A 54,796-nucleotide genomic window follows, 5' to 3' on the forward strand; every position below is an offset into this window, starting at 1 on the left:
AAGAAAAGATAACATTCGAAATTGTAATCTTTAAATTATCCTATAAAAATGGCTTCGGTTAGACATATTGAAATCATATTTTTGAGCCATTTCTACCAAACATCATTTTGGTAGAACATTGTCAGAACGTTTGTATTCAGAATATTGTAGTATATTTGTACAAGAATTAGAGACAAAAACGAAACAAAAAACGTAAACACTATTAACGATGAAAAATACAAAAAACTTGTCCGTAGCAGCCTTGATGGCCATGACATTCGCAACTTACGCTAACGCTAATACTACTGCATATACAGTTGAAGAAAAAGTAAAGGTTACAGGATTAAGCAAAGCGCTTCCAGCTTCACTTCCAGTTTTGGAAAGTCCAGCTCCACAGAAAGCAAAAAATTCGGTTGACACCAACAATCACAGTGCATCACAAAAAGCAGCTATCGTAGGTCTACAATTGAAGAGCGCTACGAAGTAATTGAAATCAGCCTTAACTAAGAAGGTTTTATTGAGAATGAATTGTAAAAGAGGGAGATTATTTCTCCCTCTTTTTTTGTGCATAACCTATTCTCGGACGCCCGTTTTTTGCCATCTGATCAAGCCTTCGCGGATGTCGGCCAGGATTTGATAATCGTCTTTCACCCAGTTTCCCGAGTTGTGTTTGATGTGTTTGCCGTTGCGCAGATAATTTTCAAACAGCGCATAACATTCCATCGCATCCTCTTTGGAATGGAAGCTGTCGATCCAAACCTGCGGCACCTCATTCTTTGGTACAATTCCAATTCCGACATTGTACACCTTTATAATGCCTTTACTAAACTCCCACGAAATAAAATCTTGTTCGCGAATGTAAGCCGCCCGTAGTATGGAAGCATTATGGCCGATGTAATTGATCAGCCGGTCGAAGATCTGATCCTTCGTTTCCGCTGTATCCGGGCGGATGCGCCACATATTATTTTGAACAGAAAACGGATCTTCCCGGAACTTGTCTAAGGGCTGCCCGTATTGGGCAACTGACATGTTAAGGCCTGGCATAAATTCGACAACCAGCCGCTGTTTCCCGGAAGGGGAAGTTTCGGTAACCACCCTTAATTCTTCCGTTTTCCTGTTTGCTGTTAGGAGCAGTGATTGTTCGTCTTCGTCATAAGAATAATGTCCAAAATCGTATTTTCCTGTGTGATGAATGCGCGTGAATGTGCTGTCGGGAAAAAAGGACACCAGCACCTGGTCCATGCTGCCAGCGGCTTTGGACAAATCGCGATATTGATTACGAGCGCCATCCTTTTTACTAAAATCAATAAACCGCCAGGTTCCATTCAGTTTGCCCTTATGCAGGATCAGCGGATTAATGTCGGTAATCCGCCCCTGGTAATCCGCATTTTTTTTCTGCTTCACACCACGGTAAATGATGCCATGATGGTCCATCACCGTAATCATGATCAGCAATAATATTAGTTTGATCAGCGCCATTGTGAAACAAATCCTTTCTTGTTTAAAATAGTCCGCCGGAAGCGGTTAAGAGTATTTCCGGCAGCATTAGTGCTTATTCCAATCATTCTCAGCCCTTTCACCAAACACTATCTGATCGTAAAACCTATGCAAATCGTAAGGTCAGCGCCACTTTTCCTCATTTTCCTGCTGCTCAATTTCGGATATAATTTGAGAAATTCTTCCGAAGAAGTCGAAAAAATTGCAGGTTGCAGAAATTTCACTTTCTGCCGTTCAAAACGAAGCGGCGGAGACCATCAGTATATTCAGCGGAACAGATAAAAAGCCGATTTTGGTGCAGAACGCCAAAGCAAATTTCAGGCCATATCTGCACCCGATCATTGCGCCCGACGGCAAAGGCGTGCTCACCGAATACAGCCCGGGCCATCACAAACACCAGACTGGCATTTACTGGGGTTACACGCGCGTGAACGGCCGCGATTATTTTCACCATCCCGACGGCGATTACTGGAAAAGGGTTTCTGCAAAAGTGACCGAGGCAAAAGGCACGGAAGTGAAATGGCAAACGGTCTATAATCTGCTTGATTCGACTGGAAAGGCTGTTTTGACCGAAACACAAAATTGGTCGATGCGCTTTAAGGATGGGAAATATCTGCTTGATCTGGAATGGAATGGCGAAGCGCAGACGGATGTGACCATTGGAAAATATGATTACGGCGGATTATTTGTGCGCATGCCCTGGAAAGAAGGCATCAAAGGGGAAGTGATCAATGCAGCGCGACAAAAAAACGAAAAAGCAGAAGGTCAGGCTGCGATGTGGGTGGATATCGGCATGCAGGTGGAAGGCCGGGATAATCTTGCACACATTGCCATCTTCGATCATCCCAAAATAAAGGTTATCCGCAAACCTGGCGGGTCGACAGCCAGCTCGGCGCAGGCCCGGCACGCGCAAGAAAAGCCGCTTGGCACATTAAAAAAGGTGAAGCTGAAACCATTAAGCACGAATTGGTCATTTACACCGGCGAGCTCAATGATGTGGAATTGAACAAAACATTCGGTGAATTCATCGGTAACAACGGCACTTATAATACAGCTGCATTGTGGGCCATTGCGCAGAAAGAGGGTAGGGAAGCCAAATTCCTCAGCGCACAGGAAGCCGTTGCAGCGATGACCATTAAGGAGGGCTTTCAGGTTAATGCGTATGCATCCGAGCCGATGATGACACAGCCGATGGCATTTTGCTGGGACGATAAAGGGCGGATGTGGATTGCGGAAAATAAAGATTACGAGTCACGGGGAAAAGGCTTTTCCAATGCAGGCGACAGCCGTATCCTGATTCTGGAAGATACGAATGGCGACGGTGTTGCCGACAGCAGGAAGGTTTTCATGGAAGGCATTGCATTTCCGTCCGCCATTGCCGTTGGGTTCGATGGCGTTTTTGTAGGCGCGCCGCCGAATTTGCTTTTTGTACCCGATAAAAACGGTGATGACAAGGCTGATATGGACGACATTGAAGTGCGCTTGACGGGCTGGGGCATTCGCGACCGGCATGAAACGCTGAACAGTTTTCACTGGGGGCCCGATGGCTGGTTATATGGTTTGCAGGGTTTCGCAACGCCTTCCAAAGTCGGGAAGCCGAAGGATTAAGGGCAAGCTTTACAAGCATAAGGACCCGTTTCCAGAGAATTTTGAAGTTGAAAATGGCGTCGATATCAATGGTGGCGTGTGGCGTTATCATCCTACGAAAGCCATTTTCGAGGTTGTAGCACACGAGTTTTAGCAATCCTTGGGGGATAGATTATGACGCAAAAGGCCAGTTGCTGATGACGGCTTGCGTGATCCCGCATTTGTGGCACGTTATTCTGGGTGGCATTTACCACCGGCAGGGTGGACAGCATTTCAATCCTTACGTCATAATGATATCAAAACCATCGCCTATCACACGCACCGCTCGGCGCATGGAGGGGCGCGGGTTTATCTTTGGATGCTTTTCCGGAATCGGAGCGCGGTAATATTCATGGCCAACATTCATGAGCACGGCATATTATCGGATATTCTGACGCCGAAAGGCTCTGGTTTCAGCGGTAAGCACGGCGATGATTTTATGATGGCCAATAATGCGCAATGGGTTGGTTTTAGCATGGAAATCGGGCCGGAAGGCGGCATGTATGTGCTGGACTGGCATGACGCCGACATTTGCGGATCGGATGTTTTGAACTCGGAAACGGGCCGGATTTTCAGGATTATGCCGAAGCTTTCAAATGCTGAAAACTGGAAAGGGCGTTATGATGATCTGGGTAAAACGTCCGATCTGCAACTGGCCGACTGCAAACCAGTAAAAGCGAATGGCATGCGCGGCGGGCGAGAATTATCTTGCAAAACAGGGCCGTAAAGGGCAGTCTGAAAAGATGCGTTTGCAAAGCTGACAGACATTTATGCCAAAAACAGCAATGCCGATTACCGGCTTCGTGCGATGTGGGCCTTACAGGTTACCAATGCTTTGGATGCAAATACATTGTTAAAAGCGCTGGACGATAAGGGCATTTATGTTCGCGCCTGGGCGATCCAGTTTTTGTCTGAAAACAATAAACCTTCTAACTGAAGCCATTGCCAAATTTACAAAGCTTGCCAAGGACGATCCCTGCCGTTGTTTGGCTTTATCTGGCGTCAGCAATGCAGCGCATCGATCAGGCGCAGCGATGGAGCATTGCCGAAAAATCTGATCGCGCACCAAACTGACGCTGAGGACCATAACATTCCTAAAATGATCTGGTATGGCATTGAACCTTTGGTCAAAACCAATCCGGCAAAAGCTTTGGAAATGGCTGGAAGCAGCAAAATCCCGATGGCAACGCAATTTATTGCGCGCCGGACGGTGGATGCGGGGATGCTATTGAAGCCGTTGTGGCAGCGATTGGAAAAATGCCTGCGAACGATTTGGCACTCATGGAAGGCATGCGCGACGGGCTCGAAGGCAGAACCGACATTAAAACGCCTGCAAATTGGAAAGCGGTTTATGCCGCCTTAAAACAGGGAAACCAGCCGGCCGCCAAGCTGGCGCTGGAACTTTCGCAACATTTCGGAGACACCGAGGCGGCTAAAAACTTTCTCGTGACATTAAAAGATGCAAATGCCCCACTTGATCAGCGGCGAAAAGCGTTGCAAGGATTAGCCACCCGACAACGACCTGAGTTGGTCGCTGAGCTGCCGAACCTGCTTAATAACAAGGAGCTTAAACTAGACGCAATCCGTGCAATGGCAGGCTACGATAGTGAACCGCTGGGCAAATTGCTGATTGATCAATATCCAAAATTCAACGCAGCAGAAAAAGCAGAAGCCATTCAGAAGATTAGCCTTCGGCGCCCGAAATCAGGCTGGTTGCTTACGCAGGGAATTTCGAAGAATGTGATTCCAAAAAAGGACATTCCGACCTACGTTGCGCGCCAGCTCAGACGTGCGGTAGGAAGCGGTTTCGTGGAAGTTTGGGGGCCGATCCATCATGTCGCATTTGATGAAAAGGCTTATAAAAAATACAAAGGATTACTCACCGATAAGCATGTTTCCGAGCGAGCCGCAACCAGGGTCGCATGATTTTCCAACGGACTTGTGCGCCTTGCCATAAACTTTACGGCGAAGGTGGCATCATCGGTCCGGAATTGACAGGCTCAAACCGCGCCAATCTGGATCATCTGCTGGGCAACATTCTGATCCGAGCGGTGAAATCCAGGACGATTACAAAATGGTGGTCGTGACCACGCGGGATGGGCGCACGTATGTAGGCAACATTGCGAAGGAAACCGAACGTCAGGTTACATTGCGCATTGTGGGGCAGGATGCGGTTGCTATCAATAAATCCGACATTCAAACGCGTGAGGTTACGCCCGTTTCGATGATGCCATCCGGCCTTTTGGAAGCACTGTCGGACAAGGAAGTGACTGAGCTGGTGGCTTATCTGAGGACAACGGCACAGGTGGAAATGCCCAAATAAATGTCACAATACCAGTAATTTATTGTAATGCACTGGCTTTTGATTTAAATTATAATCCAAATCAAAAAGGAGATCGTTATGCGGGCATATTACAGGATTTTATTTGCGCTTATTGTTTCTATTGCAACAAACATTCATGTCAAAGCCGAACAGCCTGAGACATTGAAAATCGGCGCTGCGGCTCCGGATTTCAACTTAATGGGTGTCGATGGCAAAAAGTATTCGCTGAAAAGCTTTGCCGCAGCGCCCGTTTTGGCGATCATTTTTACGTGCAACCATTGCCCGACCGCGCAGGCATACGAGGACCGGATTAAGAAATTGACCACAGATTATAAAGCAAAAGGCTTCGCGCTGATTGCTATTTCTTCCAATGATCCCAAAGCCATTCGCCTGGACGAGCTCGGTTACACCGATCTGAGCGACACTTACGAAGAAATGAAGGTCCGTGCCAAAGATATGGCTTGCCAGAAATTTCCCTTATCTCTTCGACGGCGACGATCAAAAAACTGCATTGGCTTACGGCCCCGTCCGCAACGCCGCACATTTTTATTTTTGACAAAGCGCGCAAATTGCAATATCACGGCCGCATTGATGATGTCGAAGTCACCAACGGTCCCGCTCCGAAAAATACGGACGCCAAAAATGCCATTGAAGCATCGTTAGCCAACAAACCAGTTCCCGTTCCGTCGTACAAAAAGATTGCGGCTGCTCCATGAAATGGATCTCAAAAGAAGACGGTGTTCAGAAAGAAAAGGCAGGCTGGGCAAATGAACCCGTAACGCTGGAAACCATTGACGAAGTGGGTTTGAAAGAGCTGATCAGCAACAAATCCGACAAGCTGCGGCTGATCAATGTGTGGGCAACCTGGTGTGGTCCGTGCGTAACGGAATTTCCTGATTTCATGACCATGCACCACATGTATCGCCAGCGTGATTTTGAATTTGTATCGATCAGCGCCGATAATCCGGATAAGAAAGAAAAGGCATTGAAATTCCTGCAAGGAAAATTCGCATCGAATAAGAATTATATTTTTAATATGGAAGATAAGTATAAAATGATTGAAGCGATTTGATCCTCAATGGCAGGGCGCATTGCCTTACACAATTCTCGTAGAGCCGGAGGTAAGTATTCGCGTATGCGCAGCAAGGCCCCATTGATCCGCACAAAATGAAAAAGATCGTCGTCGAAAATAAATATGTAGGCAGATATTACTAATAACCAGATCATTAACCTTTACAAATCATGGCAGAACAAGAATTTTCAAGACGTCAGTTTCTGAGTGCAACCGCACTTTTAACCGCTGGCGTAGGCCTTTTGCCGCGCGCAGGCTTCGGTTTTCCGGCTTATATCAAAAACCTGGGGCAAACCCAATTCCCTATTCAACGGCGTGCAGGTCGGCGCGATCACATATTGATGGCGGAGCATGCCGGGCGGCGCAGAGGACATTTTGAAATACTGCATTGATGCCAACATCAGCGCGATTGAATTGATGGGACCAACCGGAGAATTATTTTGCGGGCGCACCGGAAGGACCAAAAATGCCACCCTGGACCGGAGGCAAGCGCCCCGAACTCACCGACGAACAGACAGCCGCGCAAGCAGAACATCTGGTAAAAATGGCAGAGTGGCGCGCCAAAGTGCCGATGGATAAATTCGTGCAGCTGCGTAAAATGTATAATGATGCCGGCGTAAGCATTTATGCATTCAAACCATCTGCATTAGGCGAGAAAAACACGGATCAGGAAGTGGATTATGCGTTTCGGGCGGCGAAAGCGCTAGGTGCAAACCAGGCCACCATTGAGCAGCCGCACCGATCCTGCGCAAACCAAAAGACTGGGTGACATTGCTGCTAAAAACAAAGTGTATGGTGGGTTACCACGGCCACACGCAGCAAACGCCTGAATCCTGGCGGGATACGGCTTCTAAACGAATCAAAATACAATGCGATGAATTTTGACATGGGACATTACGTTGCAGCCGGTTTTCGACCCGATCCCATTGATTCGAAACAAAGCACGATCACATTGTGAGCATGACGTGAAAGACCGGAAAAACAAGGAAAACGGCGGCGCTAACGTGGTTTGGGGACAAGGCGATACGCCTATCACCGCAGCTTTGGAATTGATGCGCGCCAGAAAATAAAGTTTCCGGCAACCATTGAGCTGGAATATGAAATTCCAGCAGGCTCAGATGCAGTGAAGGAAACCGCAAAATGCGTCGAGTATGCCCGGAAAGCATTAGGTGCTTAACCAAATAAGTTTTTGTGCTGCCGCCTGTTTTGACAGGCGGCATTTTTTTGTCTTTTCGAAAACACTTTTCATTATTAATCCGCTTGTTTCTCACATTGTTAAGGTTAAGTCTAAATAAAGTGTGTGTCCGTATTTATTCTAAATTAAAAATATACTAAGTTCACAGCACAAACCATTCTGACCAGGCCGGTTACCACTTCTACGGCTTTAATTGTAAAACATTATTCTGTGAAACAGACTTACACTTTTCGCAAGCTGATCAATGATCTTCATCTTTGGGTTGGCTTACCCAGTGCGCTCATTCTCTTCATCATGTGCTTTACCGGCACCATGTATGTGTTTCAAAGGGAGATTACGCAGTGGGTTGACAGCGATAAGTTTAGTGTAAATGTGCCCGCAAATGCTAAGGCGCTGCCCCTTTCGGAACTTTCAAAACGCGTTCAGGCGGGTAAGGAAGGCAGGATCTCGAACATTCAAATCGCCCAATACGCGGATGAAGCCTGGACTTTCGGGCTCAGTACAATTGATAAGGAAGCAAAGCCTGAAATTGAAAAAAGAGGGTCCAAATGCGGGTAAGCCCAAAATTAAGGAAAAAACCACGAGCTATCTCGTTGATCCATACACAGGCAACATTCAGGGCGATGCCAAAACGCCTGCGACGGAGTTTTTTGCAACTGTGCTCCAAATGCACCGCTGGTTGTTGATGGAACACGATTTAGGTGGCGCAATAACGGGCACCGCTGCATTTATGATGCTGTTTTTAACATTGTCAGGATTGATATTATGGTTTCCTGCGAAGATCAAAAGCTTCAAAAACAGTCACATCTGGAAGCAAGGTCTTAAAATTAAAACCGATGGAAACTGGAAGCGAATCAACTTTGATATGCACAAAGCGCTTGGTTTCTATGCCTTTGTTTTTGTGACCATTATGGCGATTACAGGACCGTATTTCGCTTTTGACTGGTATAAAAAGAATTTTAGCGGCGCATTGGGAACAGTGCCTCTTAACAAAAACAATACATTGGAATCCACATTATCGGCTTCACAACAGCCAATGGATCTGAATGCGATCGTGGCCAATGTGGACAAACTTTATCCTTACAGCGGCACCGTCAAGCTTGCATTGCCGAAAGATTCCATAGGCAGCATTGCTGTTCAAAAAGCAGCTTCCGGCTTCATGACGTCGGCCGCTGTGGACCGGGTTACATTGGATCAATATTCGGGTAAAGTGCTCAAATTGGATCGCTATGCGGATAAAACGACGGGTGAAAAGATCGTAGCATCCGTCAAATTCATTCACACGGGCGAGCTTTTTGGTACATTTTCAAAGATCATTTATTTCATTGCCGCATTAATTGCAACGAGCTTGCCGGTAACCGGTTTTTGTATCTGGTTAAACAAAGGCAAGAGCGCGAAAGGAAAAGCAACGCGGCAAGCGGTTTCCAGCGCAGGAGCGCGGCATTTCTGTTCGGAGAAAACACAAGCCTAATAATCAGCCTGCCTGAAATAATTTATTGAAATGATCAATCCGGGGCAAAGCAGCGCTCCGGATTTTTTTGTGCCCTTTATGATGCAGTTTGCTTGTCATTACTAAGTGGTTGAAAAATATTTAGGTAAAAATTTGTTCGTACCAAATTTTTCCTACCTTTATCGCATTGATTCAATTAGATTAAAATGGAGCCTACAAAATCAGAATTAGAAATATTACAAGTGCTTTGGGAGCATGGTCCGTCTGACGGTCAGGTTTGTGAATGATAAGCTTAATGAAGAAAAGCGCGCAGTGCAATATTCATCAACATTAAAACTCATGCAGATCATGGCTGAAAAGGGCATTGTGATCCGTGACGAAAGCAGTATGAAGCACGTATATAGCCCGGCGGAATCGGAGGATAAAACCAAAAACGCGCTGCTTTCGAAGTTCGTGGACTCGATGTACAAAGGCTCAGCGTCAAACCTGGTTATGCAGCTTTTTGGCAATAAAAACACGTCGCAGGAGGAATTAAATGAGATCAAAGATTTTTTGAAAAAACTGGATCAATAACACCTGATCATCAATCCGTTAGCCATGAATATTAATGAACCGCATATCCAAAAACTGTTGCAGGCGGTTTGCCTGACGCTGCTCCATTCCATCTGGCAGGGCTTTATCGTTGCCATTCTGGCGGGCATGGTCCTGATGCTTACCAGAAAAGCAAAACCGGCCATTCGATACAACTTGCTCGCAGCATTAATGTTCACTTTTTTTGCTGCTGCCTTTTACACTTTTGTCACGTTGCTGCCTGCTAATGAGGGAATTCCCAAAAGTGAAGCGATAAATGTAACTGCTGTCAGTTGGAGCGCTGGCAACGGAGGTTTGCATGCTGTTAATCTGACCAACATTTCTGGAACCAGTTCATGGAGCAGTCTTATCATTGATTTTTGCAGCCAAAATGCGCAGCTCATTGTGGCGATCTGGTTTTTGATTTTTATGCTGAAATCTTTCCAGGCGACGGCGGGAATGCTTTACATCCATAAGATCAAAACGCGGAATGTGCATCCGCTGCGTGCAAGCTGGAAAAGCAGGTTTAATGTGCTTGCTGAGAAGATGAAGATCAGTCAGTTGATTCAGGTCATTGAATCTGAAAATGTGGCTGTTCCTATGGTTATTGGTATTTTTAAGCCGTTGGTAATCATCCCTTTTGGCATATTTACAAATTTTCCTGAAACGCAGATTGAGGCCATTTTGCTTCATGAGCTGGCGCATATCAAACGACGTGATTATTTGGTGAATCTGATCCAGATCTTTTGTGAAAACATCTTCTTTTTCAATCCCGCATTGCTCTGGCTATCTCAGTTGATCAAAGAAGAAAGAGAGCATTGCTGCGACGATCTGGCGATTGCAGTGATGGAAAATAAGACATCATTTGTGCACGCACTTGTTTCTTTTCAGGAGTATAATGTAAAGGGTGCCGCATTTGAAATGACCTTTACAAAGAAACGTAATCATCTGCTGGACAGGATCAAACGAATTATTTATAGCAACAATAAACCTTTAAACGCCATGGAAAAATTATTTGTCACATTCAGTTTAGTTGCCGCCCTAGCACTTTCAGCCGCAATCCCGCAAGACGCTTCCCAACCTGCCCGCATTGATGTTGTGCAAGCCGCTCCAAAATCCGCGCCGCCAATGACATCCGCCATCCCAAAAGAGCCGATTTCGATTGTACAAGAGGATACATTGCCAAAGAAGAGAAAAGATCAAACGGTTGAAGTCAACACGAATGCGGACGTGGAGGTGAATGAAAACATATCCATCAACACGGACTATAATTCGAATTCTCAGATCAACGTAACAAGCAGCGGTATAAGCACTTACAGCATTAGTGTCGACGGTAAACATTATGATATAGTTAAGATCAAAGACAAGATTACCACCCTCATGATCGACGGAAAAGAGATTTCGAAAGAGCAGTTTTCAACCTATCAGGATGAAATTGACAAGGTCCTGGAAAAGATTGAAGAAGAGCACGAAAAAGCAGAAGTCCACAGAAAGGAATCAGAAAAGCATCGCGCCGAAGCAGATGTAATGCGCAAACATGCCGACGAGCAGCGCGCGAAGGCTGATGAAATGCGTGTTTATGCAGATCAGCAACGCAAGCAGGCCGACATAGCACGGGTAGAAGCGGAGCAGCATCGCATTAATGCTGATAAGGACAAAGAACGATTCGAAGGCATGCAGGATGACATTATTGATGACCTCAAAGATGCAGGGGTGATCAAGAGCAGGACTGATCTTTCTTACAAATTCAATGAGAACGAACTCACAGTTAACGGTGAGAAGCAACCGGAATCACTGCATAAGAAGTTGAAAGAAAAATATATGAACGGCAAAAACTTCGAAATGCTGTACAACTATGGCAGTAAGTCAAGCTCCTCTACAGGAATACATTATAAAAAGTAGGATAGCGCGTTACTCGCGAAAAGACAAGTAAAACAAACGCTGCGTTGTATTTTATAAAAATATCAACGAACGTGTTTTACGATGCATCGCAGGACCTTTATAAAAAATACAGCCGTGGCCGTTGCGGCAGGCGCAGCAGTTTCATCAGGTTTTTCTTTTAAAAATCAGAGTGCTAAGAACAAGCTTCCAAAATGGAAAGGCTTCAATTTGCTTGATTTCTTTTCCCCTGATCCGAATTCCAGCAGAAAACCAACGACCGAAGAACAGCTTAAATGGATGAGCGATTGGGGTTTTGATTTTGTCAGAATTCCGATGGCTTATCCAATGTATCTTAAATTTGACCGGAGCAAAAATATTACTCCCGAAGAAGTCTATCAGGTTGACCAGCAGGCTGTTGATCGCATTGATAACCTGGTCTCGCTGGCGCATAAGCACAATATGCACGTAAGCCTCAACTTGCACCGTGCACCTGGATATTGTGTCAATGCAGGCTTCAACGAACCTTATAATCTTTGGACGGATCAAAAAGCATTGGATGCATTTTGCTTCCACTGGAACATGTGGGCGAAGCGATATAAGACTGTTTCTTCCAAGCAGATTAGTTTTGATCTCCTCAATGAGCCCAGTATGCGTGAGGATATGAATGATCAGCATTCGAAAAGGACTTCTGTGCCGGGCGAAAGTTACCGCAAACTTGCGCTTGCCGCCTCAGAAGCGATCAGGAAAGAGAATCCAATGCACTTGATCATTGCAGACGGCAACGATGTGGGAACTTCTGTCATACCGGAACTGGCTGATCTGGACATTGCGCAAAGCTGCCGCGGTTATCATCCGGGCGTTATTTCCCATTACAAAGCGCCGTGGGCGAATAAGGATCCCGAAAATCTTCCCGAACCGAAATGGCCTGGACAAGTCGGCAACCAATATCTCAGCCGTGCGATGCTCGAAAAATTTTATAAACCCTGGATTGACCTCGTAGGCAAAGGCGTAGGCGTGCATTGCGGTGAATGCGGCTGCTGGAACAAAACCCCGCACGACGTTTTCCTGGCATGGTTCGGCGACGTGCTCGACATCCTTTCTTCTAATGGAATCGGCTTCTCACTTTGGGAATTCGCCGGCGACTTTGGTGTGCTGGATTCCCGCCGTGACGATGTTGCCTATGAAGATTGGCACGGGCACAAGCTCGATAGAAAGCTGCTGACGCTTATGATGAAATACTAAATTATTTTAGTTCAGCAAGTAATCCGTTCAGGTTGAGGCTCTTGGTGTACATTTCAACGGTTCCATCTTCCAGGAAATTCCAGGATTCCCTGGGCCGGTCCCAATACAATTCGACGCCGTTATTGTCCGGATCATTGAGATATAATGCTTCTGAAACGCCATGATCGCTTGCGCCGGATAACGGATAACCGGCCAGTTGGAGCCGGTTGAAAATTGTTGCCAGGTCTTTTCTGGTCGGATAAAGGATGGCAGTATGAAACAGGCCGACGCCCCGTTGCGGAGCAGCCGGAGCTCCCTCGCTATACCAGGTGTTGAGGCCGATGTGATGGTGATATCCGCCGGCAGAAATAAATGCTGCCTGTGCGCCATATCTGGCCATCATTTCAAATCCAAGCAAACCGCAATAGAAGTCAAGTGCGCGTTCCAGATTGGAAACTTTGAGGTGAACATGTCCAATGCTCGTCAATGCGGGAATTTTATAATCTGAGGTTTCCATAGGAGGGGGTTATGGTTGATTTTGCCAATCAATTTACATCAAGTTGCGGTAAATAATTCCCCCAAAGGCCTTTACCAAGAAATCAGTCTATAATCAGCTATCCTTTTTTGATGAACCGCCGAACAGCATTGTCCTCCATCCTGGCCGTTTCCGGTGCAGGCATTTTACCCGAAGAAGCAGTTAAAAGCAAAGCGCAACCCTTTATTTATTCATTAAATATGAGCACGTTGCGTGGCCATAAGTTAGGGTTTAGGAAGGAGCTGGAAGTGGCTGCAAAAGCAGGTTTCGGATCAGTGGAAATCTGGATCAACACATTGCAGGATTATCTTAAAGAAGGCGGATCTATAAAAGATGCCAAGAAAATCATTGATGATCTGGGTATTAAAGTGGAGGACGCGATTGGGTTCGCCACGTGGATTGTAGACGATGAATCCGCACGATCGAAAGCATTGGAGCAGCTGAAAGTGGAAATGGACCAATTGGCACAAATTGGCTGTCCGCGCATTGCCGCTCCGCCCATGGGAGCTACAACGGGTGCGTCATTGGATCTGGCAAAAGTCGCTGAGCGTTATCGGACTATTCTTGAATTGGGAGACAAAACCGGCGTTGTGCCGCATCTCGAATTATGGGGTTTTTCGAAAATCTGAGCCGGGTAGGAGAGATATTATATGTTGCAGTGGAATCAGGGCACCCTTCTGCGCGGTTGCTGATGGATGTTTATCATTTGCACAAAGGCGGATCGGGAATGGATGCCGTGAAAGATGTTGGCAAGCCGTTGGTTGAAATTTTCCACATCAACGATTACCCGGCAACGCCGCCCCGCGAAACGATCACCGATGCAGACCGCGTTTATGCAGGAGACGGTGTGGCTCCATTAAAAGATCTTTTGAAGTCATTAAAAAACCCGGATCGACCTGTAATCCTCTCCTTTGAGGTTTTTAACAAAGAATATTATGCACAGGATGCACTATTGGTTGCCAAAACCGGCCTGGCTAAAATGAAGAAGGTTACGGAAGGCGTCTGAGTTAAAGCTTGTTCATAAAAGCCAGAATGCTCAGCACCAGCCCGGCAATGGTTGCGATAGCTGAAAGGATGATCGCAAATATGGCTGCAAATCCTTTTGCGCCGGTTTGGGAAGTTACCAAAAACCGATCATCTGTTTTATAATCAGTGGATTGCTTCGTGCGCAACGTGTAAGTTCCGGGCCGGTCCACATGTAACCTGGCAATCGGTACAATGCGGTTTCCCGACATATCTTTGCGCATTCCAAACATATTAACGGCTTCAAATACTGCAAGTTCTTGCTGATCAGCAACTCTTACCAACCTGAATTCGCAGTCGGTTGGAATTGCACCAGCAACAGACCGGCGTTTATAAGCAATTTCATAGTCGCCAGCCGCGACAAATTCAATCGTGTTATCATCTGTAATAGCCGGAAATTCCGTTTTCGGCCCGGCATAGACTTGCATGATCCGGCCAATGCTTTTGATCAAAAAATAAACGCCGGTGAGGCAGAGGACCGGAAAATAAGATTTTAAGCAGCATAGTGTTCGTGTTATAGTGTAATGTTTAAATTTCGGGTCCGGATTGCTTTGCTAGGGCGTTGTCAAAGTATTTTTTTACCAAAATGGTGATGAAACGTTTCAAGTAAACATCATTGAAAAACACATTGGAAAAGTTATCGAAACGCTGCGATTGCACGCCCAGATAGAAGAAATACAAACTCGCTCCGAGCATCGGGATCAGCCTTTTTTCTTCATCTGAAATCTTCGTTACCGATTCATATCCTTCCAGGAAGCTGCTGACTTTTAATGCACATTCGTCAGGATCCTTCTCAACGCTGTGCACTTGCAGAATATAATAAGCCAGGTCGAGGCAAAGCCATCCGTTTCCACAAAAATCAAAGTCGAAAAGCGTCGCCTCGTTATTCTTCCCGATCACCATATTGTCAAACCAAATGTCAAGATGCACGGCTCCTTTTCTTAATTGGGTCTCGTCGGCGTTGTCGAATGTTGCTATCAAATGTCGCTGTGCATTGCGCATAAAAGCCATTTCTTCACTGTCCGCTGGAAGGAATTCTTTCGATTTCCGTTAGCGAATCAATCAGGATCTCCTGTTTCGTATAGGTAACACGGTCAAGATGAAAATCCTGCGTCAGGACATGCATGCGCGCCATCATGACGCCAATTTCGCGATGCAGATCAGGAGAAAAGTTCAGCTGTTTTTCACCAGTCGCGAACGTAAACATGCCGCCGAAACGCTCGCCTTCCGGCGCGCTTAATGTCTGAATATAATGTTGAGCAGCATCAGGAATGGGATAAGAAACAGGAATTCCGTTGGCTTGTAAATGCGTTAGCAGCCGCAATTCTTCCTGAATTTCTTTCTCCGAGCGCCAGCCAAGCGTGTACAAACGGAAAATGTATTTTTCACCTGATGCATTGACAAGATATGTGTGACTAATGCCCGCTTTTAACAATTTACAAGTGACTTCTTTGTTGGGAAAATATTTTTCCTGCAAAAAAATAGCGAGGTGAACCGTGGACAGGTTCGAGCTGGTGACGGGGAAATGCGACATGGGAAGATTTACTGTGAACTGCGAAATTAGATATTCATTGTAACTTAATTTGCTTTTTACTTGAATATGCGTCAATTTGTCCGTCAATGCGGGGCATAATTATTTGCCGGTAAGAAGGATGATCTTTTGGTAATTCAAATATTTATATGAGTGAAATAAAATTGAAGCTGGACGAGCGTAAAAGAGGCGCTTTTGTGATTGAAGAAGAAGGAAAGCAGGTTGGGGAAATGGTTATCGGGCTCAGCGAAACTGCGTTAACTGTTTATCATACAGAGGTTAACCCTGAAATGGAGGGCAAAGGCCTGGCCAAACTAATGCTGGAAGAAATGGTTGGTTATGCCAGAAGCAACAATCTGCAAGTGGTGCCGCTCTGCGAATATGTGCATGTGCAGTTCAAAAGGCATCCGGACGATTATGCGGATGTTTGGCGTAAATAACCGTTGCTATACAACTGTTTCTTGCGGCTTAGGCAGATAAATCACGAATGTCGCGCCCTTATCCGGTTCACTTTTAGCCGTAATATAGCCATTGTGATTTTGAACGACTTTCTTACAAAGCGCCAGGCCGATTCCCGAGCCTGAAAACTCACCGCGTCCGTGCAGCCGCTGAAACATTTGGAAGATCCTGTCCAGATATTTTTCGTCAAAACCAATCCCATTATCGCGCACTTCCAGGCATATATATGAATGTCCTGGAAGCAGCCGGGGCATATTTGCAATTTCTGCGTCGTCTAGGTCGGTGGCGTGAATTTCGATCACCGAATGCACGTCTGGTTTCCTGTATTTGATCGCATTACTCAGCAGATTCTGAATGAGTTGCGTTAATTGTGACGGGTTGCCCCAGACGGCTGGCAAAGCGCCAACCTTTATCTCAGACTTCTGCTCTTCAATTGAAAATTCCAGGTCTGCAATCACCGTCGAAACGTATTTTCTCAAGCTTAACCTCTTCAAAAGCACTGTCCCGTGTCGTAAGTCTGGAATAAGCGAGCAAATCGTCTATCATGCTAGACATTCGCTTGGATGCATCCTGGATCCGGTTCAGCATAAAAACGCCGTTTTCATCCAATGCATCGGCGTAAACCGTCTGCAACCGCGAGCTGAATGATTGAATTTTACGCAATGGCTCCTGCATATCGTGACTTGCAGCGTAGGCAAATTGCTGCAAATTGCTGTTTGAATTAACGAGTTCCTGATTCGCCTGATGCAATTCCTCAGTCCGCTTCTGAACCCTTCTTTCGAGCTCGTTGGCAAGCTGGCGATATCGTTCTTCGCTTTTTTCCAGCTCCTGGCGCGATTTAACCTGTTCGGTCACATCCACGGCCATATCCAGGATTGCATATATTTCTCCCTTTGCATTGCGCAGAGGCTTGTAAGTAAAATCGAAATAAAAGGTTTTGAGCTTGCCGTCGATAACCAAATCACAAGCGCTTCCTTGCGCCGCATGCGGTATGCCGGTTTCATAAATGTGATCAAGAATTTTGAGAAAAGGCTGGTTTTGTAATTCAGGCAGCGCGTCACGCAACGGCATGCCAATGACGCCATTGCCCTTACCCCAGATTTTCAACATGGCCTCATTAGGCAATTCAATGATCATGTCTTTTCCTACAAACATGGATGTCGCTACGGGCGCTTGCGCAATAAGCGTGCGCAAATGCTCCTCGCTGGCCCGAAGCCGGTTCTCTGACTCAATCCGGTCCGTAATGTCCATGACGATGCCCGAAATTGAAACGGGCATTCCGGATGTGTCATATAAATATTGACCGATCACCCTGATCCAATGCACAGAGTCATCATGCCACACAAAACGTGCTTCATAACGCAGCTGGCCCGTTTTATGCGCTATTTCGTATTCCTGTGACCGCTTATCGTGATCCTCAGGATGAATGTGATTGATAAAGATACTTCCCGGGTCAGATCCTTGGTCTCACGGCCGGTCAGAATGCGGGCCATTGTGGGTGAATAAATGATATTATCCGAATCAAGCTCAATCAAAAAAGAGCCTGCTCCCGAACCTTCGACCGTCATGGCCGCTTGCTTATCTGCCCAGGCGGCGCGCTCGACGTGTGGAAACTTCATCCGTAATATTTCTGGAAATGCCTGGCGAACCGGTAAGCCTGTCCATCTTCGCCAAAATACGCTTTTCCAGTGCAATGCAGCCAGCGCAATATTTTATCGGTCGCGCCAATCGTGCGGTAACGCATATCGTACACACCGCGAAGTTCCGGGTCCAGCGCGTCTTTAACGGCAGCTGCAACTTTTTCCCGGTCGTCAATATGAATGTAATAAAGCAGATTATCGTAATGCAACACTTCTTCGGCCGGATTACCATAAAGCTGGCGGCACCGGTCATCGAAATACGTAATGCCGGTTGTCGGATCAAGGTTCCAGGTGCCAAGCTGTGCGGCTGTAAGTGGCAAATCGGCAAATTGGCCTCTGCTTTCCTGGTGCGCGTGATCTGAGATCTATTTTTTTGGAAAGAATCCTTATTGTCGTGAAGCGTATCGATCATTTTATGAAAATCCAACTGGTGTGCGGTGCTTGGCAACCGTAAATGCTCATTCTCCGGTAAAAATAATGATATTACTCGTAATTAGTAAAGAATATGACGGATCGACTTTTATCAAAAGTCAGGAGAAAACCATCTCGCCATGATCAGAATTTCAGCTCATCTTTTTGCCTGCCGCATTCCTTTTGCTCACCGGCTTTGCACTGCTGCCGCAAAAAAAGCGGGTTCTCACTCTTTGACGGCAGAACATTCAATGGCTGGGAAGGCGACACGGTCAAAACCTGGAAAATCGAGGATGGAGCCATTGTGGGCGGATCTTTAACCGAGACGGTTCCGCAGAACGAATTTCTGTGCACTCGGAAAACTTATTCGAATTTTAATCCTCAATGTTAAATTCAAACTGACAGGAAATGAAGGTTTTATCAACACAGGCGTTCAGTTTAATAGTGTCCGTTCCAAAGATCCTGCTTACGAAATGATTGGTTATCAGGCGGATTTGGGCGAAAAATTCTGGGCAAGCCTTTATGACGAATCCCGGCGGAAACAAAACGCCGACCGGCCCGGATTCGGCTGCGGTCCTCAAATTGGTCAAGCTCAACGATCGGAACGATTACCAGGTGCGCAGTGAAAACGGGCGCATAAGGATCTCTTTAAATGGCAAGCAAACAGTGGATTACAAAAGAACCCGATAAATCCATCCCGCAGCAAGGCATCATTGGATTGCAGATTCACGGGGGCGGGAAGGCAAAGGTTTATTACAAAGACATTTACATTGAAGAATTGTAGCCGCCGCATTGCCTTCATGCAGCGGTCGTAACTATTTCCAGGCTTTCAGCAGCCTACGGGCAACAACGATCTCAGCGGTGTGATATGCATTGTGATCCTCGCGATCAGCATGGCTTCACGCAGCAAGCTCTGACCGGTTCCCCAGGGCAGCGGGCCCAAAAGGTCGTTTTTTTCGTCTTCAAGCAATTGGAGAAAGCGCTGCTCATCGGCATCAATCTGTTTTAATGACTCATTCCAGATCTCATCACTAACATTTTCGACGGGCTCAGGCCAGTAATCGGTCCGGCCACGACCAGCTGACTCCACCAGCTTCCTCAGAAGTCGAGAAATCTACAATCGTCTTTCTGCTGCAATGCGAACGTCGTTCCATCATGCATGCCGAATGCTGTGCAGGGAGATTTGCGAGCATTACGCCGCAGCAATTCAAGCCCTGGCTGAGGAATCAGCGACCGTTCATCTTTAAAACTAACGTGTGCATTGCCTTTTTCTATCAGGCTAACCAGTTCACTTACGAGTTTATTTCGTTGCGTGTTATCCATGAATTTTGACAAAAAAATCGTTATGGCGATACAACATATCAATTCCTTATTTTAGTGGAATTAACACAATGTAACATTTTAGTCATATTTCGCAATGAATCCTACCCGACGGAAATTTCTCAGAAATGTAACAGCTGCGTCAGCGCTGCTCGCTACTGAAAGTATTGCCAAACCTTTTAACATTATTAAGGATCTCAAAAAAATCAGTCCGAATGACAAAATCCGCTTCGCCACAATCGGGATGGGGATTCAGGGTCATCAGGATACAAAAGCCGCACTTCGGGCGCGCCGGACGCAGACATTTGTAGCCGCCGCAGACTTGTACGACGGCAGACTGACGCGTGCCGTGAAGGAAGTTTTTGGAAAGGACATTTTCACCACCCGCGACCATCGTCAGATCCTCGAACGAAAAGACATTGACGCCGTGCTCATTGTTACGCCCGACCATTGGCATGACCACATCACAAAAGCGTCATTGCAGGCTGGCAAGCACGTTTATTGTGAAAAACCAATGGTGCATCACATCAACGAAGGTCGGATTCCGCGATCGATGCCTGGAAAAAATCCGGTAAAACCATGCAGGTTGGAAGCCAGCGAATCAGTTCAGCATCATTTAAGGAAGCAAAACGGCTTTTTCAGGCAGGAGAAATCGGTGAGATCAATTATGTGGAATCGAATAATGACCGTTTCAACTCAATCGGCGCGTGGGAATTACTCCATTCCGACGGACGCTTCGCAGACCACATTGGATTGGGACCAGTTCCTGGGTGACGCACCCAAAGTGCCATTTGATGCCAAGCGTTTTTTCAGATGGAGAAATCATCAGGATCACGGCACCGGCGTAGGAGGGGATTTATTTGTCCATTCTGATCACTGGCGTGCATTTTGTAACCAACTCCTTAGGACCCGAGCGCATCATGCTTTCAGGCGAACTCAGTTATTGGAAAGACGGTCGCGATGTGCCGGATGTGCTGGTTTCGATTTTGGATCATCCCAAGACAGAGCATTCCATGGCGACAGTTCCAGATGGTGTTGCGAGTGAACTTGGCAAATGCATTGGCGCAATTGCCAACAGGACCCGCATTATCGGAACAGATAGGACAGATTGAGATTATTATACAGACAAGCAATTTGGTCGTTACCAAGCAAAAACTGCCATAAATTGGCGCCCGGTTTCTGGAGGTCATGGCAGCCATCACCAGGTTTTCTGAAAGCGAGCAGAAAGAGTTTAAAAAACAACATGACGCCCAATATCCGGAAGATACGCGCAAGGCGGATCCGGTTAAAGAAGTAAAGTTTACAGCGCCTGAAGGAAGACGATGCGCACGCCAATCACTTTGCCGACTTTTTTGACAATATCAAGAAAGGCAGCGTTGGCACCGTAGAAGATCCGATTTTCGGTTTCCGCGCGGCAGCACCCGTTTTGGCTTGCAATGAAAGTTATTTTTCCAAAAAAATCATCAACTGGGATCCGGTTGCAATGAAGGTCAAAAAGAAATAAACCAAACACAATGAAGATCCTCGCTGACTGGTTCCACCGGATACATTGCGCAGCGATTACTTCCGGTGTTACTGGAAGGAGGTCATCAGGGTTTTTCGCTGCGTGCGTGACAAGCAGCGTTTCAATGGTCAGCAATTTCCTGGTGCAGAAATTATTGAAGTCGATTTCCTCCGTGAGGAAAAAACGCTGGCTAACATTCCAGTCGACATTGACGTCGCTGATCATCTTCTCGATCCACTCCGATGTCCGCCAGCGGCGAAGATTTCGAAAAGCTGGAAGGAATTACTGCTAAACATTTCAAGCAGCGCATTTCTGGAGGCTCAATGCCAGACAGGTCATTTACCTGAGCGGCATTATCAATGAAGAGGATCTTTCCAAACATTTGCTTTCACGAAAAAATGTGGAGGAGATCCTGAAATCCGATCATTATGCATTGACTACGCTGCGCGCGGGCATTATCGTAGGCTCGGGCAGTGCATCATTCGAGATCATCCGGGATTTGGCGGAAAAGCTCCCGGTCATGATCGCACCGCGCCGGCTGCATACGCAATGCCAGCCCATAGCCATCCGCAATGTGATCGACTTTCTTAACGGGCACATTGTTTTTACAAGAAACCTACAACAAAAGTTTTCGACATCGGCGGCCCTGACGTGCTGACTTACAAGGAAATGCTCTTAAAATTTGCGGCAGTGCGCGGATTGAAAAGACGCATTCTGGTTGTGCCGGTCATGACGCCGAAATTGTCTTCTTTACTCTGGCCCGGTATTTGTAACCTCCACTTCCTATTCGCTGGCCACCAATCTGGTCCATAGCATGAAGGTCAAGGTTGTTTGTCGACCAAATAATTTGGCTGAAACCCTTGGCATTAAGCTGATTGGATACGAAAAGGCCATTAATATGGCTTTTGATAAAATCGAGCAAAACCAGGTTTTATCAAGCTGGGACCTGGAGCGCAAAGCAGTGCTGCATTATCGAAAGGAATTTCCAGTTATATGCAAGTGCCGACCAATGGCTGTTTTATTGATAAAAGAGAACTTCATCTCGACGATCCTGAATATGTGCTGAAAAGGTATCTGGTCCATCGGCGGCAAAACCGGCTGGTATTACGGAACCTGGCTTCGGGAAATCCGTGGATTTTTGGATAAAGTCACCGGCGGCGTCGGGCTGAGGCGCGGCAGAAAGCATCCCGAGCGTACTTATCCTGGCGATCCGCTCGATTTTTGGCGGGTTTCGCTCGCTAGTAAAGAGGAAAAAAGACTTCTGTTATATGCCGACTTGAAACTTCGAGGTGAAGCCTGGCTGGAATTTTTTTGTCCTGGACCGAAACAACACTTCAAAAGGCAAACTGCCACTTTCCGGCCGTTGGGGATTTTGGGCCGCCTGTATTGGTATTCGGTGTTGCCGTTTCACGCATTCATTTTCAAAGGCATGATCACCAACATAGCGGAGCTAGAGTGTGGCCCGGCGTTACTTTCTACTTCGAGAATATCTTAACCCAAATCAACCGAAGTATGAAACAGAACGTGTACATTTTTATTATGCATGATCGCTGCCGCAAGCTTTGCACAAAGTGGCAAGGTCATGGACAATCTCTCCGTCCCCAGCAAGCTCCTCAATCCGAAAGAAAATACGCCATATATTTACCGCCTGATTACGCCACTTCCGAGCCAGTTATCCCTGTGCTTTATCTGCTGCATGGAGCCGGTGACGACCACACGGGTTGGGTGCAGTTCGGTGAAGTGCTGAGCATTACGGATATATCCGGGAAGGTTCGGCTACGCCAATGATCATTGTTATGCCGGATGCGGACACGGGCAGGAGAGGATATTTCAATGATGTAAAAGGCGATTGGAATTACGAGGACTCTCTTTTTTAAGCTTATGCCGCACGTTGAAAAGAAATTCAGGACTAAGGCGCAGAAAAAACACCGCGCAATCGCCGGTCTTTCCATGGGCGGCGGCGGTAAGTTTTTCAACGCACGCATTGCATCATCCGGAGCTGTTCTCATCCGCATGCCCGCTCAGCGCTTCCACCGGTCCGATTACCGTGGAGGATGCCAAGAAGAATTTGCTGCGCAACAACTCCGGATGTTCAGGATTCGGTTGCAACCAATTACTACAACCGCCACAGCGCATTGGCACTGGTTAATAACATGAAAGATGATCAGAAGAAAGCCGTTCGCTGGTATATTGATTGCGGTGACGACGATTTTCTTTACGAAGGCAACAGCCTTGTTCACATTGCGATGAAGAAACAGAAGTTCCGCACGAATATCGGGTTTCGTGACGGTGCGCACAACTGGACTTACTGGCGCGATTCGCTTCCAAAAGTGCTTGAATTCGTTTCCCAGGCTTTTCATCAATACTAACATTAATATGTCGATTTCTTCTTTGCCAGGTATTAAGCTGTTTGACCTTACCGGAAAAGTTGCCGTTATAACGGGCGGTTCCAAAGGATTGGGACTGGCCATGGCTGCCGCGCTTGCTTCCGCGGGTGCTGATATTGTGCTTGTTAACCGCAATGCAAATGATGGTGAAAAAAGTGCTGAGGAACTTTCCTCCGCTTTTGGAACGACAGTAAAGTCATTCGCAGCCGATATCACCAGCTTGGAGCAGATTGAGGCAATGGTCGAGTTTGTGCTAACAGCATTTGGCAAAATCGATATTCTGATCAACAGTGCCGGAATCAACATCCGGGGACCGATCGATGTGCTTTCCCCGGCAGAGTTCAGTCAGGTAATGGAAGTGAATGTCAACGGCACGTGGCTTGCGTCGCGTGCCGTTACACCGGTGATGAAGCGGCAAGGCAGCGGGAAAATCATTAATCTCGCCAGCACACTCGGCTTGGTCGGGCTTGCTAACCGGACGCCTTATACTGCAAGCAAAGGTGCCGTTGTACAAATGACCCGCGCACTTGCCATGGAGCTCGCACCATTCAATATCAATGTAAATGCAATCTGTCCCGGGCTGTTCCTCACCGAAATGAACATTCCCATTCAAGACAGCGAGGAAGCAAAAAACATCATCATCGGCGCAACCGCATTGCAGCGCTGGGCAAACCTTCACGAAATCGAGGGAGCCGCCATTTTCCTAGCCAGCGAAGCATCCAGCTACATGGTAGGATCCATCCTCACCGTCGACGGCGGTGGCTGGACGGCGCATTGAGATATTAGTGTGATGCTCTGAACCTTCCGATCAGATCCTTGTAGGAAATTAATGCAGTGGCAAAAGCGCCGATAACAAGATAAATTCGGTCAATGTTGCTGTCAATGATCGTATCAGAATTAATGGCCAACATAACAATTCGGCATGGCGCATTCAGCCCTCCAGCATTGAGCATAACAAGTATGGCTTCTTTTTCTATTACATTGTTAAGGCCATTACGCCTGCTGATTACGGCTACATAAGTGATGGCGCCAACGAGTGCCGTGATGATCGGGATCGCCAATGCATTGAAATACTTATCCATTTGAGGTGGAGCGTGTGTGTTATCAAAATAAATGTAGCCGACTAGTTCGCTGATTTGTTTTTAAGGGCGTTTTCTTTTTTGTCGTAGTAGAAACCGGCAGTTGCGCCAATAATTACGCCAATGAGTGCGCCGATTGGGCTCAGCGCCGACCTGGCTAGAGTTACTGTCCGCTTGCCCATTCCTCCGTTGAGCGGGGTGCTAAGCGACGTAGTATCTTCATGTTTTTCATTTGGATTGGATGTTTTAAGATGTGTGCAATCCTTCTTCTTCTCCGCACATAATGTAAAGCTCATTTCCAATTGCTGATACCCTATAAGCGTTGCTTATAACGTTCATATAATTATTTTCTTTTTCTAAACATAATAAAATCAATTAGCTTGAAGTTATGTTAGTCTGTTGGCAATTGAGGATTGCCTTTTCCCCGAGGCGTGCGCTGGTTGCACGCGGCTTGTGCTCACCAATCGTGGTTTGTAAGGGTCTAGTGAGTCACCATCGAGAATCATTTTCTGCACTCATGGAGATAAAGAACATTTAAGTGTCGTGATGACACGGTTCATGTATATACGTGGTAGTAACGATTGGTGATTTTCAGAGAAAACATAGTCAGAAAGCAGGAAAGCTTGTTTATGTGAATAATATCATATCTTTTTGTACTGCCGGTCGCTTTGACACAAGGGCTCCGTAAAAACGGATTATCATGCGGCTCCGAACACGTCGGATCGCTGCTCTCTCCCAAAATTTGGAACATTACTATTTGACGCTAAAAGTATGTTTCTGACAGAATAGGATATTGAAGATTTTTTAATAGAAATAATTGCTTACGAAATACATTGTGTAAAAAAGACACAGATATAACCCGGACGACGCCTGACTAGTAAGAAGAACAGCGAACTAGAATTTCACCATTTAACTATTTTTTAACTATCTAAACCATTCATACTCAATTTATGGGGATTTCTAAACCAGAGAAAGACCGGGGCCTAAGCCGGTAATTTTTTTCCCTTTTTCTGACGTTCATCGTTACGGCCGGTACATTTGCTCAGGATGTTACGGTAAAGGGAAAAGTTAATGATGAGCAGTCGCAGGGGCTACCCGGCGTTAGTGTTGTGGTGAAGGGGACTTCCACGGGAACCGTCACCGATCTTGAAGGAAATTACACCGTTAATGCTGCTCCAAACAGCACATTGGTGTTTTCATTTATTGGTTACATCACTCAGGAAATCGCCCTGGGTACAAAAACCAGCCTCGATGTAAAGTTGCTGACCGATACCAAAGCTTTGGAAGAAGTGGTGGTTGTAGGTTATGGAACGGCTAAAAAAGCAACATTGACAGGTTCGGTAACAGCGGTTAAAGGTGGCGAACTTCAAAAAGCGCCAGCAACCAACCTTTCTAATACATTGAGCGGACGTCTGCCGGGTGTTTCGGCTGTACAAGGCAGTGGTGAGCCGGGTTATGACGGTTCTGCCATCCGTATCCGTGGAACTAACTCCCTGGGTAACAGCAATGCACTGATCGTTGTGGATGGTGTTCCTAACCGTAGTGGTGGTTTGGATCGTTTGAATCCAGCTGACATTGAAAGTGTTTCTGTATTGAAAGATGCTGCGGCTGCCATTTACGGTTCGCGTGCAGGGAATGGGGTTATTTTGATCACAACAAAACGTGGTAAGACTGGAAAACCTCAGTTGTCATATGACTTCAATATGGGAATGGCTCAGCCGAACCCGTACGCCTCAAATGTCCAACGCTTCGGAATATGCTACAATCCGTAACGAATTGCAGATTTATGACAACCTTCCTGTTGGCCAGTGGACAGGTGCGCTTCAAGGGTTTAATACCAATGGTGCTTACACAAGAACGGACAACGGAAACGTCTTGAATGCTGTTTTTACACCGGATGATGTTCAGAAATTCCGCGACGGAACGGATCCTTTGATCCACCCGAATACAGACTGGTATGGCAGCGTGATCCGTAACTGGTCTCCACAGCAACGTCACAACCTGCAGCTGACAGGTGGTAGCGAGAATATTAAATATCTTGCGTCATTAGGTCACATTAACCAGGAAGGTAACTATGTAAATTCTGCAACTGGTTACAAGCAATATGATATGCGTATCAACCTTGATACAAAAATCAACAAATATGTAAGCGCAAACCTCGGCTTGACGCTTCGTGAAGAATTCCGTCGCTTTCCTAATGGCGGTGGCGCGGGCGATATCTTCCGTATGTTGATGCGCGGTAAGCCTACTGAAATCGCTATCTGGCCAGACGGAAGACCTGGTCCTGATATCGAAAATGGTCAGAACCCAGCTGTTATTACAACAAATACAACAGGTTACAACCACGACAAACGCGACTACATTCAGACAAACGGATCGCTTGAAATCCTTATTCCTGGTGTAGAAGGTTTGAAAGTGAATGCAATGGCTGCGATTGATAAGCAATTGCGTCGTCAGAAATCTTTCCAAAAGCCTTGGACACTTTATTTCTGGGATAAGAAAACTTACGAAGCGGATGGAACATCACCATTCCTTACCGGAACAGTTCGCTCAACATTCAGTGATCCTCGTTTGACTGAAAGTTCTTCTCAGGAGCTTTCGATTCAGCTGACTGGTCAGGTTTCATATGAAAAGAGCATCAATTCGCACAACTTCAATGTAATGGCTGGTATCCAGCGTGAAAAAGTTGATGCAGATGGATTCTTTGCTTACCGTCGTTATTTCATCTCACCGGTTGTTGATCAACTTTTTGCGGGTGGAACGGCTGAGCAGAACATTCGACAACTTCGATCTTTTCCGTCGTGCACGTTTGAGTTACTTCGGTCGTGCAGGATACAACTACAAAGAGAAATATCTTGCTGAATTCTTGTGGCGTGTGGATGGTTCATACGTGTTTCCTGAAGCACGGCCGTTTCGGTTTCTTCCCAGGGGTTTCGGCAGGTTGGAGAATTTCGGAAGAAGATTTCTGGAAAGGCAATATCAACTTCCTGAACAATGTGAAAATTCGCGGTTCATGGGGACAAATGGGTGCTGAGCCTTACTTCATTGGAACAGAGAATTTGGCGGAATACCAATATCTGTCAACAATGGGCTTTGGATCGTACATCATCAATGACCAGGTTGCGAAAACTTTGCTTGAAACACGTGTTGCTAATAAAGACTTCACATGGGAGGTTGCGAACAACATGAACTTCGGTATTGAGGGTACATTGTTCCGTGATAAGATCGCGTTTGAATTTGATTACTTCGTAAACAACCGTTCGAACATCCTGATCCCGAAAGCAGGTTCTACACCTTCAAGTGCTGGTATTGATGGAAAACTTCCTCCTCAAAACTTAGGTAAGCTTCAAAACAAAGGATGGGAATTTAAAGTAAGCTACGATGGCAGCGCGGATGATTTCACTTACTCAGTGAGCTTGAATGGTGGTTATGCCAAAAACAAGATCAAATACTGGGATGAAACTCCGGGAGCTCCTGCTTATCAGCGCACAACCGGAATGCCTTATAACTCATTCCTTGCTTATCAGTATGACGGCGTTTTCCGCGATCAGGCAGAAGTTGATGCAAATCCATTGGATTACAGTGGAATTACGGGTTCTATCCGTCCGGGTGACATGAAATTCAGAGACGTGAACGGAGACGGCAAGATCACTGCTGATGATAAAATGAGATCTGAAAAACAAACCGTCCACAATTCACAGGCGGTGCGGCAATTAACCTGGGTTATAAAGCGTTTGACTTGTCAATCTTGTTCCAGGGAACATTAGGCGGGTTGCAATACATTGGACAAACTGAATCCGGTGACATTGGTAACTACCTGAAATATGCTTACGATCACCGTTGGACGATCGACAATCCAAGTTCAACAGACCCAAGACTTGCTAACAGAAACAACACGTATTACACCAACTTTGATAATGCCGGTGCTAACACGTATTATTTGAGAAGCAACAATTACCTGCGTCTTAAAAACATTGAACTGGGTTACAACCTGCCATCGGAAATCGGAAGCAAAATTGGCTTGGGTAATTTGAGAGTGTATGTAAATGGACTTAACCTGTTCACAATCGACAAGATCAAAATTTGGGATCCTGAAGCGACTAGCTCAAACGGACAATACTATCCGCAGTCGAGAGTGCTTAATGCAGGTGTACGTGTAACTTTTTAAGAACTAGAAATGAAATTGAATTATAAACATTGGATATTTTTTGCAGCACTTGGCTCAATCGGGCTGGTGGCGTGCGACACGGAATTTCTGGACGTAACTCCTCCAACTGAAATTCCGACAGAGGAAGTTTGGAAAGACGGTGCGTTGGCTGAGGGTTTTGTAACAGGAATCTACGCTGGTCTTCAGCAAGGTGGTTTTGCTGAGCAAATGCTTGCTTCGCTTACAGATGAAGCAGTATTTACGCACACAGGCCGTAATATTAACACAGTCAACGAAGGAAGTTTGAGTCCTTCCAACCTGGGCTGGGTAGATGACACTTACGGTTGGGGACCCATGTTCACACGTATCCGTGCAACGAACCTTGCGATCGCCAACTTGCAAACTGCAACTTTCTCAGACGAAACTTTGAAAGCGCGTTTGATGGGTGAAGCTTACTTTTTGCGTGGTTATTACTATCACCAATTGGTTCGTTACTACGGATCAGCACCGATCATTACAAAGGTTTACGCTTTGAATGAAGATTATTCTGTGCCCCGCAATACATTCGAAGAGTGTGTGACGCGTATCGTTACAGACCTTGACAGTGCTGCGGTGTTGCTGAAAGGCAAGACGATTGCTAAGGGTCGTGCGAGCGAAACAGCTGCATTGGCTCTTAAATCAAGAGTGTTGTTATATGCTGCAAGTGATTTGCATGATGTTCCAACTGCAAAAACAAAATCGGCATTGATCGCTGCTTATCCAAACCCTGAATTCCTTGGCTATGTGTCAGGAGATCGCAAGGCAAGATGGACAGCTGCACAACGCGCTGCAAAAGCTGCTTTGGATGTTACGGATGGTGGTTACAAACTTAATCTGACTGCGCCGGTAACGCCTGCACAAGGAAAAACCAACTACGTTTCCATTGCAATGGGTGGCGCAAGCGCTGACAAATCATTGGATGCATCTGCTGCGAATGAGATCATTTTCGGTCGTTATTTCACAGCCAGCCTTAGCGAAGGCGCACGTCAGATGGGCTTGAAACAATGGTCCTAACGGTTACCACAACTGGGCTGGTAACACGCCGATCGGATTGCTTGTTGATGATTACGAAATGATGGACGGAACGCCTTTCAAATGGACGAACCCTGCTCACAAAGCAGCTCCTTACACCAACCGTGATCCTCGTTTGTATGCGACTGTAATGTATGACGGTGCAGACTGGAAACCACGTCCTTCGGATGCGAAAGATCCTGCAAACCAAATCCAGACTGGTGCTTATGACCTGCTGGACGATAAAGGTGCATTGATCAACCGCAAAGGATTGGATACACGCAGCAGCTCAATCGAAGACTGGAACGGAAGCCGCACAGGTTACTACATGCGTAAGTTTATCGATCCAAACCCTGCATTGTACGACAACACCGACCGTCAGAATATTCCATGGCCATTCATCCGTACGACTGAGGTTGTGTTCAACTACATTGAGGCGAGCATTGAGCTGGGCCAGGATGCAGAAGCACTAACCTGGCTTAACAGAATCCGTTTCCGCGCTGGTATGCCGGCATTGAAAGCGTCAGGTGCCTCTTTGAAAGAAGCATATCGTCACGAAAAACGCATTGAAATGGCTTACGAAGAGCAACGTTACCACGATGCACGTCGCTGGATGATCGCAAAAGAAACTTTGGGCCGTCCTTTGCAGTATATCAACGTAATCGGCAAGTTCAAGCCTGGTAAGTCAATGAAAGAACCTTATCATTACGATCCTACGGTTTACACTTACACTTACACTCCGGTGGAAGAGAAGTCTCACGAAAACCGGACTTGGGTTGATAAAATGTACTTCCGTCCGTTCAGCCGCGATGAAATCAACCGCAACGCGAAGTTGATTCAGAACCCTGGATACGACAAGTAATAAGTTAAGCATAAAGCAAGCAGCCACATCCCAAAAGATGTGGCTGCTTTCGTTTATAACCGGCATGCTTTTCGCATATCTTAATTTTGATTCCAACACAGGTCTCGATTTTGCCTTAAAAAGATGAAAAGCAAGCAAATAATTCTCGAAATGGGAATCGTTGTCGTCTCCGTTTTATACGGTATGGGCAACGTCGTTTCCGCTATTACGCCAAATAGCGAAGCGCTGCCAGAAACAAAAGTGACGCACATTATTCTGGAAAACGTGTGCAGGTCCGGCCTGCTGATCTGCCCGAACAGGTCACCAAAACATTGAATGATAAATCCTATGTCGGATGGTCAATCTCCGACGCCTATCTGGTCACCGCTGATGACGGAAGTCAATATTATGAACTCGTTGTACGCAAGGCGGATGAGCAGTCCCGAATGAAGATTGACAAAAATGGACAGATCCTGAATTGATCAAAAGGTCGTTTTGAAGATAAATCCCACAAAACGGGGATTTGGTTATCCATAACCACACAAATGCTATATTAGATAACCTTTTGATTATTAATAAGTTAGATCTTTTGGCATAATCCTGTTTATAAACGTTGTAGTAGTGCGAATGCACAGAGACGCAAAATAAATCAAGTTCAAAAGAACCTAAATTATGAAAAAGCTAATAGTATCGGCATTTGCCATGGCACTTATCTCTTTCGCTTCTGTTCAGGCCAACGCGCAAAACAACGGAGGCAGCACAGACAGAAACGAAGCAAGAGACGACAACAAAAACCACGACAACTTCCAAAGAGGATAAAGTTGCGGTAAAACCGGAAAACCTGCCGGATGGAATCAAAAAAACCATTAAAGGCGAAGACTTTTCAGGCTGGACGGTTAAGAAAGCCTTTTTAGTAAAAGAAGGTGAAACTGAGTATTACGAATTACAAGTAGCCAAAGGCAGTGAAAGTGCCAGGGTGAAATTAGATAAGAATGGAAATAATGTGGGATAAGGTTTAGTCATTCCACATGATTAGTAGACAGCCGGGAAGTTTCCGGCTGTTTTTGTTTTGTATAAGGACAGTTATCGTTAACATTGCTTTACCTAAATCTTAACTGTTTCCTTATTAATGTCAAGACCTTTCCTATATCCGTTTTTCGGATTAATGTTGCTTTTCGTATTGCTCAATTGCACAGGAAGCAAAACGAATAAAACCTCCAAAACGACTGCCTCAGCAAATTCTGGCCAGGCACTTTATACGACACATTGCGTTTCCTGCCATGCGATGGAACAAGAGGAGATCGGCCCCAAACTTGGCGGCGTCACACGTGTGCTCTCTGCGGATGAGCTGGCTGCATTTATCAAAAACCCCGGCAAGGCCATCGAATCCGGCAACAAGCGTGCGGTGAGCTTGACGAAGCGTTACAAGATGATTATGCCTTCATTTGATTTCCTGAAAGATGATGAGATCAAATCTATCATTGACTATATCGGTGAAGAGACAAAAGCGCATAACATTCAGCCACTCGTAGTTTCAATTGATGAAAATTTGAATAATGCTCCTGCTGAGCGACTTGCGCAGCCGGTTCTCAAATCTGCATTGAAGATCGAAACGGAGGACTATATCACCATGCCGGCCACTTCCGAAAAAATGCCCAGAACAAGAATCGCAACCATGCGTCCGCATCCTTCCAAAGACGGATCGATGATGGTGAGCGATCAGCGCGGGATCGTTTACAGGGTTAAAAATCAACAAGCAAGTGTCTTTCTCGATCCTGCGGCCGATCGTTGAAAACTACATTAACGAACCTGGTTTGGGTACGGGCTTAGGCAGTTTCGCATTTCATCCCGGGTTTCTTGAAAACGGCCTCATCTACATCACCCACACAGAAGCATTCAAAGGCAAAAAGGCCGACTATGAATTTCCTGATTCCATTAAAGTTGCATTGCAATGGGTGGTTTCTGAGTGGAAGTTGAATGATGTGAACAGTGCGGTTTTTGAAGGAAAAAGACGAGAGCTGCTGCGCATTAATGTGCCTGGCAACGTTCATGGAACGCAAGACATTGGTTTTGCGCCGGTTTTAAATCAAGATGATAAGGATTATGGAATGCTCTACATTGGCACCGGCGATGGCGGAACGACGATTAGCGGCCATCCGGAATTGTGTCACGATCTGCATTCGTTACTTGGCACTATTATCAGAATTGATCCGCTGGGCAATAACAGTCCAAATGGGAAATACGGCATTCCGGCTGATAATCCATTTGTAAAAAGCCAGGATAATGCGGTCAGAAAAGAAATTTACGCATATGGTTTTCGTAATCCGCATCGGCTGTCCTGGTATGGCAACCAGTTGTTCAGCACGGAGGTGGGAGAAGCGAATTTTGAAGAGATAAATGTGATTGAAAAGGGCGGAGATTATGGCTGGAATGTGCAGGAAGGGAATTACGGGATCTCACCGAAAGATTTAAAAAACGTTTTTAAACTGGAAAAGCCATCGGCAACATTCATTAAACCCTATGCTTTGCATGACGACATCGATGGCGCTGCGATCAGCGGAGGAGCGGTTTACGAAGGAGAAATTGCTGCTTTGAAGAATAAATATCTTTTCGGAGACATTGTCAGCGGAAGAATTTTTTACACCAACATTGATAAATCATTGTCAGACAGCACCGTGCATGAGCTTGCGATTGTGCAGAATGGCAAGGAAACCACCCTGCGCGACATGACAGGTTCCAAGCGCGTCGACCTGCGGATTGAGTATGATGCTTTTACCAAAAACCTTTATATCATGACCAAAAGCGATGGGAAAATTCGCAAAGTAAGGAATGCCTACCTGGACAATAATCCTTAATCCGCCTTTGAATTATTGACATCAACCGTTGAATAAATGAATGCTGCCGATTGCGGACGCGATAGTTTTATTTGTCGCATCTGCATTCATTCAAAAAAAATCAGCGTATCAATGGCTAATGTAAAAACGATCCTCGACCAATGGTCAGTTAAAGACCTTGAAGACAATTCTGCAATCAACGTGACGGTTGAAAGCTGCACGGAACTTGGCAATGGCGGCCAGCCGGGCATTCAGGTAACCAGCATGGGCTCCATTGTCAATTACGAACCCAACAGCGTGGAGCAATGGGCATATATGGCAAGCAAGCAAAATCAGGAAGCGTATTTTCTGGAAGACAAGTCCTGGACGTTCCATGAAGATCAGTATATCAAGCATTATCTGGTGCTCGGAAGTCCGTTAAAGGCGCGCATTACGGTCAAAACGCGCAGTTCAAAACCTCAGACCAAAGATTACGACCTTCCATTTGAGGTTTGAAATATTTGCGGAACATTACAACCTTTTAACCGCTTCCAGTTTCTTCCTCTTGTATTATAAAAGGTAATATTAGCATGAAAAAAAACAATCCTATTTGCACTAATCTGGGTCGCCGCAGTTGCGTGCGACAAGAAAGAAGATGCAGCACCGAAAGCCGATCTGAAAGTAACAAGCGTTCCGTATCGGCAGCTTACAACCATTGAAACTTCCGGTGCGGACCTGAATGTGGATCTCCGCGAAGTAAATGACAGCCGTTGTCCCAAAGACGTAGTTTGCGTTTGGATGGGGAGCGCGAAAATCAAGCTTACTGTTTCTGATGGCGCGAACCAAGCCGAGGTTAATGTTGAGTTCAAAGGCGACAAGAAGGCTGATTTTCAAGAATTTGAGCTTAACGGTCAAAAGTATGTGCTCCGTGTGAGCGAAGTGCTTCCTTATCCGATCAGCAATCAGACACCAAACATTGAAGATTACAAAGTGAGTGTGACGATTGAGAAGTTAAGCAAATAAAATGTTTTGTGTTAAGTTTAGAAAGGAGCCCGGCCATTGGTCGGGTTTCTTTTTTGCGTTACGGGCTTGGCGACTCAGGCATACTTTTATGATTCTTGTTTAACTTGCAATCATAACCTAAATCCTGTTTAAAGCATGGAGCAGCAATTTTCCCGGCGTGAGATCGTCAAAACCATTGGACTTACCGGCTATGCAATGCTTCTTAATCCTTTTATGCCGCACGCGCAAACAAACCAAATAATGATGCTTCAACGAGAAATTCCGGCCACCCGCGAAAAGATCCCAGTGATAGGACTTGGTTCATGGCAGCAATTCGATGTAGGCCCGGGAGCAGCTGAGCGTGCGGAACTGAAAGAGGTTTTGAAAAAAATGGAAGCGCTCGGCGGCAAGCTGATCGATTCTTCTCCCATGTACGGACGCTCCGAGCAGGTGATCGGTGATTTGACTGGTGAGCTTAAAAACAATGAAGATTTCTTTTTTGCCACCAAAGTCTGGACAACCGGAAAGCAGCAGGGAATCGATCAGATGAATGATTCTTTCCGGAAAATGGGCCGAAAAAAAATGGATCTGATGCAAGTCCACAATTTACAGGATTGGCAAACGCATTTAAAAACGCTGAAAGGCTGGAAATCGCAGGGAAAAGTAAAATACATCGGCATTACGCATTACACCGATTCGGCGCATGGACGATTGGAGCAGATCGTCAAATCACGTGAAGTGGATTTTGTGCAGTTCAATTATTCCATCCGGTCGCGTAATGCAGAAAAAAGCTTGCTGAGCGCTGCCAGAGACAATGGCGTGGCAGTGATCATTAACGAACCTTTTGAACAAGGCGCCTTGTTCAGAGCGGTCAAGGGAAAGGCGCTTCCAGCCTGGGCAGCGGATTACGACATCAACAGCTGGGCGCAGTATTTTTTGAAATACATTGTTGGAAATGATGCGGTAACCTGCGCCATTCCAGGCACTTCTGACGTCAAACACCTGACGGACAATCTCGGAGCCGGCTTGGGTAAGATCCCGGACGCAGCAGCCAGAAAAAAGATGATTGAATATCTTGAAACAGTGTGATCTGCTAATGTGCAATGCTTACACGCAACGCCCGCAGGCCGGTAACCCCTTGTAAATCTTCAACTTCGAACTGCTCAACATCAGATTGCAGCAAGGAAGCCGACTGCAAAGTTGCTATGTATCCGAGATATTCGTGCACCTCCGCTTCATTGGAATACACAATGGTGATTTTTCCGGCTTGCGTGATGCGCTCATTGGTGTGCTTAATGCATGCTTTGTCAATGCGTTTTTTCACAATTTCAAAACGCGCATTGTAACTTCCATCCACGTCAAATCGCTTTTCGTCCATTCTGAAACGGATGGAAATGGCTTCGTGATAAACCAATATAAGCGTTGTCACGCCCAGCGGATAGGGAAGTGCATTGAATTTTTGATGATGCGCAATCTCCATTTTACACAAAACTTCCAATTGCCAAAATCGCAGGGCATGCAGATGTTCAGTATAAAACGGTAAAAAGGGCGCTATCGAAGATCCGATGTAAAGATTATGCTCGACGCCATCGGTTTTGAAGCGCTCATAATAATGCGGAAAAACGAGCTGTGCTTCCTTCTGACTTTCATCTATAATGTTGGCCAGCATATTATTAATGATGCCAATCGTAAGCTCATACTTCCGCCGCTCCGAATGGAAAATGCCTGATAATGTGTCAGTTGCTTCAAAATATGCATTGATCTCCGGCATTAACGCTGGATCAGTTATCTGCCGCAGCAAATTTTGAATGTCCTTTTCAAGATACGCCCTGATATGCTGCTCGGTCGTGGACTTTACAGGCACATGCAGCTCGCCCAGATAATCATGCAATTCTTGTCTTGCCGCTTCAAAATTTGCGGTTGGATCCGCTTTTTTAATGACTTCAAGGATGGTCAGCACTGCGCGGACTTGTCGCTGCAAATCAGCCCTGGCGCTTGCATTGCGTGCATCCGACGAGCCCTTGATGTCGATTTGCCCATACATTGGAAATACATCATCAAACACGATTTCCTTCAATGAATAGGACGCGCCAGCCTGTTGATAATGAATGAGTTGTTCGGCCTCCGTTTTGAATTTCCAGTAAACGCTCGGATGCAGAGTCGTGAATTTTTCCTGGATCACAGCGCGGACCTGATTCTGCAATTCGGCCACGAGCCGCTCAACCGTTTCGGTCAGAAATGGCATGACAACGTCCAATTTGTTCGCATTAATGCTGTTCAGCCTTTTACGATCAGGTGAAACCATTTCCAGGACGCCAAGCAACATTTCGTTTTTGATAACGGGTGCGACAATGAAGCTTTCATAACCTTGATCCGCAAAATGGCGAACGAAATGACTGTCCGGATATTTGCTCAGATACTCCACCGTGTCAGACACTGCGAAATAATGTTTATTCACGATCAGCGTCTCGTAAGAATATTTACACAACATATCAGATGCAGACACTTCCCGCCCTTCCGGCAGAATAAAGCTGTTCATCTGCCTGCCAAAATCAGCCGTCTGGAATTTCTCTTCTTCCGAATTATAGATGGTGAAACCAGTATGAATGTTCTCAATCTGAAATATCGATTGAAAAATGGACTTGACACTTTCTCGAAATTCATGTGCATTCAATCCCAGCAATTGCTCCTTAAATATGGAAACTGCATTCTCAACCGTCGCATCAAACAATGTCAGCAGTGAAAAGCCTCTTAATGTCCAGCTTTGCGGCGGAAACTTTTCCTTCCATAGATCGAGATTTTCATAATTGTCCATCAGCAAGTGAATGTCGTCCTGTGTAATGGCTACGGCGTTCTCGGAAGGGATAATCTCAATAAAATCACCGTTGTACAATATACGATAATGCCGGGTGATGCCTTTTGCCGTGGGGATATCGTAGAACAAAGGCCGGCCGAAATCGAGATGCGTGCCGTAATAGGCATTCAGGATCATGCAGCAACTGAAAATGTAAAATTCCGATTGCGAAAAATCCCTGATGTTGATTTCAAATTCAGATCCGGCAGCGTCCAGAATGTTCCTCAAACGCTGGGTGTGATTGAAAATAATGCGCGTGTAGGGAATGTTGACAGCCTTAATCTCATTTAAAGTAAGGGCTGCTGGAAAATAATCTGCCAGCAGCCGCTTCAATAATGGCTCATTATCCAGGATTTGTGACTCATCTGTAATCCCCGTCCGGAATTCCGGAAACGGGGCTATATCTTCCATTAACGCTTTTGCGCGCTCATGGTCAGGGTGAGATGGGTCAGCCGCACGGGCTTCAAACTCATCAATAACCCTGGCAAAAGTCAGCTGGATCTTGAACGGGGTTTCAAAAAAGGAAAGTAATTGCATGTGCTTCTTATCTTCCCTTAAAATTAGCTATTTCATCTCATACTGCGATCTGGTTTGTATTATCTTCTGCAATTTGGAGCACCTTATCCATCGTGATCGGCAAGTCGCGGACACGCACACCAGTTGCATGGAAAACAGCATTCGCAATGGCTCCTGCAACGGCGATAATGCCGATTTCACCAACGCCTTTGACACCCAGCGGATTCACGACATCATCCTTTTCCTCCACAAAAATCACTTCAATGTCGTTAATGTCCTTATTAACAGGCACATGATATTCAGACAGGTTGTGGTTCATGAAACGCCCGAACTGGTGATCCATTTTTGTTTCCTCTTCCAACGCCTTGCTGATTCCCCAAACTACACCACCCAATATCTGGCTTCTGGCCGTTTTAGGATTCAGGATCCTGCCCGCTGCAACCGCACACACAACCCGCGTTACGCGCACGATTCCCAGATCTTCGTCCACTTTCACTTCCGCAAAAACCGCCGCATGCGAGTTGAAAGTGTATTTCATCTTATTGATCGGGTTTGGGCCGCTGGTTGCCGTTTCCTCAATGTTGTTCACTTCCGCAAGCCGCATCAGGTCCTTTACAGAAATGCTTTTTGAAGCATCGTTGTTATCTGAAATGTATCCTGAGTCAATCGAAAGACTGGCCTTATCTACATTATAGAAAGGCGATTTCTTGGTCTTAACCGCTAATTTCAGCAGTTTCTTTTTAACATCCTGGCAAACCCTTTTCACAGCCGCTCCAATGGAAGCCGCAGTCCACGAGCCACCTTCAAGCGGCGCAAGCGGGAGGGAAGTGTCACCCAATTTGAATGTTACATCTTCGATTTTCAAGCCTAGACATTCGGCTGCGATCTGCGTCATAATGGTGTAAGTTCCCGTTCCAATGTCGGAAGTTCCGCTGCTTACCACGAGCTTTCCGTCAAATGACAAAAGTGCCTTTGCACGCGCCGGTGCCTGGAATGCATCCCAGGCGGCCGTTGCAACGCCCCATCCGATAAGCTGGTTTCCCTCTCGCATCGAACGTGGTTCGAGGCTGCGCGCTGTCCAGCCAAATTTCTCCGCACCTTCGCGATAGCAAGCGATTAATTCCTTACTTGAAAATGGCTTTCCTTCGGTCTGATCTTCATCCGCATAGTTTTTCAGCCTGAAAATCAACGGATCCATTTTCAGTTCATAAGCAAGCTCGTCCATCGCACTTTCAATCGCATGCGCGCCTGTAACGGCACCCGGTGCACGCATATCAAGTGGCGTAAACATGTCGAGATTTACGAGTTCATATTTCAATTTAACATTATCGCAATGATACATGGTGCCCGACCAGTTGACAATGATCTCCGTATAATCCTCAAATTGAGACGTTTCTGCATATGCCTCATGTTTGATCGATTCCAATGAGCCGTCTGCTGATGCGCTTAATTCCAGCTGCTGAAATGTGACAGGCCTGTGCCCGAATGAGAACATTTGCTGCCTGGTTAAACCCACTTTTACCGGTCTTCTCAGTTCCAAAGTCGCCAATACAGCCATGAAAAGCTGATATTGAGGCCTTAACCCAGATCCGAATGCACCACCAACATAAGGAGAAATGATGCGCACATCGCGATAAGGAAGTCCGAATACATTGCCAATGTAGAACTGGCAGTTGGACACGCCTTGCGTTTTGTCATAAACCGTCAACTTATCATTTTCCCAAATGGCCGTAGTCGAAAATAATTCCATGGGATTGTGATGCTCCGCACTGTGCTTGTAGGAAGCCACAATTTTATGATCAGCAGCATCAAAAGCCCGGTCCGCATCGCCCCGCGATTTCGGCTGAACATATCCCAACTTGCCAAGTGGCGCTTTATGCGAGCGATATAAGTTCTGCGAAAGGCTTGTTGTATGCGGATGTACGTGATATTCAACCTTGACCAAAGTAGCCGCATATCTCGCCAATTCAAATGTTTCCGCCACAACCAGCGCTATCGGCTGCATGCTGTAACGGATCTTATTATCATGCAACGGCCGGAAAGGAGCGCCGGAAGGGGAGTCCATATCCTTGTATTTGATATTAAACCAAGGCAAGCCGGATACATTTTCATGCGTAAAAACCTGCAACACACCCGGCAAAGCCAACGCCTCCGAAGTGTCCATGCTCGCAATTTTCCCTTTCGCGATGCCGCTCGACACCACGTAACCGTAAACCATTCCATCTACTTTGAAGTCGGCGGAGTATTGTGCAGTTCCGGTTACTTTTGCCTGTCCGTCAACCCGGCTTATCGGTTTTCCAATGTATTCCGTTTTCATATATTTCCTTCCGGTTTAAGCGCCTCGTTCAATGCGCGTACAATGGCTCTTTTGGCCAGATCAATTTTAAATGTGTTGCCGCCGTAACCGATGGCACCTTCAAGCAATGTCTCTGCCAATGCCCTGAAATTCTCGGAAGTCGCTTGTTTACCCACGAAACTCGCTTCCAGCTCAGCATTGCGCCATGGCTTATGTGCCACGCCGCCCAGCGCAACCCGGATATCTTTGATCGTGTCGCCATCCAGTTCCAAAGCCGCTGCCACCGACACCAATGCAAAGGCATAGGACTGCCTGTCACGGACTTTCAGGTAGAAAACGTTTTTGGTAAAATTGCTTTGCGGAAGGTCAATCGAAGTAACCAGCTCGCCATCCTTTATGTTATTGTCAAGATGCGGGGTTGTGCCCGGCAGCCTGTGAAAATCAGCAAAGTCAACGACGCGATCTCCTTCGATGCCGGTAACATTCACTTTTGCATCCAGCGCAGCCAATGCAACGCACATGTCGGACGGATGTGTGGCAATGCAGCTTTCACTTGTTCCTAATATGGCGTGTATGCGGTTGATTCCGTTGATGGCGGAGCAGCCGGAGCCTGGCTCGCGCTTGTTGCACGGAGTTGTTGTATCGTAAAAATAATAGCAGCGTGTTCTCTGAAAGAGGTTTCCGCCATTGGTCGCCATGTTGCGCAACTGTGGTGAAGCGCCCGCTAATATGGCTTTTGCAAGCAGTGGATAACGTTCTTCCACCAGTGGACTCCAGGCAGTGTCTGCATTCGTAGCGAGTGCGCCGAGGCGCAGACCGCCTGCTGCTGTTTCTGAAATCGATGTAAGATCGAGCTGGTTAATGTCTGTCAGATGCGTCGGCTGCATCACATTTTCCTTCATCAAATCCAGCAAATTTGTCCCTCCGGCGATGAATTTGGCATGACGATGTTCGGTATGGTCAGTTACTGCTGCTGCAATGTCGTTGACCCGGTTGTATGAGAAACTGTTCATGCCATTTTTGATTTAACTTCCATAATTGCGGCGTTAATGTTGTTATACGCGCCGCAACGGCATATATTTCCGCTCATCAGCTCCTGTACATCTTCTAATGTATTCGCCCGGCCTTCATTCAGCAATCCAACTGCCGAACAGATCTGCCCCGGCGTGCAGTAACCGCATTGAAATGCATCATGTTCGATAAATGAGTCCTGCAAAGGATGGTTAAGCGCACCGTCAGCAATGCCTTCAATGGTTGTGATTTCCGCTCCTTCTTTCATCACTGCCAGCGTCATGCAGGAATTAATCCTTTTGCCATTAACCAGCACGGTGCAAGCGCCGCACTGACCGTGGTCACAGCCTTTTTTTGTTCCGGTCAGGCCAGCGTATTCGCGGATGGCGTCGAGCAGGCTTACCCAGGCTTGCAGTTTTAGTTTGTGGGTTTGGCCGTTAATCTGAAGTGTTACGGTTTCGAATGCAGGCAGTTCTCTTCTCTCTTCTGCGATCTGTTCTAAAACAGCGGTTTCGTTTGACATACGTTCAATGGTGAAATAGTTGTTGATTTTAAGATCGCATGAAAATGCATGGCAACCATTGGTAACAGACTTATAAAAATTATTCCCGGTTGTAAGAAAAGCCAGCGCACTATTTTCAAATGCAGGTCAGGGTAGTAATGCTTTTCGCAGTCCTTTGAAATAAACTGCCAAAAACGAATGCTGATGTCCAACAAAGACAATGAAAATATGTCTCGGCGCGATTTCATAGCCCGCACCGGAATGATCGCTGTGGGCGGTGCGCTTGTTCCGGCAATGGCAGGCGCGTTCCCACATTCCCCTGAACCCATGAAAACGATCCGCATCAAAAATGTAGATTCCAATTTTGAAAGAGAGCCGCTGAACCCTTATCGCTTCAAAGGAAGTGCAATCACGGACAGCTGGCAGGCGATTGCGATGCTGGAATCGGATGCGGGCAACAGAAAAGTGGGCATCGGGACACAAGGCGTGCTCTGGTCCGACTCAAAGGTTTTCGCAGGCCATTCAGAAAGCGCGGGCAATGCATTAATGTATGCAATGAGCGAACGCGCGCTGCAAATGATTAAGGGCACTACTTTTTCTGATCCTGTGCAGTTGCTCGACGATATTTTACCCGAAGTGCTCGCTTATGGTAAGAAAATTACGGGCAATCCGGACTTGCGTAAAACATTCGCACTGAATGCCTTAGTATGCGTCGATAATGCTGCGTGGCTTTTGTATGCGCAGGAAAACAACATTGATCAGTTTGATAAACTCATTCCGACCGCGTATAAGCCAGGGTTATCTTACAAACATAAAAAAGTAGCGAGCATCCCTTCATTCAGCGTAGGGACTTCGGCAGGGCGGATCAAGCAGGCTGCGGATGAAGGGTATTTTATCATGAAATTGAAAACGGGTTCGGCCGGGACACAGCAGGAAATGATCGAAAAGGACATCGCATTTCTGACGGCTGTGCATAAAGCGATCGGACATTACGAAACCCCTTATACCCAAAACGGGAAAATCCCCTATTACTTTGACGCAAACGGCCGTTATGAGAAAAAGGAAACCTTAATGCGTTTTCTGGATCATGCCAAAAAGATTGGTGCGTTTGAACAGATTGCGGTCATAGAAGAACCATTTGAGGAAAGTAATGAGACTTTTGTGGGCGATCTGGGCGTGCGGGTTGCTGCGGACGAAAGCGCCCACACCGTTGAAGATGCCGCGCACCGCATTGAGCTCGGTTACAGCGCTATTGCCGTCAAAGCCATTGCAAAAACACTCAGTATGACGATGAAGATCACACAGCTGGCTTACGAGAAAAAGGTGCCGTGCTTTTGTGCAGATCTGACGGTTAACCCCATTCTGGTGGATTGGAACAAGAATGTTGCCGCACGTTTGCAGCCTTTTCCGGGCATGTCCGTCGGATTGCAGGAGACTAACGGGCATCAGTATTACAAAAATTGGGAAAAACTGATGACTTATCATCCCAAAAAAGACGGCTCCTGGGTGCGCACGCAAAAGGGCGTTTACCTGACTGACGAATCATTTTACGCAGAAAGCGGCGGAATCCTGACGCCCTCTGCGCATTACGATGATTACTTCAAAACCGAGCATTGATCAGGTGAGGCAGCTTAGAGTGCGAATAGCTGCTGTTCCAAATCGTCCCGCCTGCTGAATTTCAGGATCCGGCCCCCAAGTCTGGCAGAAAAACCCTGTTCCGCATCTGCAAAGGCTGTTTCCGACGCAGAATAGGCGACAAGCTTGTGCGCCATCTCGTCGTACATATATTTGCAACGGGCTGCTTTTTCAACCTTTAATGATTGCAACCGCCCCGAATATTGTGGCGAATCGGGTTGTGGATTGTTTTTGCTGCCCACATAAGCGGCCGCAAGGAAGCCCGCAGCAAGCGAGGCTCCGAGGAGAATGGTACAACGTTTCATGGCTATGGCTAAATATCTAGTAAAACTTGTTTTACTGATGACAAATTTGGCCTCCAAACCGTTGAAAGCAGCATGAAATTGTTTAATCTGTGCAATTGGTTATCCGGATTGTCACTTCTAACCGGTGAACTGTATCCGGCTGTTATCCGATCCTGGCCAGAAATGCCTTAATGTTGTCCCGGAACCCTCTGGTCCATTTGATTTTGGCGCCGGTGGAAAGGTGCACAATGTATTCTCCGTTGAAATAATTTTCGAGCTCTGAAATGTAGTTCATGTTCACAATGCTCGAACGGCTCGTGCGGATCATAACGGACGGGTCGAGCCGGGTTTCCAGGCTGCCCAGACTTTCGTAAATGGTGTAGGTTTTCTGACTCGTGTGCAGGGAAATGTAATTGCCGTCCGCAGAAAAATGGCTGATCTCATCCAATTTCACCAGATACATCCGGCCAGACTCTTTTACCAAAATCCTTTGCAAATAATTGCCGCCCTTTTTCTCGACCTGCTCCTTAAAAAGATTGCTAACCAGCTCTTCGACACGCGGTTGTGCTTTCTGGCTAAGCCTTTCTTTAACCCTGCCCAGGGATTGGTGAAAACGGATTTCGTCAAATGGTTTTAGCAGATAATCAATCGCATTCACTTCAAAAGCACGCAATGCGTACTGGTCGAAAGCGGTTGTGAAAACGACAAAAGGCTGGTGATGCGCCCAGATTTCTTTCAGCACGTCAAAGCCATTCAGTTCGGGCATTTGAATGTCCAGGAAAATAATGTCCGGCCGGTGCTGGAGCACCTTAACCACGGCTTCGGAACCGTTCGCAGCTTCATCCACCACGTCAATCGAACGGTCGTCTTTCAAAAAGGTCCGGATAACGTCGCGGGCCAGGATTTCATCGTCTATGATCAGGCAACAATGCTTCATCGGTTGTTTTGTTTTTGGGTTGTCCGTTCATGTGAAGTGTAACAATAGTGCCGCCTCCGGCCGGCTGGTCAAAAATCAGCTGCGCCTTATCGCCGTAAGCTTGTTCCAGTCTTAAAACCGTGTTTTCAAGCCCCATGCCCATTCCTCGCGTAGTTTTGTTTCGCTGATTTGCACCGATTCCGTTATCGTAAATTTCGATTTTTAAGCCATTTTCGCTCATGCTTGTCGTAATGCGGATCAAAGCGTTTGTGGTGAGATCCGATATCCCGTGCGTGACCGAATTTTCCACCAATGGTTGCAAAATAAGCTGCGGAACGGGGCATAGTTCCGATGCCGGATCAATGTCATATTGCACTTTCAAACGGTCCTGGAAGCGAATCTGCTGAATGTCCAGATATTGCCGCGTCAGCTTCAATTCTTCCTGCAACGGAATATAATCGGCTTTTTGATTGACCAAAACGGCCCGTAAAAGATCGCTCAATGTCGTGATCATCTGCGTCGCTTTGCGAATGTCACTTTTAATCATCAGGCTGACCACTGCATGTAATGTGTTGAAAAGAAAATGCGGGTTAAGCTGCATTTTCAGCGATTGCAGCTGAGCATTGGCCAATTGCCCGCGCAGCTGTTCGTTTTTCAGTTCGGCTTCAAAATGCTGCTGTTTTAATTCCTGATACATATAAATGTAGGAAACCTTGTTGAAGCCCACCACCAGCAGCATATATTGACCAAAACTGCCTGTGTAAGCCATAAAGAAGGAAAAAAGATATTTTTCCAGCGGCACGGTCTGCCCTACGGCTAGGAACATCAGCGGGTTGGTCACATAATAATGGAATGTATTGACCAGCACATTCAGGAAAGTGACGATAAGCAAATGATAGAATATCGGCAGCATCAGTCCCTCTTTCCGCAGGCTGAATGTCAGCGGGATTTTCAGCGAAGCATACAAGATCAATGGCGTTGTGCCCCACCAGAAAAGTCCGTCCAGAAGCCAGATAAAAACTTCGTGAAAACCCATCGCGGATCCCTGCCGCAGCAGCCACAGCATGGTCAGCTGCCAGAATGTGATCACTGCAAAAATGCTCCAGTAACCAAAAGAATAACGCCAAAACTCGCCTTCCGAGAGCGGGAGCTTGGATTGATCAAGAAGTCGCCTGACAAAGGCCATAGCGGGCAGTTTAACTTAAAACGATTGCATAGTTATTAAAACAAAGCTACATCCCGAAGCAATCTGCTCATCTGTTGATTATTTGAAATGTTGCTATTGTTATTTGAAGTGACTGAGGGTGGTGGCTTGCGCTTGTTTGGTAACCAAACAAGTGTTATCATTGAATTCTAAACACACTATATGTATCTTTTTACCCTAAGGATGCACCTGGCTGCATTAAAACAAATTTTACGAGATCGCTCCGAAGAGATCACTGAGGATGAGCGGTTGGAAATCTGGAAGAAAATTGAGGCGTTACACGACGCAATCGAGGCTTTGGAAAAATTCTTAGACAAATGATGTGGCAGCCAAACCAGCATGAAATTATGCAAACCAAATCAACATTATCGACCGAGATAGCCAATTTGCTGGCTGATGCAGATTCCGCAATTCGCGAAACGACGGCATTCCTGATAAGCCAGGGAGAAGTTGTGGACCTTGCCGAATGGGTTACTATTAAGGAATATTGCCAGCGCTTCAACATTAAGAATATCGAAACGGTGATCAACTGGATCAATCGCGGGTTTATTCCGGCGGACCATATCCGCGTGATCGAAGAATTGAACAACATTCGCCTGATCAAGGCAGTGCCTTATCAGGTAAAATCCGCAAAAACCGCCTGATCCGCCAAGCTGGTCACACCAACTTCTTCTTAGCTCATTTTGCCGCCCGGTAATCTTGATTCCGGCGACACGATAAATTCTGAGCAGCAAAAAAAAACGCCATCACCTTGTAACGTTTTCATTTCTTAGTCGTCTATGTCATTGAAATGGATTTACAAGGCTTTAACCAACGCATACTGCCTGTTCAGGGGCGCCTTTTTCGGCTGGCGCAAATGTTTCTTGGCAACCGCCAGGAAGCGGAAGATGCCATTCAGGATGTGTTATTAAGGCTTTGGACCAACCGGCAGCAACTCGAAACTTACCAAAGTGTGGAAGCACTGGCTGTGCAGATGACGAAAAATATCTGTCTGGACAGACTTAAAGCCCATCACAGACAAAAAATGCAACATGATGCAGACGTCCTGAGCATCCAAGCGCCCGGCTTGTCTCCGCACGGGCAGCTGGAAAACAGCGACAATCACGCGCTGATCCACAGGCTCATCGACGAACTGCCTGAGCAACATAAGCTTGTGCTGCATTTGCGGGATGTGGAGGAATATTCATTTGAGGAGATTGAACAGGTTACGGGCATGAGCAATGCGAATATCCGGGTGATCCTTTCCAGGGCGAGGCAGAAGCTTCGTGAGCGTTATTTAAAAGCAAGCGACTATGAATCAGGATATTGAAAAACTATTAGAAAAATATTACGAAGGAGAAACCTCCGTAGCAGATGAGCGTGAATTAAAAGCTTTTTTTCAAAGCGATGCAGTTCCGGAACATTTAAAAAGCCACGCTGCACAATTCAATTACTACACAAAGGTGCGCAGCGAGGTGCCATCCTTAATGTTCAGTAACCAGCTTGCAGCGCATTTGGATCCGCCGCAAAAAGGACCCGTACGCAAGTTTACAAGCTGGATTGTGCGTATTGCTGCCGGACTGGCATTGCTAATCGTCGGATTTACGGGCGGCTGGCTGTTGCAAGGGCCGTTTGGCGGTGAAAGTGCTGTTTCTGAAGCGTCAACAAGTGCGGAGACATCTGCTAATGCAATGAAAAAAGTGCTGGCATTTGAACAGATGAATGTGACTTCGGCGAGTGAGCGCATTCTTGCGGTGAACCAGAGTTATGACATGGATCAGGTGGATAATGGCATTACGCAGTTACTCATTAACACGCTGAATTTTGATCCCAATGTCAATGTGCGGCTTGCTGCCTGCCAGGCGTTGCTGCACTTTCAAAGCGAACCGGGCGTGAGCGAGGCCCTTATCCAGTCGCTGACGATCCAGACAGATCCCAATGTCCAGATTTCACTGATTGAATCGCTGGTTTCCATCAAGGAGAAGAGAGCCGAAAATCAGTTGATACAGCTTGCCAACAACCGCGAAGTGCTTGATGTGGTGCGGCTGAAAGCAGAAGAAGGCATCTCCCGCTTGCGTGTGGATGCCTGACGAAAAGCGTTTTATCCATTTTATTTAATAACCATGAAAAAAGTTCTCTTAATCAGTGCGGGATTGCTATGCTTTGTCTCTATTGCAAATGCCCAGGAATACAAAACAAAACTGCCTGCCGGCGGAGGAAAAGTCACCTTCGAAATGGGTGCAGGCGAGATGAAAATAGAAGGCCATAGCGGCGATGAGGTGATTATAACAGCTTCGTCCGGCTACGAGGCTCCTCCCGAACGCGCCAAAGGATTGAAGCCAATATATTATGCGGCGGTCGATAATTCGGGCATTGGCCTGGCCGTGACGCCGGAAGCGGGCGGGCTTAAAATTGAAAAAGCAACGCGAAAATCGGTGAAATACACGGTTAAGCTTCCAAGAAAGGCTTCGATCTTGTATACGCAAACAAACTGGCAGGGCGGCTCGGCGGTTACGATCAGTAATGTGGAAGGCGACCTGGAAGTGCGAACGAACAATGCAGATATCGACCTCAGCAATGTGACTGGGCCTGTGGTTGCAAATACGACAAGCGGTGAAATTAAGGCACTTTTTACAACGCTCAATCAGCAAAAACCCACGGCCATTTCGTCCATAAGCGGAGTTGTTGACGTGTCGTTGCCGGCTGCTGTCAAATCAAATCTGAAACTGCGGTCGATCAACGGGGAAATGTTCACAGACTTTGACCTCGGCCTGAAAAGCACAAAGGACGGCATGTCTAAAGTGGGCGGCGGAAGCAACATTGAAGGAACGATAAACGGGGGCGGGGTTGAGATGAACCTGCACACCATCAGTGGGAATATTTACATCCGTAAACAGAAGTAATCTTCACTTAAAGACCTATTAGCCATGAAAAAAATTACCCTGACCTTCATTCTTGCGTTCTCATTTAATGCATTGATAGCGCAGAAAATCATCCAAAAAAATCTTGCTTACACGGCGGGTAAAACCGTAAATCTCAACCTCAAATTTGCCGACAGCATCCGCGTGCGCTATTGGGATAAGCCGGAAGTCTCCGTCCGCATTGCTGTCACCATTAACCAGGGAAAACTTAACGACGCGCTGCTGGTGACTGATAAAAGCACGGCTGAGGAAGTGGCACTGAGCACAGATTATGATAAAGAAATGGTGAAAACGGGCAAGCCGGAGGATTGTCCCAAAAACCAAAGCTCGTGGAGCAGCGACGATGGCAAAAGGCGGTTTTACATTTGCAGTGAGATCAATTACGAGGTGTTTTTACCAAAAGCTGCCAAGCTGAAACTGGAAACGATTAATGGCAACATTGACATTGAGGGTGCGGTGAACACGGTTTTTGCCAAAACGATCAGCGGATATGTGGATATGAACTGGCCCAAAGGCAAAGGCGCAAACGTGGCGATGAAAACGATCACCGGTGAGGTTTACTCCGATCTTGACATTGATTTTAAAGACAAAAAGCAAAAGAACCCGATCGTGGGTTATCTGCTGGAAGGAACATTTAAAGGCGGCGGGCCGGAAGTGCGGCTGGAATCCATCAGCAATGACGTCTTCCTGCGAAGCAAGGAATAATCTAATTTGTACATGCAGGCAGTGGCGGTCCGGGTTGCGGGTCGCCACTGCCTTTTTTGTGCGTGTAACAATGATGAAATGTATGTCGATTTTATTTCAAATAAATTGTTGAAATAGTTTGCAGTTCCCTATAATACTCTATTCCTGCTAAATAAAGCCACATTTGCGAATCAGTGTGGCGGAAATTCAAAATTCTGCAAATCCGTTTCATATCCGGAAAATCTGCCCCCATTGAGGTGGCGTTACACCCCAATCATCCGGCATCATCACCCCAAAAGCCCATATTGTACAAAATGAATAAATTATACTTGCATCCAGTTAGCGAGGAATGTTTCGACGCTCACTGTTACAAGTCATATATTAATTCACAACCCAACATGAAGACACAGAGTAAGTATTTGGAGGAGATCAACAGATTGCTCGGAGATTACCTGAAAGAAATTGAACAATCAGATCTTAAACCATTGTCGGCTCAGGTTTACCAGGTGCAGTCTAAAAACTTCGTTCGGTGGATCAACGGGGAATTCTCCCCAGGCCAGGTTAAAAAAGCAAAAAAAGCGCAGGAGAAATCCGAAGACAACGGTTAACGGCCAATTTCGGTTTTTGCATTGATTTCTGTTGAAATTTGCCTTACGGCTTAACAGCCAGCTTATTTACTGTCGTTCCTCTACAATAATTCCGGCGCCATACACCGCCCTTTGCCTCTTAAACGTCCCGATTCCGGTCCGAGTATATCCCATTGCAGCTCCTTACCAACGCGAACTTGTGCTTTGTTTATAGGTTAATTTAATCTTCCCTTAAAACAAAACACCTTCGCGGCAGAACCGCGAAGGTGTAATATATACTCAACGTTTATAACGTATTTCATTACGTTCAAGCTTCGATGATCCCTCATTCTCACGCACATTTTCAATTTCAAAAAAGAAGGATAGACAAAAATACAATCAAATGTCCAGATAAAATGTAGTCAACCCTCAAATCTGTTGTAGCAATTTCTCTACATAATTTGTGATCATTTTAAGGTAGATTTGACGTTTTCGCTATCTCCGTAAAACGCACTTAGACGTCACGCACATTAATTAAATGGAGTTATCCTTTCTAAACTGGCCAATCAGGAAACAATTAGCTGAGGAAACGAATGTCCTCAATATTGCGAGAATAAAGGTGCTTTCCTACTCGCTGCATCTCAGGCTGATCACCACTGCAATGTTGCTCGCGCTTTACCTCGCAGAGGGGCACGCATTTCAGATCAAACGTGTCGCCGGTTTAATGGGAGTCGCCATGTTATTCTACATTGCATTGTTTCTTGGACTGAATTGGAAAAAAGCCGTTCATGTCGCTATTCTCATTTTTGAGGGCATTATATTAAGTAACCTCTTTCTTTTCGAACACGGCTTTCATTTGGTCACATTACAGTATGTGGTCATTGTCAGCATGTATGCTTTTTATGGGTTAGGGAATCGCTGGGGCACATTTTACTCCATTGCGGGGATCATCCCGTTCATTGTTTTTATGTATGTCAATAACCATTTCGGCATCGACATTCCGTGGGGACCGAAGGATGCGGGCAAATGGACGATCTTCATTCAGCTGCTGCATAACTTTTTCTTTTTCTTTATTATCAATTATTACTTTTTCGATTCCTTCTATTCGACCATTCATGCGTTGGATGCGCGCACGACCGAGCTTACATCCAGCCTTACATATTTAGAGGATTCCCAGAAAAAGCTGCAAGCGGAATTTACCCATCAAAAACTGCTGCTGGCGAGTATTTCACACGATATAAAAAGTCCATTGCGTTTTCTGATGGCAACAACGGGCAGGCTTGCTAAAAATAATCCCGACTTGCCCACGGTGCGTGCGATCAGTCAGTCGAGTTATCGGCTGTATCATTTCATGAAGAACCTGCTTGAATATACGCAGTTCCGTTACCGCAATATGCGCGTCACATTTGTTTATCTGGACATTCACGAGCTCGTCGCGCAAAAGTTCGCCATTTTTATCGGCGAAGCAGAAAGCATTGGCAATACATTCATCAACCGGATTGAGCCGGGCGTCATTCTGAAAAACAACATTCAGCTGCTCAGCATTATACTGCACAACCTTATTGACAATGCCAACAAGGTGACACACAATGGAGTTATCGAAGTTTCACATATTGATTACCGTGAAAAAGTGCATTTGATCGTCCAGGATTCAGGGCCGGGCATGGACGCATCCATTATCAATTGGATTAATAGCAATGACAAAGTTCCAAGTCCTGAGCTGGATCCGGAAGGCTTCGGAATGGGTCTCGTAATCGTCAAAGAAGCCAGTGCATTGATTCATGCAAAACTGTATGCTGAGCCCGATCGCGCCCAAGGCACCGCCATCCACATTATTTTGCAAAAATGATATTTTGTAGTTCAACTTCTATTAAATTTCAGTTTGCATAAAAGTATTTAGTCAAAAGCGAACAGAGGATTTGATGAAAACAATTCTATTGGTGGAGGACCATTCGATTGTGCGGATGGGTGTAAAGTTGCTGATTGAAGATTTCTTGCCGTCGGTAACCATTGTGGAAGCAGGGACATTTCCCGAAACACTAAAAGTATTGCAGTCGCGGCAGTTTCACCTGGTCATACTGGACATTAAGATTCCCGGAGGTGAGGCGTTCAGAATGATATCGAAGATTAAAGCTATTCAATGCGGGGTCAGGATTCTCGTGTTTTCGTCCCAGGAGGAAAATCTCTATGCATTACATTATGTGAAAGCGGGTGCCAATGGTTTTTTGGCCAAAGACGCGAGTAACGAAGAGTTGGAGCGCGCTATCACGTCCGTGCTCAATGGCGGAACATACATTAGCAATCTTGTGCAGACGCAGCTCGTCAACAACACGTTGCTCGAACGCGAAGCCTGGGAAAGTCCGCTCGAAATTCTTTCAGCGCGCGAGCTGGAAATCATGGATATGCTGCTCGCAGGCAAATGGACCAAGGACATTGCCATTGATCTCAACATTAAGGAAAGCACCGTAAGCACTTACAAAGCGCGGATTTTTGAAAAGCTGCAAGTGACGAATGTGCTTGAGTTGTTCAAAAAAGTGGAAATTTACAAAAGGGACAACACCAATTTTTTCCAGGCCTGATCATCCGGCGCTCCTGCCGATACGAACTCGTTTGCCCACATAGTTCGCTGACTTTCACAATCTTTCCGTTATTTGCTTCGATCAGCGTGTCGCAAATGATGAGAAATCTTCTGTTTTAGTCTTTTAACCAAATGGCAAGTTAATACGACGAAAAGTTTCCTAACTATATGTTTGCAAACGAGAGTTACATAAATTGCAACAATGGCAATTCCCAGAAGTTGTCAGCTTTTTAAAATTTATGTCGAAAAAGGAAATAAATCCGGTGGCGAATATATCAGAAAAGCGACCGGTTCCAGTGGTGGGAATTGGCGCGTCCGCGGGAGGGATTGAGGCAGTTAGTGAGTTATTGCGCCATTTACCATCCGCAACAGGTTTTGCATACGTTTACATCCAGCATCTCAATCCAGATTTTGATAGCAAGCTTTCGGTCATCTTAGGAAGAATGACCAAAATGAATGTTTTGGAGGCAGAACATGAAATGCCTATTGAAGCAAATCATCTTTATGTCATTCCACCCGGGCAGGACATGGAAGTGATCGACGGCATGCTGACACTCATCATACGCAGACCTAAGCCATTTCTGCATATGCCTATCGATCAGTTCTTTATGTCCTTATCCGAGCGGCAAAAGGACGGCGCCATCGGCCTGCTGCTTTCTGGCATGGCCACCGATGGCACCATTGGTCTCAAAGCGATCAAAGTTGCAGGCGGGATCACATTTGCACAAGACGACACCGCTCAGTTTCAAAGCATGCCCAAGTCTGCCGTGGCAGAAGGCGTGGTGGATATGGTGTTATCGCCCGCAGAAATGGCCATTGAACTCGAACGCCTGAGCCAGCAAAGTGAAATTTTTAGGCTGACATCCGTTGCCGAAACGCAGGACGAAGTGCCCGAGAATGCTGAGGACCTGAAAGCGATCATCCATTTTTTGCGAAAAGCGGTCGGGATGGATTTTGGTCATTATAAAATGACAACCATTCGCCGCCGCATCATTCGCCGGATGCTGCTCTACAAGCTCGAAACACTTAAAGGATATAATGATTATTTAAAGCATCACCCATCCGAAGCAGCGGTGCTTTACAGCGATTTGCTGATCAATGTTACCAGCTTTTTCCGTGATCCTGAAACCATGGATTATCTGAAAAAAGTGGTGCTGCCGCAGATCATTAAAAACAAAAAAGCAAGAGAGCCGATCAGGATCTGGATCCCGGCATGTTCGACGGGCGAAGAAGCTTATTCTTATGCAATGATGCTGCTGGAAGTGATCGGCGACCGGCAGGCAAGCATTCCCATTCAGATCTTCGCCACCGATCTGAGTGAATCCGCAATACTAAAAGCCAGGCAGGGAAGCTATAACAAAAGCGAGGTTATAGGCTTGTCCAGCAGGCGTTTGCAACGTTTTTTTACCCAAGTCGACGATCATTACCGCATTAATAAGTTCGTAAGAGACCTTTGCGTTTTTGCGCCGCACAATGTATTCAAAGATCCGCCATTTTCTCGCCTCGACCTGGTGAGTTGCCGGAATCTGCTGATTTACGTGGACAATATTTTGCAGCGAAAAGCAATCTCCACATTTCATTATTCGCTTAATCCTAACGGATTTTTGGTTTTGGGTAAGTCCGAAACAGTGGGCACATCTGCCCAGCTTTTTACCCATTTGGAAAAGAATTATAAGGTTTTTGCCAGAAAAAATGATGTTTCCAGCCGCGCAAACTTTGAAATGATGCCTCGCTCCACCGAACCAGAACGCCCAGAAGAATTGTCCACGTCGCGTGTGAACGTTAAAGCAACAACGCCCACATATGACCTGGAAAAAGTTGTCGATTCGCTTTTATTGAATCAATATGTGCCGCCGAGTGTGGTTGTAGACCAGGATCTGGAAATTTTGCAGTTCCGCGGATCGGTAAGCCTGTTTCTTGAACCTTCTCCCGGCCGTGCGAGCCTTAATCTGCTCAAAATGGCGAGGCCGACATTGGTTTTTGATCTGCGCAGCCTCGTTCATAAAGCCCGTAAGCAAAATGAAAGAGTCCGTAAATCCGGTCTGGAAATAAAGGTGGGAGAGAAGACGCATCAGGTTGCTATTGAGGCTGTTCCTATAAAAACCAACTCCGAAGAACAGCTTTTCCTGGTTGTTTTCGAAGAAATCATTCCGACGCATTCAATGCAATCTAAATTGTCGGTTTCCCGCGATTTGCGCATCAAGCAATTGGAAGAAGAGCTGATTGCCGTCCGCGAAGACCTGCATTCGATCATCGAAGAGCAGGAAGCGAGCAACGAAGAACTGCAATCCGCG

The 54,796-nt window shown here is 46.2% G+C and carries 69 protein-coding genes and 3 pseudogenes (1 of these 72 cut by a window edge); 51 read left to right on the forward strand and 21 right to left on the reverse strand.

What is annotated here, in order from left to right:
- Positions 1-208 precede the first annotated feature (208 nt).
- Positions 209-466: a hypothetical protein gene (locus AC0IYG_RS04580; protein ID WP_471709864.1), complete on the forward strand. Its 258-nt coding sequence runs from the start codon at positions 209-211 to the stop codon at positions 464-466.
- Positions 467-552: 86 nt separating this feature from the next.
- On the opposite strand, the gene AC0IYG_RS04585 is transcribed toward AC0IYG_RS04580, so the two are convergent.
- Entirely contained in the window at positions 553-1,458 is a 906-nt protein-coding gene (locus AC0IYG_RS04585; protein WP_471709865.1) for a hypothetical protein, read from the reverse strand.
- 379 nt (positions 1,459-1,837) lie between these two features.
- Between AC0IYG_RS04585 and AC0IYG_RS04590 the strand changes: the two are divergent.
- From AC0IYG_RS04590 to AC0IYG_RS04675, 18 genes and pseudogenes are all read left to right on the forward strand, one after another.
- Positions 1,838-2,433 (forward strand): annotated as a pseudogene (locus tag AC0IYG_RS04590) (DUF6807 family protein); the annotation flags it as partial.
- Positions 2,434-2,442: 9 nt separating this feature from the next.
- Complete coding sequence (locus AC0IYG_RS04595; protein ID WP_471709977.1) at positions 2,443-3,084, forward strand: PVC-type heme-binding CxxCH protein; 642 nt, start codon at positions 2,443-2,445, stop codon at positions 3,082-3,084.
- Between the two features lie 202 nt (positions 3,085-3,286).
- Positions 3,287-3,829, forward strand: coding sequence for a hypothetical protein (locus AC0IYG_RS04600; protein WP_471709866.1), 543 nt, complete (start codon positions 3,287-3,289; stop codon positions 3,827-3,829).
- 81 nt (positions 3,830-3,910) lie between these two features.
- Positions 3,911-4,039, forward strand: a complete 129-nt coding sequence (locus tag AC0IYG_RS04605) for a hypothetical protein (RefSeq protein WP_471709867.1) — start codon at positions 3,911-3,913, stop codon at positions 4,037-4,039.
- Between the two features lie 45 nt (positions 4,040-4,084).
- On the forward strand, positions 4,085-4,465 hold the full coding sequence (locus AC0IYG_RS04610; protein ID WP_471709868.1) for a hypothetical protein: 381 nt from the start codon (positions 4,085-4,087) through the stop codon (positions 4,463-4,465).
- Complete coding sequence (locus AC0IYG_RS04615) at positions 4,360-5,028, forward strand: hypothetical protein (protein WP_471709869.1); 669 nt, start codon at positions 4,360-4,362, stop codon at positions 5,026-5,028. The genes AC0IYG_RS04610 and AC0IYG_RS04615 overlap by 106 nt, the downstream gene beginning before the upstream one ends.
- Positions 5,025-5,189 carry a hypothetical protein gene (locus AC0IYG_RS04620; RefSeq protein WP_471709871.1) on the forward strand — a complete coding sequence of 55 codons (165 nt, stop codon included), beginning with the start codon at positions 5,025-5,027 and terminating at the stop codon, positions 5,187-5,189. The genes AC0IYG_RS04615 and AC0IYG_RS04620 overlap by 4 nt, the downstream gene beginning before the upstream one ends.
- Positions 5,177-5,425, forward strand: a complete 249-nt coding sequence (locus AC0IYG_RS04625) for a hypothetical protein (RefSeq protein WP_471709872.1) — start codon at positions 5,177-5,179, stop codon at positions 5,423-5,425. The genes AC0IYG_RS04620 and AC0IYG_RS04625 overlap by 13 nt, the downstream gene beginning before the upstream one ends.
- A gap of 78 nt (positions 5,426-5,503) precedes the next feature.
- Positions 5,504-6,088 (forward strand): redoxin domain-containing protein, encoded by a 585-nt coding sequence (locus AC0IYG_RS04630; protein WP_471709873.1) that lies wholly within the window; start codon positions 5,504-5,506, stop codon positions 6,086-6,088.
- Between the two features lie 49 nt (positions 6,089-6,137).
- Positions 6,138-6,497, forward strand: a complete 360-nt coding sequence (locus AC0IYG_RS04635; RefSeq protein WP_471709874.1) for a TlpA disulfide reductase family protein — start codon at positions 6,138-6,140, stop codon at positions 6,495-6,497.
- 170 nt (positions 6,498-6,667) lie between these two features.
- Positions 6,668-6,889 carry a twin-arginine translocation signal domain-containing protein gene (locus AC0IYG_RS04640; RefSeq protein WP_471709875.1) on the forward strand — a complete coding sequence of 74 codons (222 nt, stop codon included), beginning with the start codon at positions 6,668-6,670 and terminating at the stop codon, positions 6,887-6,889.
- A 74-nt stretch (positions 6,890-6,963) separates the two neighbouring features.
- Complete coding sequence (locus tag AC0IYG_RS04645) at positions 6,964-7,266, forward strand: hypothetical protein (protein ID WP_471709876.1); 303 nt, start codon at positions 6,964-6,966, stop codon at positions 7,264-7,266.
- Positions 7,267-7,378: 112 nt separating this feature from the next.
- Complete coding sequence (locus AC0IYG_RS04650) at positions 7,379-7,567, forward strand: hypothetical protein (protein WP_471709877.1); 189 nt, start codon at positions 7,379-7,381, stop codon at positions 7,565-7,567.
- 335 nt (positions 7,568-7,902) lie between these two features.
- Positions 7,903-8,250: a PepSY domain-containing protein gene (locus AC0IYG_RS04655; protein WP_471709878.1), complete on the forward strand. Its 348-nt coding sequence runs from the start codon at positions 7,903-7,905 to the stop codon at positions 8,248-8,250.
- On the forward strand, positions 8,222-9,163 hold the full coding sequence (locus AC0IYG_RS04660) for a PepSY-associated TM helix domain-containing protein (protein ID WP_471709879.1): 942 nt from the start codon (positions 8,222-8,224) through the stop codon (positions 9,161-9,163). The genes AC0IYG_RS04655 and AC0IYG_RS04660 overlap by 29 nt, the downstream gene beginning before the upstream one ends.
- A 234-nt stretch (positions 9,164-9,397) precedes the next feature.
- Positions 9,398-9,715 (forward strand): BlaI/MecI/CopY family transcriptional regulator, encoded by a 318-nt coding sequence (locus tag AC0IYG_RS04665; protein ID WP_471709880.1) that lies wholly within the window; start codon positions 9,398-9,400, stop codon positions 9,713-9,715.
- Positions 9,716-9,739: 24 nt separating this feature from the next.
- A complete protein-coding gene (locus AC0IYG_RS04670; RefSeq protein ID WP_471709881.1) occupies positions 9,740-11,614 on the forward strand; it encodes a M56 family metallopeptidase in 1,875 nt (624 codons plus the stop codon).
- Positions 11,615-11,695: 81 nt separating this feature from the next.
- Complete coding sequence (locus AC0IYG_RS04675) at positions 11,696-12,835, forward strand: glycoside hydrolase family 5 protein (RefSeq protein WP_471709882.1); 1,140 nt, start codon at positions 11,696-11,698, stop codon at positions 12,833-12,835.
- A 1-nt stretch (position 12,836) separates the two neighbouring features.
- On the opposite strand, the gene AC0IYG_RS04680 is transcribed toward AC0IYG_RS04675, so the two are convergent.
- On the reverse strand, positions 12,837-13,331 hold the full coding sequence (locus AC0IYG_RS04680) for a VOC family protein (protein ID WP_471709883.1): 495 nt from the start codon (positions 13,329-13,331) through the stop codon (positions 12,837-12,839).
- 110 nt (positions 13,332-13,441) lie between these two features.
- On the opposite strand from AC0IYG_RS04680, the gene AC0IYG_RS04685 reads away from it, so the two are divergent.
- Positions 13,442-13,978: a sugar phosphate isomerase/epimerase family protein gene (locus AC0IYG_RS04685; RefSeq protein WP_471709884.1), complete on the forward strand. Its 537-nt coding sequence runs from the start codon at positions 13,442-13,444 to the stop codon at positions 13,976-13,978.
- Positions 13,957-14,355 (forward strand): TIM barrel protein, encoded by a 399-nt coding sequence (locus AC0IYG_RS04690; RefSeq protein WP_471709886.1) that lies wholly within the window; start codon positions 13,957-13,959, stop codon positions 14,353-14,355. The genes AC0IYG_RS04685 and AC0IYG_RS04690 overlap by 22 nt, the downstream gene beginning before the upstream one ends.
- 1 nt (position 14,356) lies before the next feature.
- Here the strand turns inward: AC0IYG_RS04690 and AC0IYG_RS04695 are convergent, their stop codons facing one another.
- The 3 genes from AC0IYG_RS04695 to AC0IYG_RS04705 form a co-directional block, all read right to left on the reverse strand.
- Positions 14,357-14,824 carry a hypothetical protein gene (locus AC0IYG_RS04695; protein WP_471709887.1) on the reverse strand — a complete coding sequence of 156 codons (468 nt, stop codon included), beginning with the start codon at positions 14,822-14,824 and terminating at the stop codon, positions 14,357-14,359.
- 76 nt (positions 14,825-14,900) lie between these two features.
- Complete coding sequence (locus AC0IYG_RS04700) at positions 14,901-15,383, reverse strand: phosphotransferase (protein WP_471709888.1); 483 nt, start codon at positions 15,381-15,383, stop codon at positions 14,901-14,903.
- A gap of 4 nt (positions 15,384-15,387) precedes the next feature.
- A complete protein-coding gene (locus AC0IYG_RS04705; RefSeq protein ID WP_471709889.1) occupies positions 15,388-15,906 on the reverse strand; it encodes a phosphotransferase enzyme family protein in 519 nt (172 codons plus the stop codon).
- A 146-nt stretch (positions 15,907-16,052) separates the two neighbouring features.
- Here AC0IYG_RS04705 and AC0IYG_RS04710 point away from each other — a divergent pair, with 146 nt between their 5' ends.
- A complete protein-coding gene (locus AC0IYG_RS04710) occupies positions 16,053-16,343 on the forward strand; it encodes a GNAT family N-acetyltransferase (protein WP_471709890.1) in 291 nt (96 codons plus the stop codon).
- Positions 16,344-16,349: 6 nt separating this feature from the next.
- On the opposite strand, the gene AC0IYG_RS04715 is transcribed toward AC0IYG_RS04710, so the two are convergent.
- From AC0IYG_RS04715 to AC0IYG_RS04730, 4 genes are read right to left on the reverse strand one after another with little or no spacing between them, the layout of a single operon-like run.
- A complete protein-coding gene (locus tag AC0IYG_RS04715; protein WP_471709891.1) occupies positions 16,350-16,841 on the reverse strand; it encodes a sensor histidine kinase in 492 nt (163 codons plus the stop codon).
- Positions 16,792-17,805 (reverse strand): sensor histidine kinase, encoded by a 1,014-nt coding sequence (locus tag AC0IYG_RS04720; RefSeq protein WP_471709979.1) that lies wholly within the window; start codon positions 17,803-17,805, stop codon positions 16,792-16,794. The genes AC0IYG_RS04715 and AC0IYG_RS04720 overlap by 50 nt, the downstream gene beginning before the upstream one ends.
- Positions 17,745-17,981, reverse strand: a complete 237-nt coding sequence (locus AC0IYG_RS04725; RefSeq protein ID WP_471709892.1) for a hypothetical protein — start codon at positions 17,979-17,981, stop codon at positions 17,745-17,747. The genes AC0IYG_RS04720 and AC0IYG_RS04725 overlap by 61 nt, the downstream gene beginning before the upstream one ends.
- Positions 17,978-18,322: a PAS domain-containing protein gene (locus AC0IYG_RS04730; RefSeq protein WP_471709893.1), complete on the reverse strand. Its 345-nt coding sequence runs from the start codon at positions 18,320-18,322 to the stop codon at positions 17,978-17,980. Before AC0IYG_RS04730 ends, AC0IYG_RS04725 begins: the two co-directional genes overlap by 4 nt.
- A gap of 185 nt (positions 18,323-18,507) precedes the next feature.
- Here AC0IYG_RS04730 and AC0IYG_RS04735 point away from each other — a divergent pair, with 185 nt between their 5' ends.
- Positions 18,508-18,804, forward strand: coding sequence for a 3-keto-alpha-glucoside-1,2-lyase-like domain-containing protein (locus tag AC0IYG_RS04735; RefSeq protein WP_471709894.1), 297 nt, complete (start codon positions 18,508-18,510; stop codon positions 18,802-18,804).
- A gap of 261 nt (positions 18,805-19,065) precedes the next feature.
- Complete coding sequence (locus AC0IYG_RS04740) at positions 19,066-19,197, forward strand: hypothetical protein (RefSeq protein WP_471709895.1); 132 nt, start codon at positions 19,066-19,068, stop codon at positions 19,195-19,197.
- 45 nt (positions 19,198-19,242) lie between these two features.
- Here the strand turns inward: AC0IYG_RS04740 and AC0IYG_RS04745 are convergent, their stop codons facing one another.
- On the reverse strand, positions 19,243-19,503 hold the full coding sequence (locus AC0IYG_RS04745) for a hypothetical protein (protein ID WP_471709896.1): 261 nt from the start codon (positions 19,501-19,503) through the stop codon (positions 19,243-19,245).
- Positions 19,504-19,511: 8 nt separating this feature from the next.
- Entirely contained in the window at positions 19,512-19,736 is a 225-nt protein-coding gene (locus AC0IYG_RS04750) for a hypothetical protein (protein WP_471709897.1), read from the reverse strand.
- 94 nt (positions 19,737-19,830) lie between these two features.
- Between AC0IYG_RS04750 and AC0IYG_RS04755 the strand changes: the two genes are divergently transcribed.
- Complete coding sequence (locus AC0IYG_RS04755; RefSeq protein WP_471709898.1) at positions 19,831-20,778, forward strand: Gfo/Idh/MocA family protein; 948 nt, start codon at positions 19,831-19,833, stop codon at positions 20,776-20,778.
- A gap of 255 nt (positions 20,779-21,033) precedes the next feature.
- On the opposite strand, the gene AC0IYG_RS04760 is transcribed toward AC0IYG_RS04755, so the two are convergent.
- Entirely contained in the window at positions 21,034-21,462 is a 429-nt protein-coding gene (locus AC0IYG_RS04760) for a hypothetical protein (RefSeq protein WP_471709899.1), read from the reverse strand.
- A gap of 157 nt (positions 21,463-21,619) precedes the next feature.
- Here AC0IYG_RS04760 and AC0IYG_RS04765 point away from each other — a divergent pair, with 157 nt between their 5' ends.
- From AC0IYG_RS04765 to AC0IYG_RS04790, 6 genes are all read left to right on the forward strand, one after another.
- Positions 21,620-21,895, forward strand: a complete 276-nt coding sequence (locus AC0IYG_RS04765) for a hypothetical protein (protein WP_471709900.1) — start codon at positions 21,620-21,622, stop codon at positions 21,893-21,895.
- Between the two features lie 189 nt (positions 21,896-22,084).
- Positions 22,085-22,303: a hypothetical protein gene (locus AC0IYG_RS04770; protein ID WP_471709901.1), complete on the forward strand. Its 219-nt coding sequence runs from the start codon at positions 22,085-22,087 to the stop codon at positions 22,301-22,303.
- A 60-nt stretch (positions 22,304-22,363) separates the two neighbouring features.
- Positions 22,364-22,732, forward strand: coding sequence for a DUF2867 domain-containing protein (locus tag AC0IYG_RS04775; RefSeq protein WP_471709980.1), 369 nt, complete (start codon positions 22,364-22,366; stop codon positions 22,730-22,732).
- A 17-nt stretch (positions 22,733-22,749) separates the two neighbouring features.
- Entirely contained in the window at positions 22,750-23,025 is a 276-nt protein-coding gene (locus AC0IYG_RS04780; RefSeq protein WP_471709903.1) for an alpha/beta hydrolase-fold protein, read from the forward strand.
- A gap of 266 nt (positions 23,026-23,291) precedes the next feature.
- A complete protein-coding gene (locus AC0IYG_RS04785; protein ID WP_471709904.1) occupies positions 23,292-23,606 on the forward strand; it encodes a hypothetical protein in 315 nt (104 codons plus the stop codon).
- A gap of 7 nt (positions 23,607-23,613) precedes the next feature.
- A complete protein-coding gene (locus AC0IYG_RS04790) occupies positions 23,614-24,402 on the forward strand; it encodes an SDR family NAD(P)-dependent oxidoreductase (RefSeq protein ID WP_471709905.1) in 789 nt (262 codons plus the stop codon).
- Positions 24,403-24,406: 4 nt separating this feature from the next.
- On the opposite strand, the gene AC0IYG_RS04795 is transcribed toward AC0IYG_RS04790, so the two are convergent.
- Together AC0IYG_RS04795 and AC0IYG_RS04800 are read right to left on the reverse strand one after the other, a co-directional pair.
- On the reverse strand, positions 24,407-24,706 hold the full coding sequence (locus AC0IYG_RS04795; RefSeq protein ID WP_471709906.1) for a hypothetical protein: 300 nt from the start codon (positions 24,704-24,706) through the stop codon (positions 24,407-24,409).
- 41 nt (positions 24,707-24,747) lie between these two features.
- Positions 24,748-24,999 (reverse strand): hypothetical protein, encoded by a 252-nt coding sequence (locus AC0IYG_RS04800; protein WP_471709907.1) that lies wholly within the window; start codon positions 24,997-24,999, stop codon positions 24,748-24,750.
- 714 nt (positions 25,000-25,713) lie between these two features.
- Here AC0IYG_RS04800 and AC0IYG_RS04805 point away from each other — a divergent pair.
- The 9 genes and pseudogenes from AC0IYG_RS04805 (at position 25,714) to AC0IYG_RS04845 (ending at position 35,645) form a co-directional block, all read left to right on the forward strand.
- A pseudogene (locus AC0IYG_RS04805) lies at positions 25,714-28,871 on the forward strand (SusC/RagA family TonB-linked outer membrane protein).
- A gap of 9 nt (positions 28,872-28,880) precedes the next feature.
- Positions 28,881-30,762, forward strand: a pseudogene (locus AC0IYG_RS04810) (RagB/SusD family nutrient uptake outer membrane protein).
- Between the two features lie 266 nt (positions 30,763-31,028).
- Positions 31,029-31,223 (forward strand): hypothetical protein, encoded by a 195-nt coding sequence (locus AC0IYG_RS04815; RefSeq protein WP_471709908.1) that lies wholly within the window; start codon positions 31,029-31,031, stop codon positions 31,221-31,223.
- 215 nt (positions 31,224-31,438) lie between these two features.
- Positions 31,439-31,753: a hypothetical protein gene (locus AC0IYG_RS04820; RefSeq protein ID WP_471709909.1), complete on the forward strand. Its 315-nt coding sequence runs from the start codon at positions 31,439-31,441 to the stop codon at positions 31,751-31,753.
- 117 nt (positions 31,754-31,870) lie between these two features.
- The gene (locus tag AC0IYG_RS04825) at positions 31,871-32,533 is read left to right on the forward strand and encodes a c-type cytochrome (protein WP_471709910.1); all 663 of its coding nucleotides are present in this window, start codon (positions 31,871-31,873) and stop codon (positions 32,531-32,533) included.
- Positions 32,502-33,596, forward strand: a complete 1,095-nt coding sequence (locus AC0IYG_RS04830; protein ID WP_471709912.1) for a PQQ-dependent sugar dehydrogenase — start codon at positions 32,502-32,504, stop codon at positions 33,594-33,596. The genes AC0IYG_RS04825 and AC0IYG_RS04830 overlap by 32 nt, the downstream gene beginning before the upstream one ends.
- A gap of 111 nt (positions 33,597-33,707) precedes the next feature.
- Positions 33,708-34,070, forward strand: a complete 363-nt coding sequence (locus AC0IYG_RS04835) for a hypothetical protein (protein ID WP_471709913.1) — start codon at positions 33,708-33,710, stop codon at positions 34,068-34,070.
- A 225-nt stretch (positions 34,071-34,295) separates the two neighbouring features.
- Positions 34,296-34,577 (forward strand): hypothetical protein, encoded by a 282-nt coding sequence (locus AC0IYG_RS04840; protein ID WP_471709915.1) that lies wholly within the window; start codon positions 34,296-34,298, stop codon positions 34,575-34,577.
- Between the two features lie 135 nt (positions 34,578-34,712).
- A complete protein-coding gene (locus AC0IYG_RS04845; protein WP_471709916.1) occupies positions 34,713-35,645 on the forward strand; it encodes an aldo/keto reductase in 933 nt (310 codons plus the stop codon).
- Positions 35,646-35,649: 4 nt separating this feature from the next.
- Here AC0IYG_RS04845 and AC0IYG_RS04850 read toward each other — a convergent pair whose 3' ends face one another.
- The 4 genes from AC0IYG_RS04850 to AC0IYG_RS04865 are packed head-to-tail and all read right to left on the reverse strand — an operon-like array spanning position 35,650 to position 41,756.
- Positions 35,650-37,947 (reverse strand): hypothetical protein, encoded by a 2,298-nt coding sequence (locus AC0IYG_RS04850; RefSeq protein ID WP_471709917.1) that lies wholly within the window; start codon positions 37,945-37,947, stop codon positions 35,650-35,652.
- Between the two features lie 37 nt (positions 37,948-37,984).
- On the reverse strand, positions 37,985-40,243 hold the full coding sequence (locus AC0IYG_RS04855; RefSeq protein WP_471709918.1) for a xanthine dehydrogenase family protein molybdopterin-binding subunit: 2,259 nt from the start codon (positions 40,241-40,243) through the stop codon (positions 37,985-37,987).
- Positions 40,240-41,235, reverse strand: a complete 996-nt coding sequence (locus AC0IYG_RS04860) for an FAD binding domain-containing protein (RefSeq protein WP_471709919.1) — start codon at positions 41,233-41,235, stop codon at positions 40,240-40,242. The genes AC0IYG_RS04855 and AC0IYG_RS04860 overlap by 4 nt, the downstream gene beginning before the upstream one ends.
- Positions 41,232-41,756, reverse strand: a complete 525-nt coding sequence (locus tag AC0IYG_RS04865; RefSeq protein ID WP_471709921.1) for a (2Fe-2S)-binding protein — start codon at positions 41,754-41,756, stop codon at positions 41,232-41,234. Before AC0IYG_RS04865 ends, AC0IYG_RS04860 begins: the two co-directional genes overlap by 4 nt.
- A 183-nt stretch (positions 41,757-41,939) precedes the next feature.
- Between AC0IYG_RS04865 and AC0IYG_RS04870 the strand changes: the two genes are divergently transcribed.
- A complete protein-coding gene (locus tag AC0IYG_RS04870; protein WP_471709922.1) occupies positions 41,940-43,352 on the forward strand; it encodes an enolase C-terminal domain-like protein in 1,413 nt (470 codons plus the stop codon).
- Between the two features lie 14 nt (positions 43,353-43,366).
- Here AC0IYG_RS04870 and AC0IYG_RS04875 read toward each other — a convergent pair whose 3' ends face one another.
- The 3 genes from AC0IYG_RS04875 to AC0IYG_RS04885 form a co-directional block, all read right to left on the reverse strand.
- Positions 43,367-43,675 (reverse strand): hypothetical protein, encoded by a 309-nt coding sequence (locus tag AC0IYG_RS04875; RefSeq protein ID WP_471709923.1) that lies wholly within the window; start codon positions 43,673-43,675, stop codon positions 43,367-43,369.
- A 142-nt stretch (positions 43,676-43,817) separates the two neighbouring features.
- Positions 43,818-44,591, reverse strand: coding sequence for a LytR/AlgR family response regulator transcription factor (locus AC0IYG_RS04880; protein ID WP_471709924.1), 774 nt, complete (start codon positions 44,589-44,591; stop codon positions 43,818-43,820).
- A complete protein-coding gene (locus AC0IYG_RS04885; RefSeq protein ID WP_471709925.1) occupies positions 44,560-45,756 on the reverse strand; it encodes a sensor histidine kinase in 1,197 nt (398 codons plus the stop codon). Before AC0IYG_RS04885 ends, AC0IYG_RS04880 begins: the two co-directional genes overlap by 32 nt.
- 180 nt (positions 45,757-45,936) lie before the next feature.
- Between AC0IYG_RS04885 and AC0IYG_RS04890 the strand changes: the two genes are divergently transcribed.
- From AC0IYG_RS04890 to AC0IYG_RS04935, 10 genes are all read left to right on the forward strand, one after another.
- The gene (locus tag AC0IYG_RS04890; protein WP_471709926.1) at positions 45,937-46,095 is read left to right on the forward strand and encodes a hypothetical protein; all 159 of its coding nucleotides are present in this window, start codon (positions 45,937-45,939) and stop codon (positions 46,093-46,095) included.
- A gap of 26 nt (positions 46,096-46,121) precedes the next feature.
- Entirely contained in the window at positions 46,122-46,418 is a 297-nt protein-coding gene (locus tag AC0IYG_RS04895) for a hypothetical protein (protein WP_471709927.1), read from the forward strand.
- 146 nt (positions 46,419-46,564) lie between these two features.
- Entirely contained in the window at positions 46,565-47,083 is a 519-nt protein-coding gene (locus AC0IYG_RS04900; RefSeq protein WP_471709928.1) for an RNA polymerase sigma factor, read from the forward strand.
- Positions 47,067-47,843, forward strand: coding sequence for a HEAT repeat domain-containing protein (locus tag AC0IYG_RS04905; RefSeq protein ID WP_471709929.1), 777 nt, complete (start codon positions 47,067-47,069; stop codon positions 47,841-47,843). The genes AC0IYG_RS04900 and AC0IYG_RS04905 overlap by 17 nt, the downstream gene beginning before the upstream one ends.
- Before the next feature lie 33 nt (positions 47,844-47,876).
- A complete protein-coding gene (locus tag AC0IYG_RS04910) occupies positions 47,877-48,656 on the forward strand; it encodes a DUF4097 family beta strand repeat-containing protein (RefSeq protein WP_471709930.1) in 780 nt (259 codons plus the stop codon).
- Positions 48,657-48,680: 24 nt separating this feature from the next.
- Positions 48,681-49,379 carry a DUF4097 family beta strand repeat-containing protein gene (locus AC0IYG_RS04915; protein WP_471709931.1) on the forward strand — a complete coding sequence of 233 codons (699 nt, stop codon included), beginning with the start codon at positions 48,681-48,683 and terminating at the stop codon, positions 49,377-49,379.
- 377 nt (positions 49,380-49,756) lie between these two features.
- Positions 49,757-49,966, forward strand: a complete 210-nt coding sequence (locus AC0IYG_RS04920; protein WP_471709932.1) for a hypothetical protein — start codon at positions 49,757-49,759, stop codon at positions 49,964-49,966.
- Positions 49,967-50,462: 496 nt separating this feature from the next.
- Positions 50,463-51,773, forward strand: a complete 1,311-nt coding sequence (locus tag AC0IYG_RS04925; protein ID WP_471709933.1) for a sensor histidine kinase — start codon at positions 50,463-50,465, stop codon at positions 51,771-51,773.
- 73 nt (positions 51,774-51,846) lie between these two features.
- On the forward strand, positions 51,847-52,503 hold the full coding sequence (locus AC0IYG_RS04930) for a response regulator (RefSeq protein ID WP_471709935.1): 657 nt from the start codon (positions 51,847-51,849) through the stop codon (positions 52,501-52,503).
- A gap of 238 nt (positions 52,504-52,741) precedes the next feature.
- A protein-coding gene (locus tag AC0IYG_RS04935) for a CheR family methyltransferase (protein ID WP_471709936.1) crosses the window boundary here: on the forward strand, positions 52,742-54,796 show its beginning. Its footprint extends 2,199 nt past the window's final position; only the first 2,055 of its 4,254 coding nucleotides appear in the window; it begins with the start codon at positions 52,742-52,744; its stop codon lies off the right edge, out of view.

The sequence above is a fragment of the Dyadobacter sp. AC419 genome, assembly GCF_979253085.1.

Bases quoted from the DNA above. Each gene is read 5' to 3' on its own strand.
- AC0IYG_RS04580 (WP_471709864.1), top strand. From the start codon at position 209: ATGAAAAATACAAAAAACTTGTCCGTAGCAGCCTTGATGGCCATGACA.
- AC0IYG_RS04585 (WP_471709865.1), bottom strand. From the start codon at position 1,458: ATGGCGCTGATCAAACTAATATTATTGCTGATCATGATTACGGTGATG.
- AC0IYG_RS04605 (WP_471709867.1), top strand. From the start codon at position 3,911: ATGTGGGCCTTACAGGTTACCAATGCTTTGGATGCAAATACATTGTTA.
- AC0IYG_RS04615 (WP_471709869.1), top strand. From the start codon at position 4,360: ATGCCTGCGAACGATTTGGCACTCATGGAAGGCATGCGCGACGGGCTC.
- AC0IYG_RS04620 (WP_471709871.1), top strand. From the start codon at position 5,025: ATGATTTTCCAACGGACTTGTGCGCCTTGCCATAAACTTTACGGCGAA.
- AC0IYG_RS04625 (WP_471709872.1), top strand. From the start codon at position 5,177: ATGGTGGTCGTGACCACGCGGGATGGGCGCACGTATGTAGGCAACATT.
- AC0IYG_RS04630 (WP_471709873.1), top strand. From the start codon at position 5,504: ATGCGGGCATATTACAGGATTTTATTTGCGCTTATTGTTTCTATTGCA.
- AC0IYG_RS04635 (WP_471709874.1), top strand. From the start codon at position 6,138: ATGAAATGGATCTCAAAAGAAGACGGTGTTCAGAAAGAAAAGGCAGGC.
- AC0IYG_RS04640 (WP_471709875.1), top strand. From the start codon at position 6,668: ATGGCAGAACAAGAATTTTCAAGACGTCAGTTTCTGAGTGCAACCGCA.
- AC0IYG_RS04645 (WP_471709876.1), top strand. From the start codon at position 6,964: ATGCCACCCTGGACCGGAGGCAAGCGCCCCGAACTCACCGACGAACAG.
- AC0IYG_RS04665 (WP_471709880.1), top strand. From the start codon at position 9,398: ATGGTCCGTCTGACGGTCAGGTTTGTGAATGATAAGCTTAATGAAGAA.
- AC0IYG_RS04670 (WP_471709881.1), top strand. From the start codon at position 9,740: ATGAATATTAATGAACCGCATATCCAAAAACTGTTGCAGGCGGTTTGC.
- AC0IYG_RS04675 (WP_471709882.1), top strand. From the start codon at position 11,696: ATGCATCGCAGGACCTTTATAAAAAATACAGCCGTGGCCGTTGCGGCA.
- AC0IYG_RS04680 (WP_471709883.1), bottom strand. From the start codon at position 13,331: ATGGAAACCTCAGATTATAAAATTCCCGCATTGACGAGCATTGGACAT.
- AC0IYG_RS04685 (WP_471709884.1), top strand. From the start codon at position 13,442: ATGAACCGCCGAACAGCATTGTCCTCCATCCTGGCCGTTTCCGGTGCA.
- AC0IYG_RS04690 (WP_471709886.1), top strand. From the start codon at position 13,957: ATGGGGTTTTTCGAAAATCTGAGCCGGGTAGGAGAGATATTATATGTT.
- AC0IYG_RS04700 (WP_471709888.1), bottom strand. From the start codon at position 15,383: ATGGCTTTTATGCGCAATGCACAGCGACATTTGATAGCAACATTCGAC.
- AC0IYG_RS04705 (WP_471709889.1), bottom strand. From the start codon at position 15,906: ATGTCGCATTTCCCCGTCACCAGCTCGAACCTGTCCACGGTTCACCTC.
- AC0IYG_RS04710 (WP_471709890.1), top strand. From the start codon at position 16,053: ATGAGTGAAATAAAATTGAAGCTGGACGAGCGTAAAAGAGGCGCTTTT.
- AC0IYG_RS04725 (WP_471709892.1), bottom strand. From the start codon at position 17,981: ATGAAGTTTCCACACGTCGAGCGCGCCGCCTGGGCAGATAAGCAAGCG.
- AC0IYG_RS04735 (WP_471709894.1), top strand. From the start codon at position 18,508: ATGACGGATCGACTTTTATCAAAAGTCAGGAGAAAACCATCTCGCCAT.
- AC0IYG_RS04740 (WP_471709895.1), top strand. From the start codon at position 19,066: ATGGCAAGCAAACAGTGGATTACAAAAGAACCCGATAAATCCATCCCG.
- AC0IYG_RS04750 (WP_471709897.1), bottom strand. From the start codon at position 19,736: ATGGATAACACGCAACGAAATAAACTCGTAAGTGAACTGGTTAGCCTG.
- AC0IYG_RS04755 (WP_471709898.1), top strand. From the start codon at position 19,831: ATGAATCCTACCCGACGGAAATTTCTCAGAAATGTAACAGCTGCGTCA.
- AC0IYG_RS04760 (WP_471709899.1), bottom strand. From the start codon at position 21,462: ATGATCAGCGACGTCAATGTCGACTGGAATGTTAGCCAGCGTTTTTTC.
- AC0IYG_RS04780 (WP_471709903.1), top strand. From the start codon at position 22,750: ATGAAACAGAACGTGTACATTTTTATTATGCATGATCGCTGCCGCAAG.
- AC0IYG_RS04785 (WP_471709904.1), top strand. From the start codon at position 23,292: ATGCCAAGAAGAATTTGCTGCGCAACAACTCCGGATGTTCAGGATTCG.
- AC0IYG_RS04790 (WP_471709905.1), top strand. From the start codon at position 23,614: ATGTCGATTTCTTCTTTGCCAGGTATTAAGCTGTTTGACCTTACCGGA.
- AC0IYG_RS04795 (WP_471709906.1), bottom strand. From the start codon at position 24,706: ATGGATAAGTATTTCAATGCATTGGCGATCCCGATCATCACGGCACTC.
- AC0IYG_RS04800 (WP_471709907.1), bottom strand. From the start codon at position 24,999: ATGAGCTTTACATTATGTGCGGAGAAGAAGAAGGATTGCACACATCTT.
- AC0IYG_RS04825 (WP_471709910.1), top strand. From the start codon at position 31,871: ATGTCAAGACCTTTCCTATATCCGTTTTTCGGATTAATGTTGCTTTTC.
- AC0IYG_RS04835 (WP_471709913.1), top strand. From the start codon at position 33,708: ATGGCTAATGTAAAAACGATCCTCGACCAATGGTCAGTTAAAGACCTT.
- AC0IYG_RS04845 (WP_471709916.1), top strand. From the start codon at position 34,713: ATGGAGCAGCAATTTTCCCGGCGTGAGATCGTCAAAACCATTGGACTT.
- AC0IYG_RS04850 (WP_471709917.1), bottom strand. From the start codon at position 37,947: ATGCAATTACTTTCCTTTTTTGAAACCCCGTTCAAGATCCAGCTGACT.
- AC0IYG_RS04855 (WP_471709918.1), bottom strand. From the start codon at position 40,243: ATGAAAACGGAATACATTGGAAAACCGATAAGCCGGGTTGACGGACAG.
- AC0IYG_RS04860 (WP_471709919.1), bottom strand. From the start codon at position 41,235: ATGAACAGTTTCTCATACAACCGGGTCAACGACATTGCAGCAGCAGTA.
- AC0IYG_RS04865 (WP_471709921.1), bottom strand. From the start codon at position 41,756: ATGTCAAACGAAACCGCTGTTTTAGAACAGATCGCAGAAGAGAGAAGA.
- AC0IYG_RS04870 (WP_471709922.1), top strand. From the start codon at position 41,940: ATGTCCAACAAAGACAATGAAAATATGTCTCGGCGCGATTTCATAGCC.
- AC0IYG_RS04875 (WP_471709923.1), bottom strand. From the start codon at position 43,675: ATGAAACGTTGTACCATTCTCCTCGGAGCCTCGCTTGCTGCGGGCTTC.
- AC0IYG_RS04880 (WP_471709924.1), bottom strand. From the start codon at position 44,591: ATGAAGCATTGTTGCCTGATCATAGACGATGAAATCCTGGCCCGCGAC.
- AC0IYG_RS04885 (WP_471709925.1), bottom strand. From the start codon at position 45,756: ATGGCCTTTGTCAGGCGACTTCTTGATCAATCCAAGCTCCCGCTCTCG.
- AC0IYG_RS04890 (WP_471709926.1), top strand. From the start codon at position 45,937: ATGTATCTTTTTACCCTAAGGATGCACCTGGCTGCATTAAAACAAATT.
- AC0IYG_RS04895 (WP_471709927.1), top strand. From the start codon at position 46,122: ATGCAAACCAAATCAACATTATCGACCGAGATAGCCAATTTGCTGGCT.
- AC0IYG_RS04900 (WP_471709928.1), top strand. From the start codon at position 46,565: ATGGATTTACAAGGCTTTAACCAACGCATACTGCCTGTTCAGGGGCGC.
- AC0IYG_RS04905 (WP_471709929.1), top strand. From the start codon at position 47,067: ATGAATCAGGATATTGAAAAACTATTAGAAAAATATTACGAAGGAGAA.
- AC0IYG_RS04910 (WP_471709930.1), top strand. From the start codon at position 47,877: ATGAAAAAAGTTCTCTTAATCAGTGCGGGATTGCTATGCTTTGTCTCT.
- AC0IYG_RS04915 (WP_471709931.1), top strand. From the start codon at position 48,681: ATGAAAAAAATTACCCTGACCTTCATTCTTGCGTTCTCATTTAATGCA.
- AC0IYG_RS04920 (WP_471709932.1), top strand. From the start codon at position 49,757: ATGAAGACACAGAGTAAGTATTTGGAGGAGATCAACAGATTGCTCGGA.
- AC0IYG_RS04925 (WP_471709933.1), top strand. From the start codon at position 50,463: ATGGAGTTATCCTTTCTAAACTGGCCAATCAGGAAACAATTAGCTGAG.
- AC0IYG_RS04930 (WP_471709935.1), top strand. From the start codon at position 51,847: ATGAAAACAATTCTATTGGTGGAGGACCATTCGATTGTGCGGATGGGT.